The sequence below is a fragment of the Arenibacter troitsensis genome (assembly GCF_900177645.1).
Lineage (GTDB): Bacteria > Bacteroidota > Bacteroidia > Flavobacteriales > Flavobacteriaceae > Arenibacter > Arenibacter troitsensis.
Genome location: NZ_FXAO01000006.1, coordinates 115,344 through 173,014, shown reverse-complemented (window position 1 = coordinate 173,014; position 57,671 = coordinate 115,344). Strand labels below are relative to the sequence as shown.

At 39.0% G+C, this 57,671-nt stretch carries 35 protein-coding genes (1 of these 35 only partly in view); 29 read left to right on the top strand and 6 right to left on the bottom strand.

Features of this window, described 5'->3' with window-relative positions; all coding sequences use genetic code 11:
• The first annotated feature begins 308 nt into the window (after positions 1–308).
• Entirely contained in the window at positions 309–1,433 is a 1,125-nt protein-coding gene (locus B9Y87_RS14665) for a DUF4185 domain-containing protein (RefSeq protein ID WP_176225644.1), read from the top strand.
• A 199-nt stretch (positions 1,434–1,632) separates the two neighbouring features.
• Here B9Y87_RS14665 and B9Y87_RS14660 read toward each other — a convergent pair whose 3' ends face one another.
• The 3 genes from B9Y87_RS14660 to B9Y87_RS14650 all read right to left on the bottom strand — a co-directional run bounded on the left by B9Y87_RS14660 (position 1,633) and on the right by B9Y87_RS14650 (position 10,118).
• A complete protein-coding gene (locus tag B9Y87_RS14660) occupies positions 1,633–4,986 on the bottom strand; it encodes a VCBS repeat-containing protein (RefSeq protein ID WP_085499728.1) in 3,354 nt (1,117 codons plus the stop codon).
• 98 nt (positions 4,987–5,084) lie between these two features.
• Positions 5,085–6,935, bottom strand: coding sequence for a RagB/SusD family nutrient uptake outer membrane protein (locus B9Y87_RS14655; protein ID WP_085499727.1), 1,851 nt, complete (start codon positions 6,933–6,935; stop codon positions 5,085–5,087).
• Between the two features lie 9 nt (positions 6,936–6,944).
• Complete coding sequence (locus B9Y87_RS14650; protein WP_085499726.1) at positions 6,945–10,118, bottom strand: SusC/RagA family TonB-linked outer membrane protein; 3,174 nt, start codon at positions 10,116–10,118, stop codon at positions 6,945–6,947.
• 1,180 nt (positions 10,119–11,298) lie between these two features.
• Between B9Y87_RS14650 and B9Y87_RS14645 the strand changes: the two genes are divergently transcribed.
• The 16 genes from B9Y87_RS14645 (at position 11,299) to B9Y87_RS14570 (ending at position 33,826) form a co-directional block, all read left to right on the top strand.
• Positions 11,299–12,321 (top strand): LacI family DNA-binding transcriptional regulator, encoded by a 1,023-nt coding sequence (locus B9Y87_RS14645; protein WP_085499725.1) that lies wholly within the window; start codon positions 11,299–11,301, stop codon positions 12,319–12,321.
• 196 nt (positions 12,322–12,517) lie between these two features.
• Positions 12,518–15,697, top strand: coding sequence for a SusC/RagA family TonB-linked outer membrane protein (locus B9Y87_RS14640; protein ID WP_085499724.1), 3,180 nt, complete (start codon positions 12,518–12,520; stop codon positions 15,695–15,697).
• Between the two features lie 14 nt (positions 15,698–15,711).
• Positions 15,712–17,184, top strand: coding sequence for a RagB/SusD family nutrient uptake outer membrane protein (locus tag B9Y87_RS14635; RefSeq protein ID WP_085499723.1), 1,473 nt, complete (start codon positions 15,712–15,714; stop codon positions 17,182–17,184).
• 253 nt (positions 17,185–17,437) lie between these two features.
• The gene (locus B9Y87_RS14630) at positions 17,438–20,311 is read left to right on the top strand and encodes a glycoside hydrolase family 38 N-terminal domain-containing protein (protein ID WP_085499722.1); all 2,874 of its coding nucleotides are present in this window, start codon (positions 17,438–17,440) and stop codon (positions 20,309–20,311) included.
• Positions 20,312–20,319: 8 nt separating this feature from the next.
• Positions 20,320–20,715: a hypothetical protein gene (locus B9Y87_RS14625; RefSeq protein ID WP_085499721.1), complete on the top strand. Its 396-nt coding sequence runs from the start codon at positions 20,320–20,322 to the stop codon at positions 20,713–20,715.
• 22 nt (positions 20,716–20,737) lie between these two features.
• The gene (locus tag B9Y87_RS14620) at positions 20,738–21,442 is read left to right on the top strand and encodes an RraA family protein (RefSeq protein ID WP_085499720.1); all 705 of its coding nucleotides are present in this window, start codon (positions 20,738–20,740) and stop codon (positions 21,440–21,442) included.
• A gap of 39 nt (positions 21,443–21,481) precedes the next feature.
• The gene (locus B9Y87_RS14615) at positions 21,482–22,939 is read left to right on the top strand and encodes a sugar porter family MFS transporter (protein WP_085499719.1); all 1,458 of its coding nucleotides are present in this window, start codon (positions 21,482–21,484) and stop codon (positions 22,937–22,939) included.
• A 57-nt stretch (positions 22,940–22,996) separates the two neighbouring features.
• The gene (locus tag B9Y87_RS14610) at positions 22,997–23,416 is read left to right on the top strand and encodes a hypothetical protein (RefSeq protein ID WP_085499718.1); all 420 of its coding nucleotides are present in this window, start codon (positions 22,997–22,999) and stop codon (positions 23,414–23,416) included.
• 21 nt (positions 23,417–23,437) lie between these two features.
• Positions 23,438–24,238 (top strand): SDR family NAD(P)-dependent oxidoreductase, encoded by an 801-nt coding sequence (locus B9Y87_RS14605; RefSeq protein WP_085499717.1) that lies wholly within the window; start codon positions 23,438–23,440, stop codon positions 24,236–24,238.
• Between the two features lie 12 nt (positions 24,239–24,250).
• Complete coding sequence (locus B9Y87_RS14600; RefSeq protein WP_085499716.1) at positions 24,251–25,399, top strand: extracellular solute-binding protein; 1,149 nt, start codon at positions 24,251–24,253, stop codon at positions 25,397–25,399.
• A gap of 10 nt (positions 25,400–25,409) precedes the next feature.
• The gene (locus tag B9Y87_RS14595) at positions 25,410–26,168 is read left to right on the top strand and encodes an enoyl-CoA hydratase/isomerase family protein (protein WP_085499715.1); all 759 of its coding nucleotides are present in this window, start codon (positions 25,410–25,412) and stop codon (positions 26,166–26,168) included.
• Entirely contained in the window at positions 26,165–27,220 is a 1,056-nt protein-coding gene (locus B9Y87_RS14590) for a lactonase family protein (protein ID WP_085499714.1), read from the top strand. Before B9Y87_RS14595 ends, B9Y87_RS14590 begins: the two co-directional genes overlap by 4 nt.
• Before the next feature lie 76 nt (positions 27,221–27,296).
• Positions 27,297–28,469, top strand: coding sequence for a CaiB/BaiF CoA transferase family protein (locus B9Y87_RS14585; RefSeq protein ID WP_085499713.1), 1,173 nt, complete (start codon positions 27,297–27,299; stop codon positions 28,467–28,469).
• 35 nt (positions 28,470–28,504) lie between these two features.
• Positions 28,505–29,566, top strand: a complete 1,062-nt coding sequence (locus B9Y87_RS14580; RefSeq protein WP_085499712.1) for a mannonate dehydratase — start codon at positions 28,505–28,507, stop codon at positions 29,564–29,566.
• Between the two features lie 156 nt (positions 29,567–29,722).
• Positions 29,723–32,419 carry a glycoside hydrolase family 38 N-terminal domain-containing protein gene (locus B9Y87_RS14575; protein ID WP_085499711.1) on the top strand — a complete coding sequence of 899 codons (2,697 nt, stop codon included), beginning with the start codon at positions 29,723–29,725 and terminating at the stop codon, positions 32,417–32,419.
• Positions 32,420–32,434: 15 nt separating this feature from the next.
• Positions 32,435–33,826 (top strand): glycoside hydrolase family 76 protein, encoded by a 1,392-nt coding sequence (locus B9Y87_RS14570; protein ID WP_085499710.1) that lies wholly within the window; start codon positions 32,435–32,437, stop codon positions 33,824–33,826.
• Positions 33,827–34,333: 507 nt separating this feature from the next.
• Here B9Y87_RS14570 and B9Y87_RS14565 read toward each other — a convergent pair.
• Positions 34,334–35,170, bottom strand: a complete 837-nt coding sequence (locus B9Y87_RS14565) for an AraC family transcriptional regulator (protein WP_085499709.1) — start codon at positions 35,168–35,170, stop codon at positions 34,334–34,336.
• A gap of 227 nt (positions 35,171–35,397) precedes the next feature.
• On the opposite strand from B9Y87_RS14565, the gene B9Y87_RS14560 reads away from it, so the two are divergent.
• The 8 genes from B9Y87_RS14560 (at position 35,398) to B9Y87_RS21970 (ending at position 42,874) form a co-directional block, all read left to right on the top strand.
• Positions 35,398–36,558, top strand: a complete 1,161-nt coding sequence (locus B9Y87_RS14560) for a cytochrome P450 (protein ID WP_085499890.1) — start codon at positions 35,398–35,400, stop codon at positions 36,556–36,558.
• A 16-nt stretch (positions 36,559–36,574) separates the two neighbouring features.
• Entirely contained in the window at positions 36,575–36,883 is a 309-nt protein-coding gene (locus tag B9Y87_RS14555) for a 2Fe-2S iron-sulfur cluster-binding protein (protein ID WP_085499708.1), read from the top strand.
• Between the two features lie 16 nt (positions 36,884–36,899).
• Complete coding sequence (locus B9Y87_RS14550; RefSeq protein WP_085499707.1) at positions 36,900–38,165, top strand: NAD(P)/FAD-dependent oxidoreductase; 1,266 nt, start codon at positions 36,900–36,902, stop codon at positions 38,163–38,165.
• 34 nt (positions 38,166–38,199) lie between these two features.
• A complete protein-coding gene (locus B9Y87_RS14545; RefSeq protein WP_085499706.1) occupies positions 38,200–39,318 on the top strand; it encodes an alcohol dehydrogenase catalytic domain-containing protein in 1,119 nt (372 codons plus the stop codon).
• 9 nt (positions 39,319–39,327) lie between these two features.
• Positions 39,328–40,128 carry an alpha/beta hydrolase gene (locus B9Y87_RS14540; protein WP_085499705.1) on the top strand — a complete coding sequence of 267 codons (801 nt, stop codon included), beginning with the start codon at positions 39,328–39,330 and terminating at the stop codon, positions 40,126–40,128.
• Between the two features lie 721 nt (positions 40,129–40,849).
• A complete protein-coding gene (locus tag B9Y87_RS14535; protein ID WP_085499704.1) occupies positions 40,850–41,140 on the top strand; it encodes a helix-turn-helix transcriptional regulator in 291 nt (96 codons plus the stop codon).
• 10 nt (positions 41,141–41,150) lie between these two features.
• A complete protein-coding gene (locus B9Y87_RS14530; RefSeq protein ID WP_085499703.1) occupies positions 41,151–41,489 on the top strand; it encodes a helix-turn-helix domain-containing protein in 339 nt (112 codons plus the stop codon).
• Positions 41,490–42,313: 824 nt separating this feature from the next.
• The gene (locus B9Y87_RS21970; RefSeq protein ID WP_176225642.1) at positions 42,314–42,874 is read left to right on the top strand and encodes a BfmA/BtgA family mobilization protein; all 561 of its coding nucleotides are present in this window, start codon (positions 42,314–42,316) and stop codon (positions 42,872–42,874) included.
• A 373-nt stretch (positions 42,875–43,247) separates the two neighbouring features.
• Here B9Y87_RS21970 and B9Y87_RS14520 read toward each other — a convergent pair whose 3' ends face one another.
• Positions 43,248–47,291 carry a hybrid sensor histidine kinase/response regulator gene (locus tag B9Y87_RS14520; protein ID WP_245808719.1) on the bottom strand — a complete coding sequence of 1,348 codons (4,044 nt, stop codon included), beginning with the start codon at positions 47,289–47,291 and terminating at the stop codon, positions 43,248–43,250.
• 1,834 nt (positions 47,292–49,125) lie between these two features.
• Between B9Y87_RS14520 and B9Y87_RS14515 the strand changes: the two genes are divergently transcribed.
• The 4 genes from B9Y87_RS14515 (at position 49,126) to B9Y87_RS14500 (ending at position 56,664) form a co-directional block, all read left to right on the top strand.
• Positions 49,126–50,229, top strand: coding sequence for a glycoside hydrolase family 88/105 protein (locus B9Y87_RS14515; RefSeq protein ID WP_085499701.1), 1,104 nt, complete (start codon positions 49,126–49,128; stop codon positions 50,227–50,229).
• Positions 50,230–50,289: 60 nt separating this feature from the next.
• A complete protein-coding gene (locus B9Y87_RS14510; protein ID WP_085499700.1) occupies positions 50,290–52,203 on the top strand; it encodes an ulvan lysase-like protein in 1,914 nt (637 codons plus the stop codon).
• 30 nt (positions 52,204–52,233) lie between these two features.
• On the top strand, positions 52,234–53,757 hold the full coding sequence (locus B9Y87_RS14505; RefSeq protein ID WP_085499699.1) for a sulfatase: 1,524 nt from the start codon (positions 52,234–52,236) through the stop codon (positions 53,755–53,757).
• A 207-nt stretch (positions 53,758–53,964) separates the two neighbouring features.
• Entirely contained in the window at positions 53,965–56,664 is a 2,700-nt protein-coding gene (locus B9Y87_RS14500; RefSeq protein ID WP_085499698.1) for a glycoside hydrolase family 78 protein, read from the top strand.
• A gap of 115 nt (positions 56,665–56,779) precedes the next feature.
• Here B9Y87_RS14500 and B9Y87_RS14495 read toward each other — a convergent pair whose 3' ends face one another.
• On the bottom strand, positions 56,780–57,671 hold the 3' portion of the coding sequence (locus B9Y87_RS14495) for a GMC oxidoreductase (RefSeq protein WP_085499697.1). 809 nt of this gene lie beyond the right edge of the window; 892 of the gene's 1,701 nt are visible here — the last part of the coding sequence; its start codon lies beyond the right edge, outside the window; the stop codon is at positions 56,780–56,782.

Genomic DNA, 57,671 nt, shown 5'->3' with positions numbered 1-57,671 from the left:
CTTTAACTGAGTAGGTAATACTAAAAACTTATTTAGAATGATTCTCTTGTTACTGTTGGACGAGTTCTACTTTTGGTTTGGTTCATTTACTTGCATGAATATCATTTAAGGATGGTTGGTCGTTATGCAGCTTCTGTAGTTGGTTTATTTCCAAATCTTAAAAAGTGAATTTTGATTTAGGTCTTCGGTGTCGCTTTTTCTATATTCAAAAGCATCAACTAATAACATATTACACACATTGATTAATTTGTATTTTCATTAGGGATAATACCATAACCATGGCTTTAAAACACTTAAATTGGACCGTAATGAAAATATATATTTTAACTTCTGTTGTTAATGCCCTATTAATGGTATCCTGTTCTCCCAACAAAAAAAGCAACACGACACAAAAAAAGTGCGTCCTTTTTCCCAGAGAAATCTCTGCAGCTAATGATTTTGAAAAGTTAGTCATGGTGGATAGTCTTGGCGTTACTGGTGCTGATGGGGTAATTTCCTTTTCACTGGATGATAGTACATCTATATTCATGATGGGAGATTCATTTTTATCACCTGTCCAAAACAAGAAAAGAGATATCAATAGTCCAATGGTCAACAATACCTTTATTGCTGTAAATAAGAGTGGAGAGACTCATACTGCATTATACCAAGGGACTATGGCCAATCCTGACGCTTTTCTCAAACCTATTAACGGAAATCCCGATGAATATTATTGGCCGGGTCACGGTTTTGAAAGCAATGGGAAACTACATGTTTTCATGTCTCGTTTTTTACATGGTGACGGGGCTTGGGGGTTTGAATTTTCCGGTACAGATTATATTACCTTGGACGCTAAAACTTTTAGGGTTATTTCGCAACAAGACTTACCTTATTCCAACCTAAACAATGTGCATTATGGACATTCGGGAATTCATACCAGTAATTATACTTATATCTATGGCGCATGGAGTAGCAAGGACTCAACCGCCCTTCATGTAGCAAGGGGGAAACTTAACAGGAATACCGATTTACTAGATTCTTTTGAATTTTTCGATGGTAAGGGCTGGACTGCCGATCCGATTGCTAGCGCACCTTTAATTGGAGTAGTGCAACCGGTACCGGAGCAGTTTTCTGTGTTTAAATATGGGAATCTTTTTATTTTGATTCTACAAGCGAGGGAATTGGCCAATGGAAATATTTATTCCTATATATCCAGTACACCGACTGGCCCTTGGCGCAATGAGAGATTACTTTACCATACTACGGAACAAGATAACGTAAAGGATGAGGTATTCACGTACAATGCCATGGCACACCCACAGTACATAACTGACAATAAATTATTGGTGTCCTATTGCGTAAATAGTTTTGACGTTTCAAAAATACATAAAGTAAACACGGACTACTATCGTCCAAAATTCATTTGGGTACCCATGGAAAGGATTTTGGAATAATAGCCATTAGTTGGCTTACATTTATTTACAGCTACAAGATGGCAATAAAAAAGAAGCCCGCCATAAAACATGTTTTAGACGGACTCTTTAAAACTAACTCAAAACCACTAATAGTATGAAAATTAGTGATGCCTTCAATTCCATTTATTATCCACAGGCAATAATGTGATTGATCAAAATCGCTTTAATGGATCAGGAATTATAATATTTTCAGTAATTGTAGATAATCATTGTTCTTTGCAAATAGAATGCCAGTACTTCCGTTGGCCAAGCGTAATTTTTTGACTGATTTGACTTCTCCCTTAATCATTAAGCCAGTTTCATAGGGCATGGTGCTTTTTAGTCCGCCATTTCCGTCTCCTAATAAAAGCCCCCCATAGCCAGCATCCCCTCTTGGGGTTTCAACCTCCGATCCATATAGGTTTCCGGCATAAATGACATCTAGATTACTATCTTTATTAATATCATGGGTTGCCATAGAGTTTATTGGCGCTATTTGAGCCAAATTATCCATTGGGTGAAACTTAAATTTCCCATTCCCAATATTTTCAACGTAACTATGGGCAAAACTCTTTATTTCGTAGTGTGTGGATTTTTGCAAATGTTCAGTTGAATATATCTCTTCAAGACTAGCAGTAGCAAAGGAATGGTAATCTTTGAATTTGGTTTTGATTGCAGGAATCTGTTGTGAGGAGCATTCTCTGCCACGTACAGGTATCTGGGTGCCTTTTTCTATTTTGCTCAGTACAATATCATTTTTCCCATTGTTGTCATAATCATAGGTATAGAGGCTAAAAGGTTCATCTTCATGGGCTTGGTATTTGTAATTTTCACCTAAATTGCCCATAATAAAATCAATGTCCCCGTCCTTGTCAAAATCACAGCTAGTCATTCCAAACCACCAACCAGTGGTATCCGCAAACCCGGCCGAATCACTTTTGTTTACAAACTTTCCATTTATATTTTTAAGATATGTTATGCCCATCCATTCTCCTATAAGTACTAAGTCTTTTTTGTCATCCCCATCAATGTCTATCCATTCTGCCTGAGTCACCATTCCCAAATTACTAAGTGCTGGAGCTATTTCTTCGGTAACATCCACAAATTTGACTCCCTCTTTATTGCTATCGTTTCTTAGAATATAACTTTTTGGAGCGGCAGGATAGTTTCTTGGGGTAATTCTTCCTCCAACGAATAAATCTATATCGCCATCATTATCATAATCTGTGGGAACCACTGTCGAACCACTTGTGGTCATAATGGGAAGAGCCTGGTCATCTTTAACGAAGACACCAGCTCCTTTATTAAGGTAAAATTTATCCTGGTAATATTTGTTTTCCTTTCCGTATTCGTTACCTCCGCAAACGACGTACAGATCTAATAACCCATCACCATTGGCATCAAAAAAGGCAGAACTAACATCCTCTTGATCCTTATCCATATTCCACACATTGTCTGAAAACTTGGAAAAAGTACCGTTAGTATTTTGTTTAAATAGCGCACCTGGGGACCTATTGGCTCCGCCTATATAAAAATCATCCAGGCCGTCATTATCTATATCCCCTACTGCTAAGGCAGGACCATATTGTGATATTTTGTGTGGTAAGAGTACCTGATAACTAAAATCGTCAAAATTGTTTTCCTCATGTTTGTATTGCAGCCCTACTTTTTTGGTTATATCTTCAAAATAGGATGTTTTCTTAATTGATTCTGTACCTGACTTAGGATTTGAAGCATTTATATAGTTAACGGTTAAGAGTTGATTTGCACTGATATCATTTAATATTTCTTCTTTGCCGTCTTGCCACAACACTTTTACTTTTTTAATATTTTCTTTTGTACCAACACCAAAATGCGCTATTGGTTCTACGGAAGATTGGAAACCTCTAGATAAGGTCATTTCTTGAAATTGAGTTTCGCCATTATCCTCAAGCCATATTTTGCAACCTAATCCAAGCGCATTGGTTTTAGGTCCTTCAAATTTTATTCTTAAATAATTATTTGTCTTATTATCAGATGTTTTATTTTCATAAACTACACTTGTGTCATCCAAATTATTCAACACCAAATCCAAATCTCCATCATTGTCCAGATCAGCATAAGCAACGCCATTTGAAAAGCCATTATAGTTTATTCCCCATTCTTCCGAAACATTGGCAAAAGTTAAATCGCCATTATTTTTAAAGGCAAAATTGTCTATTTTTTCCGATGGTATTTTTAAGGTAAGATCTAAGGGGTTTTCGTTTTTAAAATTCTGAAGTGCATCACTTCTGAAATAATCACTATTGTTTATATCCCTTCTCACCCCGTTTGTAACATAAATATCCTTTAAACCATCATTATCAAAATCTGCAAAAATAGAAGCCCAACTCCAATCGGTAGAAGAAACACCAGCTATTTTGGCAATATCTCCAAAATGAGGGAGTCCAATGGAATCATTTCCCATGTTCAATTGCAATGTGTTTATGGAGTATTGGTAATGCATATCATGATCCACCATGTTATAGAATCTTTCGGGATCCATACTATCCATATTTTCCTTTGCCCTTCGGTGGCTCTTGGGCATCATATCCACTTGGTAAAGATCTAATAAGCCGTCATTGTTGAAATCCGCTACATCAGTTCCCATTCCGAAATAAGAGGTATGGTTGGTCAAATTTAGATTTTGGTCTGTAAAGGTGCCATCTTTATTATTGATCAAAAAATAATCTGGGGTACTGAAATCATTTGAAACATAGATATCTGGCCAGCCATCTTGGTTGTAGTCCCCAACAGAAACGCCTAAAGACAACCCATATTTGTTTAAGCCTAATTGTTGTGTAACATCTGTAAATTTATTATTACCATCATTTCTATATAAGCGATCGCTCTTGTCATAAGGTGCATTATAGCGAAAATTTAAAAAAGCGCTAATACTAGTTCTTGAACTGACCAGAGGGTAATTAACGACATATAAGTCTTGATCGCCATCCAAATCATAATCAAAAAACACGGCTTGAGTACTATTTCCTGTATCTGCTACTCCATATTCTTCTGCGGCTTCTGTAAAGGTTGGTATTTCACCATGTTTTGCGTCATTAATATAAAGTAAATTTTTAGTTGTAGTCCATTTTCCGGATACGCTAACGTATATATCCAGCCAACCATCTTCATTGGCATCGCCCATAGTTACTCCTGTAACCCATCGATCATCTCCTCCAACATTTGCTTCTTGGGTAATATCTTCAAATGTCAAATCTCCTTTATTCAAATAGAGCTTATTCTCAGTCATGTTCCCTGTAAAATAAATATCCGGTAAGCCATCGTTGTTAAGATCACCAATGGCAACACCTCCACCCATATAGATATACATATACTCAAAATAATTTATGGAATCATTCTCTTGAAGGATATTGGCGAAATGTATTCCGGAATCCGCAGCACTTATTTTCTCAAATAATTTCTTATCAGGCCGGTTTTTAAATTCCGAACAAGAAATAGTGAAAAAAAAGAATGGCAAAAACATACAAACATATATGTATTTACACCAAAATAGATTCAAAGATTTATCCATTATTATAGTAATTTTCACCTTTAAGTAATCTTAATTTTTAAAGCACCGATATATAAATATCGGCGCTTTAATATATTTAAACCACAATTAATAATGGCCTATTGGTAACCTGGGTTTTGTTCAATTCCCGTTCTGTTGATTTCATCCCTTGGAATGGGTAATAGATAGTAATAGTCTCCTGGCCATGGCTCTCTTTGTTCAACAATAGGGCCATATTCAAAGCTAAGTTTTCCTCCGTCCGACCAGTCTTTGGTAACCGATTTTAAACCATTGACTGGATTGATATCTATGTTTCCGGGACCTGCTTTCCAGCGCAATAAATCCCAGAATCTATGGTCTTCCAAAGCAAGTTCAACAGCTCTTTCATTTCTATAAACCTTTACCAGTTCTGCTCCACTTGCAGTAATTGGAGGCATGTTGACCGATGGTCTTGACCTGACCATATTAATATAAGTTCTGGCCCCGTCTTCATTGCCCAAAGCTATTTGTATTTCTGCATAATTAAGATACATTTCAGCTAACCTAATAAACGTGCTAACGTTATTGTATTCATATTGGGTGTCAGCTCTAGGACCATCAAAATCCAACAATTTATTAAAAATATATCCTGTTTGAACATTCCAATGAAATGGCGTACGTCCTTCTACCCAATATGATCTGGAGTCACGACCAAAGTCATACAATACCTGACCATTTATAGGGTCGACCTCAGTAGGATTCTCATTTGGAATATTGGGATTGGCATCCTCCCAATATTCATAGGTCCTTTGTGTACTTCTGCCTCCATCCACGAGGTTTACTGGAGCATCCGGATAAAGGATATTAAAATAAAACCTTGGATCCCTATTCACAAACGGATCCTGGGGGTCATGACCAGAAGCTGGGTTTAGTGTAAAGTTCTCATCCAAATAAGGATATTCTCCATTAGTCATTTGGTGCATATTCACAAAGCGCTGTGTTGGTACTTGTTTTTGTTGGGCGTCAAAACCGGCTGGCCAAAAATCGTAATTATAGCCCCAAGCAATACCGAAGGCGACTGATTCAGTTCCGTTTTGTATTGTATATTCCCGTCCGAAAATCACTTCATCCGTCTTTATAGGTTTTCTTTGAATTGCTTCATGGTCGGGATGCAAACTATAGCCTAGAGCGAAAACGGCTTCATGAGCAGCTTCTGCTGCCTGCCACTTTGAAATATCGTTGGAGGGATTGTTCAAAGGACTAGCCATATACATTAATAATCTTGCTTTTAAGGCCAAGGCAGCACCTTGGCTGGCCCTGCCGGTTTGCATATCTTCTCCTGCCAAAAGCTGGGCGCTTCTGTCCAATTCGTCCAAAACAAATTGTGCTACCTGGTCATAAGTTGACCTCGTAACAGGGGTAGATTCAGATTCCTCCAAAGCCACTGATGTGGTCAGCAAAGGTACCCCGCCAAAGTGACGTAAAAGTTCAAAATATATATATGCCCTTTGAAACGCAGACTCTCCGGTCAAAACTCTTAACCTATCCTCGTTCAACTCTGTACTACCTTCTGTGTTTTCAAAAAATACATTTATTCTTCTTATATATTCATAAGAGTTTTTCCATAAATGTGTACTGCCATTGTTATCTATGACTCTTGTGAAATTCTCGACCACATCGGGAGAAAGATTACCTTCCCTATAGGATACTGCGGAAGAGCCGTATTGTATGGTCTGATCTTGGAAGGTGGCAATATCAGTTAGGCCTTCGTAACCTCCGGCATCCGGGTTAAATTGTTGGCGAATACCTCGGTAATTGCCATTAACATAATTTGTCAGAAACACTTCGTCTGTAAAAACTGCTGTTTCACTGATACGGTCCAATGGTGTTAATTCCAGTATATCATCATTACAAGAATTTAGACCAATCGTTACACTTGATAAAAGTGTTAGAGCTAAAAATGTCCTCGTACTTTTAATTAAATTTTTCATATCTCGTTTTTAAAAACCTACATTTAGTCCTAAATTGATGGTACTCAACTGCGGAAAATTAAAATTGTTCGTAAACTCTGGGTCACCACGTTCATATTCGCCTAGTGCATCAAAAATTGTCAAAATATTTGTTGCGCTAACATAAAGTCTGAAACTTTCTAAACTCTTTAGTTTCTCCAAAGCTTTATCGGGAAGACTATAGCCAATGGACATCTGCTTTAACCTTAAAAAGTCAGCATTACGATACCAAAAATCACTACTGACCCCACCATCTAATCCAGTTCTTCTTATTCTTGGGAATTCGGCATCAGTATTGCTCAAGCTGTACGTTCTATCTACAAAATATGCTAAATTATTACCGCCTCCAGAAGCATTAAATTCATTATTTACCGTCTTTTTTACCCTACCTTGACCTTGAAGCAACATACTCATATCAAAGTTTTTATAGTTGGCTACAATATTCAGACCGTATTGAATTTCTGGAAAGGCTTTGGCGTCATATCTATACCTGTCGTCTCCATTTATAGTGCCATCTCCATTTAAATCGGCAAAAATTAGGTTTCCTAAACCTGCACCTGGATAATTTACATTATTGTCCAAATCTTCTTGACTTCTATATATTCCAATGTATTTATAGACTAATTGGGAGTTAAGAGGTTTGCCTTCAAGTTTTTGGAATTCCGAACCTTCTGCGGGGGGCACCTCGTCAAAAAATTCTATTCTGTTTCTTGCATAGGTTAAATTACCAGTGATGCCAAAGTTAAAACCATTTCTATTATCGTAGTTATAGGTTACTTGGGCATCAACACCCTCATTGAAAAATTCACCAATGTTCTCGCTGGGGGGTAAAATACCGAATACATTTGGAATTGAAGAGTTTCTTGCCGCCAAAATATCTGTTGTATTCTGTTTAAAATAATCAAAGGCAAATCCCAATTTCCCATCAAATAAAGATCCTTCTAGACCAATATCAACGCTTTCAGTCTTTTCCCAGGTAATATTGGCGTTTGGTGAAACACCGGGAACCAAGGTCTGTACATCTTCACCGCCAATGACATATCCTCCTGAGTTTCCAGAAAGGCCAGATGGAAAACCAAATGCCTGCAAAAATTGAAATGGGCTTACCCTATCATTCCCTAATATACCCCAAGATCCTCTTAGTTTTAAGTCACTGAATACCTCTGGGATAAAGGATTCTTCAGAAAGACGCCATCCTGCCGATGCTCCAGGGAAAAATCCAAATCTATTTCCTTTGGGAAAGATACTTGAGCCGTCATATCTAAAGTTGAACTGAAAAAGATATTTGGAAAAGGCAGAATAGGATAACCTCCCAAAATAGTTTTGCCTAGAGGTTTCAGAGGCAGATCCGTCAGTTTTCCAGTTGTCTTGGTTAAGACTACCCGCGAATAATTCGTCAATTGCGGCAGATTCAAAATTAAGTCTACCGGCTTGGAAGAAATTACCTGCACCCTCATTTTGTTCATATGCTACGAAAGCTTTTAGATCATGATCTTTACCAAATCTTTTTTCATACTCCAATCTAAAGTTTACTGTAGTTTGGTTGGATTGTCTAAAGGTTTGAGTAAGGCCCGGGGGCTCAATAGTTCTGGAATTTCTTTGGACTGGTTCTCCATTTTGATCCAGTTCATACCAGTTCCAAGTGAAGTTGAACTCTTTTTCCGCCCAATACGCCTGATCATAGGCGGCAAATCCTTTAAATGAAATTCCTTCTGTCAACCAGGGCATTTTTAAGTCCCAATTAAGACTTGCATTAAATACGTCGTTGTTAAATTTGCCATAACCTGGGCTAGTAACCCTAGCGGCGGGATTAAATTCTGAATAACCTGATGTGGGAAAATTGGAATCCCCATTAATGAATGCTGGTAACAAAGGGCTAGTTACGGCAAGCTGATTTCCGACACCACCCGTATCCCCTTGAGGTCGTTGGGTATATTTACGCCTTCCGTGAAGGTCAAATTGCACTTTGAAATTATCAGTAACATCAATATCCAAATTAGATCGGAGGTTGTATTGTCGCAATTGCGTTTTATCATCATTAACAGCCAATGCCCCTTGTCTGGCATGTCCAAAAGAAGTAAAATACTTGACTCTTTCCGATCCACCACTAACATTTAGCGAATGTCTGCTCTGTGAAAGAGATCTGCCTCCTATTATATCATCCCACCAGTCAGTTGATTCTCTGGTACCATTTTGGAAGTTATCAATCAATTCTTGGGGAAATCCAAGTGGTCTGCCATCCAACTCATCTGCAGTGTTATTGATATTCATAAACTGAAGGGCATTCGCCACACCAAGTTTACCTATAGGCCTGGAAAAACCTTGGTCAGTAGTATATTGAAACTTTGCCTTTCCTGTTCTACCCCGTTTTGTGGTGACCAAAATAACACCACCCGCAGCTTGAGCACCATAAATAGCCGCAGAGGCATCTTTTAAGACCGATATGCTTTCAATATCTCCACTATCTATACGGTTTAAACCATCCGGATCTCTATTGGCAACTCCGTCTATAACAATTAATACAGGAACATTTCCATTAAAGGTGCTAGAACCGCGAACTCTTAATACGGAATCATCGAAACCTGGAGCAGAACCACTCTGAACAACAAAAAGCCCAGGAACTTGTCCTTGAAGCGCGTTGGAGGTGGAAATAGCAGGTGTCTGCTTTAAAACAGGACCTGCCAACTGGGAAACCGCATTGGTTACTTCAGCTCTAGTTTGAGTACCGTAACCAATAACCACCACTTCATCTAAAGATGCGGCATCTTCCTGAAGTACTACGTTTATTTTAGTGGAACTACCCACAACAAAATCTTTGCTTACAAACCCGATGTAGGATATGGTCAGAGTAGCGTTTTGAGATACATTAATGGTGAAATTCCCGTCAAAATCGGTTTGTGTACCATTTGTAGTACCTTTTTCCACCACCGAGGCACCGGGTAAACCAATACCATTTTCGTCAACCACTGTACCTGTAATGGTAGATTGTGGAAAGCTTGTGGAAATTACATTTGAAATTTTTATTACGTCAAGGTCATTTTCAATCGTGTTTGATAGTAATGGGTCATTCGCATGAAGTGCCGAACATAGAAACAGTAACAGTACACATGCGTAAAGTGGACAACCAGTGGCCGGCCATCGTTGTAGCAATAATTTACATTTCATAATTTTTAGTTTGATTAGTCATCTTTTTCAATAGTTTAGTTGTATTACTTCCTCGTGGTCAACCTATCAAGTTAGTTAGGTTTTAAATTGTCTTAGGTTTTCATAATTTTCGATTTAGGTTATTAATGAATATATAGGAACACTAACCCACAATTAATCCTATTACATTCCTTATAATTAAGAAGTACCTATGTCTTAAGAATTAATAGGAACGGTTGTGTTTCATTATAGTAGGGAAATATTATGCTATGCAATTTTTTCCTTTCTTGTTTTCTGAATTATTAGGTTTTCTACTCTAGGCTAAATAAGATATATTCAGGTTGATTTTATTTGGAAAAAGAAAAATCATCCACTTCTTATTAAGAAGGTCACTACAAATTTATATTATCTGTAGCCATGAATATTATGTGTTATTTTCCAGATTTGAATGAATATTAACTATTATTAGGTGTCTAATATTGAGTAATTATTAGTTATATGGTTATTCTTTTATTTAATTATTAAAAGGAGGAAAAATACGTAGGAGAAAAAAAATGTAGTACTCTTCTGTTTTTTTATAACTCGGAAGAGGTTTACTACTTTAAACACAGTTTATTTCTGAATGAAAGGGGGGAAAGAATAATTAGGTTAGTAATTCAATACTATTTTAAACATGTAATAAATGGGTCGTGGCAATAAGTAGATCATATTTTTGTAGAGTTTTACATTTAGATACATTTAGATACAATTAGAGCATACTGTATTCTGTATCATTTTGTTAAAAATTATTACCGGTTTTTCAGGTCTATGATTTATATAGCAATTTTACTCATTTACGAGACCATGTAAAGATGAAGAACTATATATTTGTCATATATGTTTATGACTGTATGCTGAACTAATTTATTTAATATTCTTCCATTTAGCAGATGTATTGATAATATTCCAAGGTATTCATTATCAATTTTGGAGCTTAGAAATTGATTATATCACAAAAAAAATGCCTTATAAATTTTATTTTCTAAAAATAAATATGTAATATTGAAATTCCTAAACCGCTTTAGTTAATTAATGTCGAACCAGGATTTAGTTGTTCATATTGGTTAAAGCTATAGCAAAATAGGCTTTTAAAGGTTAATCGGAATTGGTGAAAAAGTATGTTCCGGTGGTTATTGCTAAACCGATTTAGTTCTTGTTAGTTATGAAGAAAGTTTTCCTAAAAGATATTGCAAAAAAACTGGATGTTTCCAAAACGGCAGTGTCATTGGTTTTGAATAACAAAGGGGATGAAAACAAAATTAGTCAGGAAACTCAGAAAAAAATCATCGATTATGCCAAGAAGCATAATTATGTTCCTAACCAACTTGCCCGTGGTTTAAGTCGAGGGAAAAGTGAGACCATAGGCCTGATTATTCCTAATATTTCAGATACGTTTTATTCTAAAATAGCGGGTTATGTGGAGTTGAAAGCGAAAAATCTTGGATATACCGTACTTTTTAGTAGCTCCAATGAGGATCCGAAAAAGGAGGCTGAATTAATTCGGTCAATGCTCAACCGGCAGGTTGAAGGACTAATTATCGCATCAACGCAGCAGAACCTAAAAGAGATTGAGTCATTAAAGGAGGATAAATTTCCTTTCGTATTGATAGATAGGCACTATACCGATAGCGAAACCAATTATGTAATTGTCGATAATTTTAATGGGTCAAAAACTGTGACTGAACATTTATTGAAGTTGGGTAGGCGAAAAATTGGATTAATAACATTAAAACCAGGATTGGAGGCTATTAAACAAAGGTTGCTAGGTTATCATAGTGCCTTGAATGATTATAATATTGAATTCAATAAAAATCTCGTTCTGGAATTGAGCACGGAAAATTATGAAGATGAAATCAAAATGGCAATTGGAGAATTATTGAAATTCCCCAATTCAGTAGATTCCATCGTGTTTTCAACACATTACCTTACTTCTGTTGGTCTAAGAGAACTTAAAAGGTTGAATGTAAAAGTGCCTCAGGAGGTGGCTATAGTCAGTTTTGATGAATTAAGTGCTTTTGATTTAGTAGATCCACCCATTACTTCGGTTATTCAGCCAGTAAAAGATATGAGTAACATTGCAGTGGAAATATTAATAAATGAAATTGAGGGAATGAAAGAGAATATTGAAAATACAAGAATACTTGATTCCAAACTTGAAATAAGAAAATCATGTGGGACTTTTTAATACTTGAATTTAACTAATTATTTTTTAAAACCACATAACTAAACCGATTTAGTTTAACTAAAATGTGATTAATATGAAAGCTGAAATAGCAAAGAAAGGTGCACCACCCTGACAAAAGGGAATCACCATGTTAATATCTGAGACGCAACAGGTATTAAAGAATTGAAAAGCAGTAACTAAAACCAAAATGTGAATTATGAAAAAAATGTTTAAAGCCCTCCAAAAGGGAATTTGTCCGCTCTTTGCCTTGGCATTTGTATGTGCCGCCCCTAAGGCAATAGCTGAAGAATCTACTATGTTGTTGAATTATGGACATATAGATTTAGAATTAAGGAATGACGCATTATTTAATGAAAAGGAGATTGTTCAGGGATTTAGTGTTACCGGAACAATAAAGGATACAAATGGCACTCCATTGGCTGGTGCCAGTATTGTTGAAAAAGGTACGGTTAACGGAACTCAGGCTGATTTTGATGGTAATTTTGCTATAACGCTATCCTCAGAAAGCGCCATATTAGTCGTCTCCTATCTTGGGTATGCCGGTCAGGAGATTAATGTAAGTGGAAAAACAAGTATTGCCGTAGTATTGGAGGAAAGCTCGTCAAGCTTGGATGAGGTTGTTGTAATTGGTTATGGTTCATCTAAAAAGTCTGACCTTACTGGGGCGGTTGCAACCATAGGCGCTGAAAAGATCCAGGAAAGGATTTCTATTAATCCCTTGGATAACCTACAAGGTCAAGTGGCAGGGTTGGACATCTATAATAGTTCGGGTAGACCAGGAGGAGAGATGAGAGTTACCATTCGTGGTAAAGGATCATTAAACGCTACTAATGAACCATTGTATGTTATTGATGGTATAATAGGTGTGGACATAGCATTGGTCAACACTAATGATATTGAAAATATAACTGTACTCAAAGATGCCTCTGCCACAGCTATTTACGGGTCCCGAGGAGCAAATGGTGTTATTATCGTTACTACAAAGAAAGGTAAATTTGGCAGATTGACAGTTGATATTACCTCCAATCTTCAGGTATCAAGACTTGCCAACAAACCAGAAGTACTTAATAGTACCGAATATTGGAAAGACTTAAAAGTAAGACTTGATGAAGATCAGCGCGCTTTGGGTGCAGGTGATGGGTCATTTGTAGCTGATTACCCTGGTACATACCCAAGATTATTTACTGATGATGGAACTCGTTTTGGAGCCCCAAGATATGACACCAATTGGTTGGATGAATCAACTAGAACCGGTTTTTCCAAGCAGTATTTTGCGAACGTTAGGGGAGGGGGCGAAAATTATAACGTTTCCCTTTCGGCAGGTACTCAGGATGATGAAGGTGTCTTGTTAAACACCTTTTTCAAGAAAAACACCATGCGGTTCAATGGCGACTTTCAAATTAATGACTGGCTGAAAATTGGAGGAGCATTGGCATACAGCGATACGAAAACCAACATTGTCGATAACTGGAGAATCGGTGCCGATAATATTACTATGGCTACCTTATTTTACTTACCTATTTACCCAACAAGATATGAAGATGGAACCTTGGTAAATGCCGATGATTTAAAAAATGATTCTGGCGGTTGGGATATATGGTATGGGGCAACTCCAAAAGATAGATTGAGTTCCTTGGACCAGATATCTTTTAGAAGGCAAGTTACACGCAATATTTTTACCGAAATCGATTTCACGGATAATCTTAAATTAAGAACTTCCTATTCTTTACAAGATTATAATTTGGAAGGTAGAAGGTCTGTAGCCAGTCGCTTGGATACATTTGTAAATAGAACTTCGGCAGCCTTGTCCAATGAAAATTCCAGTCAATCACTTTTGGAAAACACCTTGACATTTAACCCCGAACTAGATGAAAACAATGTTTTAGGTGTAGTTTTGGGTACGGCTAGACAGGAAAATGAGCAATTTGGATCAAGTTTACTTGCTCAGGATTTTGATGAATTTTTTGGTTTTTATAATGTAGCCCAAGGAACTGCCGAACCTGTTGTAAACAGTTTTTTCAATAGGTATACTACAGATTCCTATTTTGGAAGAATTAACTACAGTTATAAAGATAGATACCTGCTAACAGCTACCGGGCGCTATGATGGATCTTCACGATTTGGGGAAAATAATAAATATTCCTTTTTTCCTTCAGCTGCTTTAGCTTGGAAAATTTCCAATGAAGCTTTTCTTGAGGATTCAGAAGCAATTAGTGACCTTAAGCTAAGAACAACCTATGGGTTTACGGGTAATGATGGTATAGGCAATTATGCACGGATTGCCAGCCCTGGAGTTCAGAACGTTGTGTTTAACAATGAAAGGGTAATAGGAACTTCACAGGGTACCATAGGGAATGATAATCTTAAATGGGAGAAAACGGAAGAGGTAAATTTGGGATTGGACTTTGGCTTGTTCAATAGAATTAACCTAACCGCAGATTATTACACTAGAACAACCAAGGACCTGCTGTTCAACGTTCCTATTGCGCGGTTTACTGGGTACTCCTCAATACTTTCAAACGCAGGATCTATAAAGAATAGCGGTATTGAATTGTTGTTAAGCACTACCAACGTTAGAACTGATAATTTTTCATGGAGCAGTTCCATCAATTTTACCAAAAACGTAAATGAAATACTTTCTCTTGGAACAGAGGATAATGATATTTTTACTGCGCCTATCTGGTGGAATCAGCAAGTTTTTCGTGTAGGAGAAGCTGCAGGGTCATTCTGGGGATATAATCGTTTAGGTACTTGGGGTACCAATGAAGCTACAGAAGCGGCAGAGTTCGGTAGAATACCGGGCGATATAAAGTTAGAGGACAAGAATAATGATGGTTTACTAAATTTTGAAGATCAGCAGATTATTGGCAGTGGACTTCCGGATTACACAATGAACATTGGAAATAGCTTTTCTTATAAGAATTGGAATTTGAGTGTGGATATTCGTATTAGTCAGGGCAATGATATATTGGATCACTCTATAATTCTTTTTGTAGACCGTATGGGCTATGGTAACACCTATAAAAAGTTTTTTGACCAAGCCTGGACTCCAGATAATCAAAACACTATGTATCCAAGGGTCAGGAAAAACATTACCAAATTTGATGGAGCGGACTCAGGCCAAGTATTTGATGGTAGTTTTATTAGGGGGCAAAATTTGAGCCTTTCATACAACTTTGATTCTTCCGTATTGGATGTACTTAATTTGAAGGCAGCCAGAATATATTTTAACCTACAAAACTTTTTCATAATCACGGATTATCACGGTTATGATCCAGAAGTAAGTTCCTTTGGTGGACAGTTTACCGAGGGGATTGAATTAAACGGTTATCCGAAAGCCTTAACTATGAATATGGGAATTAACATAACCTTATAAATAATTTAAAAGTCATGATAAAATATAAGATATTAATAATTGTTTGTTGCATATTTTTCTCTTGCGAAGATTTCTTGGACGAGGTTCCAAGATCTCAAAAAACAACTGTAGGAACATCACTAGTGGACGCTCAACAGTCCGTAAATGGAATATATGCCTTTTTGAGGGCACCCTATAATAAATCGGGTTATGCAAAGATGGTTTTTTCCATTTTAGAAGTTAGTACGGGGGCAATGAAGCCTGCCATAGGCACTCAAGATACGGATATGGAGGATGCTTATAAATTAATATATAGTTCAAGCAACTCCAGCGCATCATCATTCTGGAGTACATACTATTCTGGTATAGAGGCTGCAAATATTGCTATTGCTTCCATTCCGGCAATCACAGATACTGAATTGACGCCGGCAATTTCCAAGGCCTTATTGGGAGAAGCCCATTTTTTAAGAGCGTATTACTATTTTGAACTGGTTCAATTATTCGGAGATATCCCGCTAAATATTGTCCCTTCAACCTCATTGGAAGATGGAACCTTGCCAAAATCTAGCGTACAGGAAGTTTACGAAACCGTAATTCTTCCGGACTTACTATTTGCTGAAAGCGCTGGTTTGCCCGACACGTCTACAAGTGGGAGAGTTACCAATGGTGCAGTGAAATCCTTGCTGGCAAAGGTATATTTAACCATGGCCGGAAACCCTCTAAATCAAACAGACAAATATGCACTTGCGCGGGACAAGGCCACCGAGGTAATTACCGCGGATTGGTATAATTTGTTCGAATCCGATGGTTCATTGACCTGGTTTGATAAATTAAACAATCCGGCTTTTGATAATACCGGTGAAAATATATTCATGGTGCAATATGAAGGAGGATCTATTGCATCTTCCATTTCCACCTATTTCACACCCTTAGGAGGAGAAGAGATTACCAATCAAAGCTTACATTTTGGAGGTATGGAGCCAGAGGTTGATTTTATCGATACTTATGAGGCAGCGGATATAAGAGGACAAAACCAAGGATTCTTTTTCAATGAGTTTGATGGCGTTACTTTTAATAATTCGGTATACAAATATTTTTATCAAGAATTTAGAAATTCAAATGGATTGTCCAGTAAAAATGTTCCATTGATAAGATATGCAGACATATTACTGATTTATGCCGAGGCCCAAAATGAGGCATCTTCGGCTGATGCATTGGCTTATGATGCAGTAAATTCAATCCGTCGCAGAGCAGGATTGGCAGAAGTTTCTGATCTAAGCAAAGAAGAGTTTAGGGAAGAAGTATGGAAACAACGTTTTTGGGAATTCCCTGCAGAAGCAGGTTTAATATGGTTTGATCAAAGAAGAATCGGCAAGTTTTTTAACGGTAGCACCTTTACGGACTTAGTAGGTAGTACCCTGCCAAATGGAAGTACATTCACTGTTGACAACCTGTATTTCCCCATACCTCAGAACGAAGTAGTGCTTAATCCAAATTTGGGCGATTAGATAGGAGTGAGGGTTAATGGTTTTATTGTGAGTTAGTTGAGTTAGTTTTATAGAACAAGGGTGGTTATTACAACGGCCATCCTTGCTTACTCATGATGGGATCGAAGTAATTGCCTCGTTATTAAAGATGTATTAAAACAAATAAATAGAAATTAAATTTTAATATATTAAGAAGAAAGTCGAAAATTATATAGGTGGTGAACGAATGATATTAGTACGCTGCCGGTTTATTTAATTTAATCAATTATTGAGAATGAAGAAGTATTTGCAATTATTTGTTTTTTGTTTGTTCACTGGATCTTCCTTTGTACTTACGGCCCAAGGACAGCGAACCTTGGCCATCCAATATGTAAAGCCATATGAGTATGTGGACTCGGATAACAATCTGATGGCCAAAGCATATCTTACCGGTGAGAACTCCAATTCCTATAAGACTATAGTTTTTGAGAGCGGAAGGACTCTGAAAGTTGAACAGAAAGATGGAAAGGCATGGGTCTGGCTACCTGTAATTGGAGAGCCGGAAATGATAGAAATCACGGCCAGAAATAGCAAATTAAACCAGGAACAACTCTTTACCCCTTTAGTTACCTCGGACTGGGGTTATTTCAAGGAAGGTACTTTCCATATAATTTCATCCTCCCATCAGGATATAGCCTGGATGGATACCCCGGAATATTGTATGCATGAAAGGGTTAACGAGATAATTGCCCCCGCGTTGGACATAATGAAATCTGACAAGGATTACTATTTTGGAATGGAACAAGCCTTGAATTTAAAGGAGTTTGTTGAAGCACATCCAGAAAGAAAAAATGAGGTAATAGAACGTTACAAGGAAGGCAGGTTTACCTGGGGAGCAACATATAACCAGCCTTATGAAGGTATGCAGATGGGCGAACAGCTCATTAGGGAAATGTATTTCGGTAAGCTCTGGATCAAAGAGAATTTTGATGGGGTCGAGGAAGAAACCGCCTTTAATACAGACGTACCAGGAAGGACCCTTCAGTTTCCCCAAATTTTGGCGAAATCTGGTGTAGATAACCTTTTCGTGTCCAGAATGAGGGAAGGTTTTTATGATTGGCATTCACCGGACGGTTCTTCAGTACTTACATATACTCCTGGAAATTATGGTTGGGCCGCCATGTTTTATAAGCTATTTGAGGAAGATGCTATCGAGGCCCTGCACAAAATCCAAAATAGGGTTAAAATGTGGAGCGATTATTATAAAAAACACAATTTGCCCCCGCATTTTGCAATAGTACTGAGCAACGACGCTTCTGGTCCTGTAGATTATGGCCATGTAGTGAAGGAATGGAATGAAATTGTGGCCAAGACAGGGACCAATATACCTACTTTAAGACATTCTACGGTAACCAGCTTCCTTTCAGAAATTAAACAACCGGGAGCCAAGTTTGAGAACCTGGAGGGAGATCGCCCCAATATTTGGGCATATATACACGGCCCAGGGCATCACAAGGCTATAACAGCTTCGAGAAAGGCGGGTAGGATTCTACCTTCAGCGGAAATTTTTGGCACTGTGGATGCATTGCTAAACAAAAGTTTTGATCAATATCCAACACAACGATTATCAAAGGCGTTTGAAGAATCTATTTATCCAGATCACGGATGGGGAGGAAAAAACGGTCACATTACCGATAGTATTTTTAAGGCTAAATTGGAGTTTGCCGCCGATGAGGCCGATGTACTATTACAGGCATCGCTAAATTCCATTGCTGAAAAAATAAAAACAAAAAAATCCAATGGGATTGTCGTGTATAACGATCTTTCTTGGAAGCGAAGTGGATTGGCTAGTGCAAAAATAAACAACGCAACTTCATATTATCTTGTAGATGATAAGGGGAATGTGGTTCCTTCCCAGACAAGTACCGGGAACAAGGACGAAATACAATTCTATGCAGCTGAGATTCCTTCCTTGGGATATAAAACCTTCTATTTAAGGAAAGGAAAAAAGAATCCTAAGGTCAACAAGTCGGTAGCACCAAATTCCTTGACAAATGACTATTATACCATGCACCTCGGAAAAGGAGGAATTAGTTATTTATTTGATCATAAACTGGGATCGGAAATACTGAATACTACGCGTTTTTCGGGCGGTGATATTTTAGCAATGGGGTATAATGGCAATGGTGCCGGGGAATTTACCCAAATGACCGAACCCAATATGGAGGATTATGACAAGATGAGCAACCATAGTGGTAATTGGGAAATAGTGGCCGATGGCGCAGTGTATACTGAATACGAAAATAAGGCAAAGTTTAAGCACGTATCTACGGTAGCCCAGAGAATTCGGGTATTCCATCAGGAGAAAAAAATAGATTTCTTTATAGATTTCTTGAATTGGGATGGTACACACAATAGGGAGTTTAGGTTTGCAGTGCCACTGAACATGGAGGATTCCAAGATTAAATATGAGGTGCCTTTAGCAATAGCTGAAGTAGGAAAAACCGAAATGAAGAATGCCCCGGGGGGTTGGGCATGGGGCGGAACCTACGATCAAAAGCCCGTAACAATACATCCACGTGAAGTGATGAACTTTATCGCGGCCGAGAATGAAGATTTTACCGTAACCATGGCTACCGATGTAGCTTTGGCCGATTGGATAGACCCTACAAGAGAAGCAGTGGATTATACCGTTCTACAAGGGATTTTGATGGCTTCACATAAAAGTTGTCACGGAGAAGGCAACTGGTATCATCAGACTGGTGACCATCATTTTAAGTTTTCTTTGGCATCTCACAAGAAGGATGAAAGTACCTCTTTCCAGTTTGGAACAGCTTCTAACCATCCCTTAAGAACGGTATTGAAGCCTAAATCCAACACCAACGGAGATCTGGCTCAAGAAATGAGTTTTTTCACTGTTTCGGATCCAATGGTACGCATCAGTACTATTAAAAAGAGTGAGAAAAACAATGATGTAATCTTACGGCTGGTTGAAATGGAAGGGAAAGATAAAGAACCTACTATAGAATTGGCAGTGCCTTTTAAGCAGTTGGTTAAAACGAATTTAATAGAAGAGGAAGAAAGCAAATTACCTTCAACAGGTAAAGAATTTAAGGTGAATATAGGTCATAATGCCATTGACACCTATAAACTAATCTTCTCCGAATAACGATCATTATGGGACTTATTGAAAAGATTTCAAATGAAAACGCGGGATTACACCCTGTATTGGTTAAGGATAGCTGGCAGGTGACAAAGATGAATTACTCCCAAGAATATATGGTGGATAAAGTAGATTCCCTCATCATCAATGTTAACCAAGGCTTGGCCATCTCCTTATTGTCCGGTAAGGCTGTGTTGATCATTCGCAAGTTGGATGAAAACGAGCCAACCCTAGAAGCTATAACAATGGTAAGGGGAACTTCGTATTTAATACCTGAAAATGTTGGGTATAATCTTATAATGGAAAAGGGGAGCCAACTTATTGGTGTTGAAGGGTCTAGTACCCACTCTGAAGTAGGTAGGAGAATACCATTGACCAATAGGGAAGTTGAGATTTTAAAAAAAATGTAAATAAAGAATTTATTAGTTAAGTATGGAAACAATCGCACCCTTGTGGAAAAATGATGACGAGCTATTTAAAATAGCCAAAGAAGAATTATTTGTTGCCCTAGTAGGTGATATTTTGGATACCCTAGGATACCAGCATCAATTTTTGCCTCCAAATATTAAACCCCTAAATCCCGATTTCGTGTTAATCGGGAGAGCAATGCCCGTATTGGAAGCTGATGTATTTGAGGAATCAGTGCAAAATACTAACAATCCGTTGATGAAAAAGCCCTTTGGAATCATGTTCGAAGCCTTGGACGACCTTAAAAAAAATGAGGTGTATATCTGTACTGGTTCATCACCAAGGTATGCCCTTTGGGGAGGCTTAATGAGTACCAGGGCAATGAAACTTAAGGCTGCTGGAGCAGTAATGGATGGCTACTCTAGGGATACCAACGAAGTACTTAATTTAAATTTTCCCACATTTTCTTTTGGGGGTTATGCTCAAGATCAGGGACCGCGAGGCAAGGTGATCGATTATCGTGTTCCCATTGAAATTAAAGGAACGAGAATAAATCCTGGAGATATAATTTATGGGGACAGGGATGGGGTGTTGATTGTGCCTAAGGAAGTTGAAATCAAAGCATTCATGGGCGCTATCGAAAAGTCCAGAGGTGAGCAATTGGTTAAAAAGGCCTTGGAAAACGGAATGAGCACTGTTGATGCTTTTAATAAATTTGGAATTATGTAGCCGTTCCAAGATTGGGATGCATTAATAGAAAAATAATTTATGAAAACTAAAAAATCCAACTATTTGTTGGGAATAAGCTTTGTCTCAACCATTGGAGGTTTTCTCTTTGGTTACGATACCGCAATTATATCGGGATGCAATACTTTTTTGGAACAGCATTTTAATTTATCGGCTGCAGAATTAGGTTGGTTGGTTTCGTCGGCATTGTTGGGAACCATTTTAGGTTGTGTAGTTGCTGGATTTATTACGGACAGATTGGGACGAAAAAAAGCTTTGATCATAGCTGCGATTTGCTTGACTTTTTCGGCATTTGGTTCTATGTTACCCCCGCAGTTTTTGGGTGATCTGGATCAGGCATATTGGCTCACTGCTGACGAAGATCTAGCGTTTACATTTTTAATTTTAGTCCGTATAGTAGGAGGGATTGGTGTAGGCGTAACCTCAGTAGTCGCTCCCATTTATATTTCAGAGCTTTCCTTGCCCCAAAATAGGGGTAGAATGGTGTCCTTATATCAGTTGTCCATAACCTTAGGTATACTTTTGGCTTTTTTAGTGGATTGGTTAGTGTTGACCAATGCCGGAAATGCTGCCGGAGTAATTTCCAACGAACCTTCTGGATTTTGGCAGTGGCTTTTTGTGAATGAACTTTGGAGAGGTATGTTTGGTACGGAAATACCCATTGCCCTTTTATTCTTGATTTTACTATTCCTAGTGCCGGAAACACCAAGATGGCTCATTTCTAAGGAGCGATATGATGAGGCAGAAAAAATTATGGAAAAAATCAATGGAAAGGAGTATGCACAGATACAAATTGCAGAAATAAAAGAGGTGGTAAAAGAGGAAAGTACAGGGATCAAGGAATTATTGAAACCTTATTTAAGGGTGCCACTTTTAATAGGAGTATTGTTGCCCATGTTTTCCCATTTAAGTGGGATAGCGGCCATTATGTATTTTGCTCCGAATATCATTAATGAATCCATACAGAGCGTGGAGAGCTCCTTTTTAGGGGCCGTATTGGTAGGGGTGGTCAATAGTGCATTCACTTTCGTTGCAATTTTAAATATTGAAAAATTCGGACGTAGAAAGCTGTTGCTTGTTGGTGTTGTTGGAGCGTTTATTTCTCTGACGAGCGTGGGGATTTTGTTCGCAATAGGATCAAAATATGTAATTATTCCTTTATTGATGTATGTAGCTAGTTTTGCGTTTTCATTCGGACCCATCGTTTGGGTGATTATCAGTGAAATTTTCCCTACACGCATACGTGGGTTGGCAGTTTCCCTAGGTAGCTTCGCTTTAATGGTTACCGGGTTTTTTATCACCTTGACCAATCCTATTTTAATAGAACAAATTATGCCTTCGGGTACCTTCTTTGTTTATGCGGCTTTAACCTTACCGGCTATTTGGTTTATTTGGAAATATGTACCCGAAACAAAAGGAAAGACCTTAGAGGAAATTGAAATGTATTGGCGACAGGACAAGAGAAATAATAGAATATAAATTAAAGACCTACGATTTTCTAAAAGAGGTCGTGTTGGGTTGTAGGTATTATAACACATGATTAAAGAATACAAGACAAAAGAAAAAGGATATCATCCATTTATTATAAAGGATGGGTGGCAATTGGCAAAATTGAATTATACGGAAGAGCAGCATATAGACAAGATCATCCAATTGGATGTACACTTGGAAACAGATGAAGTTTTTGTTGCCATTGCTGGGAAGGCGGTGCTAATAGCTGCAGAAATAGTCGATAAGGTACCGCAGTTTGAATTGGAACCAATGAAAATTAACCAAATCTATAATATCCCGAAAGGAGTCTGGCACAACATAGCCATGGAGGAAGGAAGCGAAGTCTTAATTGCAGAAAAATCGAATACGCATATTTCAGATTTTGAACATTTTGCCCTTAATGATCTTCAGAAAAAGGAATTGGGTATTATGGTCAAGGGGGAATTGGAATCGCTAAAAATCTAATTGTTTAGATAAGAATAAAAGATGAAAGAAATAGATCTAAAAGGGAAAAAGGTTTTGGTAACTGGAGGAAGCAATGGGATCGGAGCAGAAATTTGTAAGCAATTTGCTAGCTGTGGTGCGGATGTTTTTATCAATTATTATAAGAACAAGGAAAATGCGGAAATTCTAGCCAATGAAATACGTGAAGCCCATGGGGTAAAAGTAAGCTGTTATGGGGCGGATGTTTCCAATGGGGTAGAGGTAGAAAAATTATTCCAACAAATGGACGTGGACATGGGCTCTATTGATGTTTTGGTTAATAATGCAGGTTGTGAGACCGTAGAGCATGTTTTGGATATGGAAGAAAGCGAATGGGACCGGGTTCTCAATGTTAATCTGAAAGGCCCTTTCTTATGCTCACAACAAGCTGCCCGGAGAATGGAAAACAAAGGTGGCGGCGTAATTATTAATATCTCTTCCATACATGATACCGTACCTAGAAAAGGGTTAATACACTATTGTTCGGCCAAAGCAGGACTTAAAATGTTTTCTAAATGTCTGTCTTTGGAACTGGCGGACAAAGGTATTAGAGTAGTCTCCGTTGCACCAGGGGCCATTGAAACAAATATGAACAGGGAGGAGATCAAGAAGTTTGGTAAGGACAAGTTTGAACAGTGGATTCCACAGGGCCGTTTGGGTGAGGTATCGGACGTGGCCAATACAGTCGTTTTTATGGCTAGCGATTTGGCCAATTATATCAATGGAGCGGATATTTATATTGATGGAGCATATATGAACCATACAATACAATACGATCCCAGACCTAAAAGATACAACAAATAACACAACAATAATATGTTGAAAACAATAACATTAAATGGCATCGCTTGGGACCATCCCAGAGGTTATGAACCTCTTAAGGCAACCTCGGCGGCATTTTCAAAAATACACCCTGAGGTGAATATAGAATGGGATATACGTTCCCTAAAAGAGTTTGGGGACATGCCCATTGAGGACCTAATTGGATCCTATGATTTAATAACTATTGATCACCCATATATGGGCCAGGCCAATGCCAACAACCTGCTATTGCCTTTAGACAATTTGATTCCGAGTTATAGCTTAGAAAAATTGAAGGAGGAGTCCGTAGGTCCCAGTTACCAAAGCTATAATTATGATGGTAATCTTTATGCCTTAGCTGTAGATGCTGCGGCCTTGGTTTCTGCCTACAGGGAAGATCTTATTTTAAAATTAGGTCTAAACATTCCAAAAACCAGGGCGGAACTATTGGATTTCTATAAAAAAATACCAAGCTCCCACAAGGTAGCTTGGCCTTTATGTGCCACCGATCTTTGGTGCAGCTTTCTAACCATATGCGCGCAAGATGGTGGTAGGGAATTTATGAGGGATAGAACAATTGATAATCGTTTAGGTATACAAGTTCTGGATGAATTAAAAATACAATTGGAATACCTTCATCACGAATCTATAAAATGGAATCCTATCCAAATTCTAAACCGTATGGCGGAGGAGAATGAGATACTCTATTCCCCATTTTTATTCGGTTATACCAATTACTCCAGATCGGGATATGCTAAAAACTTGGTGAAGTTTGGGAATAGCCCAACAAATCCTAACATAGAAGTCTCTACTATATTGGGCGGGGTAGGCCTTGCCATATCTGCGCATTGTGAGCATCCGGATGTGGCAGCAGCCTATATAAATTATGTGGCAATGGCAGAGACCCAAGAAGGGATTTACACCAAAAATGGAGGTCAACCGGGGAATCTTATAGCATGGCAAAATGAAGTAAACAATGGGCTGTGTAACAACTTTTTTGCCAATACCATAGACACCATGAATAAAGCCTATGTACGTCCCCAACACATGGAATGGAACAAATTCCAGGAACAGGGTGCAGAGCTATTGCATAACGGTCTGGTCAAGGACATTTCTTCGGATACCATTATGAAAAAATTAAATCAATTATACCAATCTATTTAACAGGGATAGTATGTACAAGAACATAAACATACGTATAGACAACAAGGTTGCGGTACTAAAGTTTAATAGGCCAGACCAGCTCAATGCCATGAACAGGCAAATGATGGATGAAATTATTGATGGTATTGTAACTATAAATAATAATGAGGATGCTAAAGTAGCTGTGATCACTGGATCAGGACGTGCTTTTATGGCTGGTGCGGACATTAAGGAGTATGGAAGTCAAACCCAAGAGCAGTTCAAGTCGTTTCAAGATAGGGGGATGGCATTGTATGAGGCCATTGAAAATGCTCCTAAGCCGTGGATAGCCGCGGTGAACGGATTTGCACTGGGAGGTGGTTTTGAAATTGCGCTTGCCTGTGATTTGATTTTGGCCAGTGAAAACGCCAAGATGGGGCTGCCAGAAGTATTTTTAAGTTTGATTCCAGGGGGAGGGGGTACCCAGCGCCTTATTCAAAAGATAGGCGTAAACCGTGTAAGGGAAATGTTGTTTTTGGGCGGGCAATATTCTGCGGAACAACTTCACACATGGGGAATCGTAAACCAGATTGTACCGGAAGGGGAATTTGATGAAACCATATTGCAATATGCGCAAAAACTAAGCCGTAGATCACCTAGTGCCATCAAACAACTGAAAAGATTGGTACGGTTAAGTCTTACTTCCCTGTCTTTTGATCATAAAATCAAGGAGGAAGCAAAGGCCGTGACCGAACTTTTCTACAGCCCTGAGGCAAAAAAAGCGATTCAAGACTTTATTCAAAAAACATGAAAGCAGCATTACTGATTTTTTTCATAGGAAGTTATACGGAATATCCCATACCTGATTTTGGAGGAATAGGTCATGGTATTTATACGGTTCAATTAAATACCGAAACCGGTGAGTTGACAATTTTACATACCATGAAGGCACGAAACCCCAGTTATTTGGTGATTAGTGATGATAATCAGTTTTTGTATTGCGTTAATGAAATAGATGAAAGTGAAAATCCTAAAGTAGGCGCTTATAAAATCAATGCTGATTATACATTGGAATTCTTGAACGAGCAACCTATTGCAGGTGGGTATCCATGCCATATCCAAACTTTCGGAAATAATGTATTGGTTGCCTGTTATGCTACAGGGAATGTGATTCAATTTCCGTTGGATGTTTCTGGAAAATTGATGAAGGCTAAAAAAGAATACCAGCATAAGGGGTCAAGTATTAATACAGCACGACAGGAAGCACCGCATGCGCACCAGATTGCTGTACATCCCAATGGCAGGGATGTTTATGTAAGTGACCTAGGAATAGACATGATCAAAGCCTACCATTTTCTAGAAAACAGATTGGTTCCAAATGACGTAAAGGATTGTAAGGTTACAAAAGGAAGTGGTCCACGTCACGTGGTTTTTAATGCCGCCGGAAATTTGGGCTATGTAAACAATGAATTAACAGGTACCGTATCCGTATTACAAAGTAAAGAAGGTTCTTTTGATGAATTAAAAGTCTATTCGGCCTTGCCCGATGATTATTCTGGCGTAGCAAGCGGATCGGCTATTCGTATCCATCCCAATGGACAATTCCTATACGTTGCCAATAGAAAATTGGAGGCAATAAGTATTTTCAGAATAGATAAGGACAAACTTGAACCAATAGATTATCAATATACGAACGGTGCGGAATTACGGGAATTTAATATTACTCCAGATGGAAAATGGTTAATTGCTTGCCATCAGAATTCGCATGATACCGTGTCGTATCAAATTCAAGAGGATGGGAGATTACAGGAACGTTATCGTACCAAGGAAATATTGTCGCCGGTCTGCGTTGTTTTTGATTAGTAAGATTTACTAAACCGATTTAGTAAAACATGAACAATAAAGTTATAAAATATTTATATCCTAATATATACACATAATGAGCAGTAACAGTAATGAAAATGTAGGTCCTTTGAAAGGATTGGTCGTGGCCGATTTTACACAATTGGCCCAAGGACCTTGGGCAACCCAGATGTTGGGCGATATGGGGGCGGATATCATTAAGATAGAGCCCGTAAAAGGAGATTGGATGCGACATTATGCATATGGGAACCTATACCCCAACGGTGAAAGCATTTCCTTTGTTAGTTTCAATAGAAATAAACGCAGCATTGCATTAAACCTAAAAGACCCAGAAGGGGTAAAAATAGCCAAGTCCATTATTGCTAAGGCTGATATTCTTGTTGAGAACTTTCGGCCAGGAGTTATGGACAGGTTGGGTCTTGGGTATGAGGAAATAAAAAAAACAAACCCCAAATTGGTGTATTGTTCAAGTTCTGGCTATGGATCTTCGGGGCCATATTTACATAGGGCAGGCCAAGATTTATTGGCACAATCCATAGGCGGCGGTTCGGCTCTAAATGGAAAAAAGGGAGATATGCCAGTGGTTACGGCTGTTGGACAAGCCGATTTATTAACCAGTTTATTTATAAATCAGGCCATAATGGCCGCTATATACTCTAGATCAATAACAGGAAAAGGCCAAAAGATTGAGGCGAACCTACTCAACTCTGTGGTTGGCTTCCATATACAGGAAGTTACGGCATACCTGCATAAAGGGACAAACCCGGAGCGCAGCGAAAGTGGTATCCCCAATCCATGGTTGGGAGCACCATACGGACTATATAATACGAGTGATGGCTATATTGCCATTGGTATGAATTCCGTACAAAAATTGGCTCAAGTTATTGGCTTGAAAAAATATGATTCGGAAACTTATGCTTCCAATAACATAATAAAAAGCAGGGATGAAATTCGTTTCGATTTCGATGCTGTTTTTCAGACAAAATCAACCGAAGAATGGTTAGCCCTGCTACTAGAACATGATATCTGGTGTTCCCAAGTCAATAGCTTTGATGAAATGGTCGATGACCCTCAGATAAAGCACAATGAAATGATCATTGAAATTGAGCATCCAACAATTGGCAAGGTTAAAACTACCGGTTTTCCCGTATGGTTCAGTGATACGCCTCAAAAAATATATAAGTCGGCACCATTGCTTAATGAACATGCCGATGAAATACTCAGAGAATTCTGCGATTTTAGCGAATAAGGAATAAATACAATAACAACTAAAGACATTTAGCAATGAAATTAGGATTTGGACTTTACAGACACATGCTCAACACTGAGCACTATAATTTTGCCAAACAATGTGGTGCAACTCATTTGGTTATTCATTTGGTAGACTACTTTGGCCATAACAAGGAAAATGCGGACCAGCCCATTGGAGGGAAAGAGGGCTGGGGCAAGGCTGGTAATCCCAATGAAATATGGTCGTTGGAGGAATTGTTGGCCATAAGAAAGGAGATAAATGATCATGGATTAGAATTAGAAGCTATTGAAAATTTCGACCCGGCCCATTGGCATGATATTTTGTTGGATGGCCCGAAGAAAGAAACTCAAATAGAAAATCTAAAAGAACTAATTCGCAATGTTGGTAAAGCAGGTATTCCAGTATTCGGGTATAATTTTTCTTTAGCGGGGGTATCTTCAAGAGAAATTGGTCCTTATGCTAGAGGTGGGGCTTTATCTGTGGGAATGTCAAAAGGAGATGAAACGCCAATTCCAAATGGAATGGTGTGGAATATGGTTTATGATGAAAATGCTCCTGAAGGTGTTTTGCCTAAAATAGAGCACGACGAACTATGGCAACGGTTACAATATTTTTTAAGTGAATTGATTCCTGTTGCTGAAGAAGCCGGAGTGAAATTGGCCGCGCATCCGGATGATCCACCAATGCCATACATTAGAAATACACCAAGATTGGTATATCAACCGGATATGTATCAAAAATTGATAGATATGAAACCGAGTCCTTCAAATAATTTGGAATTCTGTTTGGGTTCTATTGCCGAAATGACCGAAGGAGATGTATATGAGGCCACCGAGACCTATAGTAAACAGGGAAAAATCAGCTATATACATTTTAGAAATGTGGTTGGCAAAGTTCCAACATATAAAGAAGTCTTTGTAGACGAAGGGGATATAGATATGTTCAAAATTCTTAGAATTCTTAAGAAGAACAATTTTGATGGGGTGCTGATTCCCGACCATACCCCCCAGATGAGTTGTGACGGTTCATGGTATGCCGGAATGGCTTATGCAATGGGGTATATGAAAGCAGGATTAAAAGCAATAAATGAATAAATAAACCATTGCCAATATGGGTCATGGATAAAGATAGTTAGTTCAGTTAGATTTTTTTTTAGTTGAAGGGTTGCACCATGAAATACTGGTGCACTCTTTTCAAATAAAGGATTTTCCATTACCGGATTTGACCACTTTTATATAATATAGACAATTATGACAAGGAAAATTTATCAGATTGTAATAATAATTTCAATTCTTCTTATAAACCAATTAAGAGGACAAGAAACAATTAATAGCGATCGGGAAACCTATGATTTACTGAAATCATTGTCCAATTCCAAGCTGGGAAGTGGAAATGTGCTTTTATTTACAACCACACACGAAGATATTGCATGGTTGAACGAGCCCGAAATTTGTAAAATTGATAGGGACAAATTATGGTTAACACCATATATGGATCGATTGAAGGTAGAACCCGACTTTAAAATGGACATAGAGCAGTCTTCTATCGTAATGGAGTATCTACACAGGCATCCAGAGGAAAAGGCAAACTTCATCAAGTTTGTTAAGGAAGGACGGATCTGTATAGGTGGTGCATATGTACAAACTTATGAAGGCATGTATTCCGGAGAATCCTTGGCTAGGCAATTTTATTTCGGTAAAAAATGGATGCAAGATAATCTAGATGGGTATCAGACCAACGTGTACTTCAATAACGACGTGCCGTCCAGGACTATGCAAATGCCACAATTGGCCAGTAAGGCAGGAGTCAATAATTTTGTTTTTGCCAGACATATAAAAGGATTGTTCTATTGGGAATCTCCAGACGGGTCTAAGGTGCGATGTTACAGTCCTGGGAACCACTATATGGAATTCTACAATCTATTGGGACAAAAAGATTCGGCTGCTATAAAAATGATGGCAAAAGATGCGGTAGATTGGTATACCATTTATAATAATATATCCTCAAGAAATACGGTAATGCCAGCTATGTTGAATTATGAGTTTATTTGGCCCCAGGAACCGGTGGAAAATTCCGTTCCTTTTATAAATAAATGGAATTCCATAACACACTTGGAGTCAGATGGCAAAAAACGCATTAAAGTAAATCTACCTAAGTTCAGTTATGCTACTGCGGACGAGTTTTTTGAAAGAACAGTATCAACTACATCAATAGAAAAAACTATAAAGGGCGAGCGTCCCAATACTTGGGTCTATATACACGGAGCTGGACACCAAAAGGCACTAAGAGCAAGTAGAGAGGGTGACATTTTAATGACGCAGGCAGAAAAATTTGCAACGGCTAACGGACTAATAGATGGTTCCTTTAAAAAATACCCCGAATTGGAACTGTACAGAGCCTGGGAATCCAAAATATATCCGGACCATGGTTGGGGTGGTAAGGGCGGTGATGTTACCGACAACCTGTTTTTACAAAAGTTTCTATTCGCCAAATCTGTAAGTGAAAAGATATTGGATGAAACCTTAAAAGCCATTGCAGGCAAGATTTCATTCAAAAAAGAAAATGGCTCGCCAATTGTTGTTTTTAACAGTTTAAGTTGGGAGCGTTCAGATCCAGTTAATTTTAAAATTAATTTTCAACCCAAGGAAGCAAAGAACTTACAATTGGTAACTGAAGAAGGTGAAAATGTACCAGTACAATTATCGGAATTGACTTATTATCCTAATGGATTCATACAATCCGCCAAGGTGAATTTTGTTGCTGATAATCTTCCTTCTATTGGGTATAGAACATTCTACTTAAAATCATCCGATGAGGTAGAAAAGAACATGGTCGCTAATAATACTGACACCTTTGAAAATGCCTATTACAAAGTAAAGTTTGGTGACGGAGGTTTAGAGAGTATTTATGATAAAGATTTACAAAAGGAACTGATTCACGCCAAAAGCTTTAAGGCCGGTGAAATCTTTGCGATGAATTCAGAAGGTAATGGAGCTGGAGAATTTGCTGAAGTTCAGCAACCAGATGCCAGCTTTTTTGACAGACTTGCCAGTAGTAAAACCCAATGGCAGTTGGAGGATGATGGCCCGTTATATACTAGCTATAAAATGAGGCAGAAGATGAAGGAAGCTGTTGTTGAATTGAAAATTACGTTTTATAATTCAACAAAGAAAATAGATTTTGATGTTGATCTATTGAACTGGGACGGTATTATGTACAGGGAATTTCGAATGGCCTTGCCATTGAATATGCAGAATGGGGAAGTTACTTATGAAGTTCCCTTTGGGGCAGTCACTGTTGGTAAGGATGAATTAAGAGGTACTGGAGGGGCTTTTTATAATACACCGGTACGGGAAATTCATCCAAGAGAAATTGAAAACTGGATATCTGCAAGTAATTCAGAATTTGGGGTAACATTGAGTTCTAGTGTTGTAACCGCTGATTGGATAAATCCTATAGATTCTTTAAGTACACAGACTATTTTACAACCCATACTGTTGGCTTCGCGTAAAAGCTGTCATTGGGAGGGTAATAATTATCATCAAACTGGCGATCATCATTTCAATTTTAGCATAACCTCACATTCTAGTGGATGGAAAAATGGGCAAAGATTTGGGAAACAAGCAAATGAAAAACCAAATGTTGTGGTTTATCCGGACTCTTATAGTCAAACTTCATTACCTGAAAAATTGAGTTTTTTCAGCGTAGATAAGCAGAATGTGGTCATTTCTACTGTGAAGAAGGCAGAAGATGATCAAGATGTAATTATAAGGGCGTACGAAACAGATGGGGATGATGTTGATGCAGCTATTTCCATATTTAAACCTATCACAAAGGCGTATTTGACCACCTTGATAGAACAGCCTATTAGGGAAATTAATAATGATAAACAAAAAATTGAACTGAACCTAGGTCACAATTCCATTGAAACAATAAAAGTTGAGTAATATAAAGTCTATAATATGAAAAGAAGAAAATTTATAACAGTTACAGGTACTTCTGCTATTGCGGTTACTGGAATTTCACCTTTATTAACGTGGGCCTGTAGTGAACCTAAATCAAGTGATACTTTATTGAAAGAACAGGCCTTGTTAGCTTTTAAAAGATTTGAAGAGGTATGGGATTTTCAAGATTTCTGGAAAAGGGGTAATACGTTTGATGCTTGCCTGGTATTTGTAGATGCTTTACAACAGCGTTGGTCAGAGGATAAAGAGGTTGTAGCCATTCAAGAAAAAGTGGGCAAAATGCTGGAAGAAAACCTAACTTTTTTCAACAGTTACAACCCAGGAACTCTTTGGGCAGACGACTTTGGCTGGTGGGGCCTACTGGCACTCAATGCAAGAAAGCATCTTTTACGAATAGGGGATAAAGAACTCGCCGACCAATACCTTAAACTTTCCACTGATCTTTGTTGGGAATATAAAAAGAAAACGGCGTACGACCATACGGATACTGCCAATCCTGTTCAACACGGATGTAGAAATGGCGATGCCAATGGCGACAGTTTGGGGGTTAAAAATACGGTTACCAATGTGTTATTGTTTTTGCTTTCCTCACGAATTTATCGTCTGTCATTGACCGAAAATATAAATGACAACGATAAATATTTAGATATGGCCTATCGCCAATGGCTATGGTTTAATGAGTGGTTCAATTTAGAAGAATACCAGTATTTGAAACAATTGTCAACATCAGGAGCATTGGTACAAGAAAGACCTATGGCCTTTTTCGAAGGCTCAAGTTATCAGGAAAAAACACACCCCACCTGGGCCGAAGGTTGGGTATGGACGGGAGATCAAGGAATGTTGGTTGCCGCTTTGACCGATATGTTAGCGATTAAAAATGAGTTGTCTACCTATCTTAAAACAAATAATATAGATTCCAATTTTGACATAAAAGCCTATGAATCTAGATTAAAGGAAATCATAAAATCAATAGGCCAAGGTGTTAAAAATGCCATGGTCGCCAATGTGGACGGCATTATCCGTGAGGCACCATGCCTTCCTAGCTTTGGACCCGAACATGGAAGGGATTACCTCGCCGGCCGTGGTATTATGTTGCGGTATTTAGGCAGCGATGAAGCAAGAGCTCTAATAAATGTTGACCTGACTGAAAATATTGAAAAAACTTTAGCTGCAATTTGGAGCACACGTGATTTAGCAACCAATCAGTTTCAACCCGAATTTACGAGCCTTCAAAATGATAAGCTTTATGTGGAGCAGTTCCGAAAACTTTGGGGCTTTGCCGATGATGTGTATCAATGGGATATAGAATCAATGAAAGAGAAAAACAAAGATGGTGTTTGCCAGTCTGTTGGCCTTGATATGCTTGGAGCTGCAATTAAATCAATGTAAATTCTAACAAACAACAATCAGCTCGTCTACCAAGTGAATACATAATGCGCATGAAGTTTATTAATCGTATCCTAATTAATGAGGGAGATTCCAAAATTCATGCGTATTCAGTTTTTTGTGAGTGAGCCCAAACCGGATGTTCAAATTTATGTGAAATAATTTAATGTTTTAGCCAATCGGCTCTCATATTAGAAATTATGCTATTATTGGAGTGGCCCTTAGAGGCACATTTTATACTTTAATTCATTGTAAGGATAATATTAAGCTAGACCAGCCTTAGGCCAGCTCTACTTTTCGGTTTAATGAGAGACAGAAGACCCTCTGCCTGCCTTCGCGGAAATACCTGGTGTTTTTAGATTTTTATTTTTAGCAGTTCTTCTAGGATACCTTATGTTCAAAATTCAACAACAAATGTTTTTTAGGGATATTGTATTAGTATTAGTACAAGTTGTGACTGAACAAAATCAGTGTTATGGTCTATAGAATGTAAAATTTTTGCCATTAGACCTATGCGATATAATTCTTTCTATACTTAGCCGGGGAAACTTTGTATATATCTTTAAATTTTTTAAAAAAGAATGGAGGTGATTCATACCCACAGGCAAAGCTAATTTGCGAAACCGAATCTTCTGTGTCCAATAACATTCTAGCGGCTACATTAATACGATATTCGTTTAAAAAGGTAAAGAATGAGCGACCCATCATATTGGTGAAAAATCTCGAAAATGATTGCTCGGTCATATTGACCAGATCGGCCAACTCTTTTAAATAAATTTTTCGGTGATACTGTGCACCCACAAAATCATGGATTTTTATCATACGTGTGCCATACTCCGTTGGCAAGTCCTCAATGAAGCTTGATGCTGATAAGGTCTTAAAGGTAGTTGTAGACAATTTTATAAGTACGGTCAACAATTCTAGATATAAGTATTGCCCCTTTAATTGCATCATATTTTTCAATTGGGGTATAACCGGAGCTATTTCTCTTTGGTCAAAAATAATACCCTTGGAAGCCATTTTCAGCATTTCAAAAACGGGAGCAAGCTCTGGGGTTTTGGCAATAACACCCCTGTTCCATTGAATAACAATCGACTTTGAATCTGTAATTTGTTGTTGATGATTACGCCAACAATGCGGAACATTGGAACGTATCAGCACCAACTCCCCCGGTTCATATGGGCCAACGTAATCCCCAATAAACTTAGTGCCTACACTAGCTTCTATATAGGTCAATTCGTGTTGAGGATGAAAATGCCATGGAGTTTCAAAGTCTTTTTTAACATGGTGAAACCCTTTTATAGTCTGTTGTTCCCCTAAAGGAATGGGTTCTAAAATTGGCTTCATTATTTAAATAATATTAGGTCGGGCAACATTACAAATGACAGCGCATTTAAGGAAATGGGTTCAATCATTGATTTATTTTACCCCAAAATACTGATAATTATCATATAATGAACAGAATAGTTTATTTGTTGGTTAAAAATGGTTACTTATCAGAAATAAAATATCTCCAATTTTGTGAAACTATTGAAGATATACTATTCAAAAAATTATCGAATAAAGAATATCATATGAAAAAAAGTGAACTTCCAGATCCGTTCGAAAAAGCCAGATTGGATAAAGGTTACGGCATTATGAACGATCAAAATGATCCAGTTACTATGCTTTTGCGACATAAGGATGTCCGTAAAAGTGCACATAATTATAAAACCTTTCAATCTGGGGCACAACCAGGTAGGATCGTTGTGCCGTCTGAAGTGAATATTCGCGATACCCGTCAAATACCTTTCGAGGTAGACCCTCCGCTTCACGGGGAGTATAGGGCCATAATTGAACCTTGGTTCAAGCGACCATTATTACCGGAGTATCAGGAAAAACTTACAGCCCAAATTTCAACTTTGGTGGATTGGATACTAAACAAAGATAGTTTGGAAGTTGTCAACGAATTTGCATTGCCGCTTCAGTCAAGGGCCCTTACCCTTCTATTAAATGCCCCTTTTTCAGAGGCCGAAACATGGATTTCCTGGGGAACGCATGTTTTTCGCAGTGAAGGGGAAGCACTAGATGGCGACAAAGCCAACATTCTTTACAATTATATTGATGAACAGATAGACCGAGCTTTAAAAAATCCGGGAGACGATATGTATTCTTTACTGCTATCTTCGGAATTTCAAGGAAAAAAACTTACCAGAGAGGAAGTGAAAGGGGTAATGGTCTTGACCTTTGCCGGGGGTCGCGACACCGTTATCAACGCCGTTACAAACTCAATATCCTACTTGGCTGAACATCCGGAAGCACTTGAACGTTTTCGTCAGGAACCTGAAATTATTGGAAAAGCTGTAGAAGAATTTATCCGATATTTTTCTCCATTGACACAGATGGGCAGAGTGGTAACCGAAGACACTCAGGTGTGCGAACATGCGATAAAAGCAGATAGCCGAATTTCCCTGTGTTGGGCATCTGCCAATAGGGATGCTTCTGTATTTGAGACCCCGAACGAAATTGTGTTGGACCGTAAAATTAACCCCCATGTTGGGTTCGGTTTCAGTCATCATAATTGTCTTGGAGCCACACATGCTAGACAAATTCTGAAAATTTTACTTAAGACGCTTGCTGAAAAAGTTGGGTCTATCGAAATTAAGGATTGCAAGGAAAATATGGAGCACCTGGATGAGTTTGAGCGTAAAGTGGGCTTTAACAGTATCCATGTGAAATTTAAAAGTTTAACCTAAATATAAATAATCAACAATGGCACAAATCACATTTATAACAAGCGACAATGAAACGATTACACTGGAAGGAAAATCCGGATCCGTTATGGCCTTGGCTGTTGATCACGGAATAAAAGGCATTGACGGAGATTGTGGAGGGGTTTGCTCCTGTGCCACTTGTCACGTTCATGTTGCTCCAGAAGATATGTCCAAAACGGGATCGGCAAGCCAAATTGAAGCGGATATGTTAGAGCTGGATGATAACGTAAATGAATTTAGTCGTTTGTGTTGTCAATTGGAAATAAGCGATTCCCTAGACGGAATTGTGCTAAAAGTTGCCAATTAATAAAATCTCTGTGCAGATGTCCAATCGCTTGATCAAAAACAAAACTTGTGTCGTTGTAGGGGCAAGTCATGCAGGGGTAAATTGTGCCTTTGCATTGAGACGCGAAGGATGGGATGGCGATATCATATTATATGATGCCGATCCATTGCTTCCATATCATCGCCCCCCTTTATCCAAAGCATATCTAACTAGTGATGATGGCATTGATAAAAACTTACTGAAATCGGCAGAAAGTTATGATAAAGAAGGTATAAGTTTAAACTTGGGTGTTTCTGTCAAGGCCATAGACCGAACACATAAAAATATCATTTTGGGGGATGGCAGTGTTCAATCATATGACAAACTTGTTGTTGCCACTGGTGCCAGACCAATTATACCGTCAATTCCGGGCTTGGCCAATTCCAACAATGCTATTCCACTTCGTACGGCTACCGATGTTGCCAACATCCGCCATGCCGTTAAGAATAGCAATAAAAAACTAGTTGTAGTTATTGGTGGCGGTTATATAGGACTTGAAACAGCAGCCTCGTTAAAAAAGCTTGGAGCAAAGGTAACGGTGCTCGAGCGTGAAGAACGAATTTTGGCCCGGGTAACTGCTCCCGAAATGTCCGCCTTCTTTCAGAATTTGCATTTAGAAAATGGGGTGGAAATATGTACCAATAAAAATGTAATCGCAATTGAGACAAACAATGGGGAAAAGATAGTATGTTGTGATGATGGCACGTGTTATCCAACGGATATAATCATAATAGGAGTAGGTATATTTGTGAATAAGGAATTAGCTATGGCTGCAGGATTGGATATCGAAAACGGTATAAAAGTGGATGAAACAGCCAAGACCAATGATGAAGATATTTATGCCATAGGCGACTGTACTTTCCATTATAATCCACATTATGGGCGTTATATCCGCTTAGAATCGGTTCAGAATGCAGTTGACCAAGCCAAAGTAGCAGCCACCTCCATATGTGGCAAAGAAACACGATATGATACCATTCCTTGGTTCTGGTCGGACCAATACGATGTAAAGTTACAAATGGTGGGCTTATCCCAGGGGTATGATCAAGTTATTGTACGAAAGGAAAATAATGACAATAAGTGTCTGTCTTTTTGGTATTTTAAGGGCGAAATCCTGTTGGCCGTTGATGCCGTGAACAATGCCAAAGCCTATGTCTATGGCACCAAGTTGATTAAAAGTGGAGAAAGGATCAATAAAGAAAAACTGTTGGATTGTGAAGAAGATTTAAAAATTGCACACCTTATTAGTCCAATTAATAGTTAGAACGCCCTCTCTTTAAAGGTAAAAAAATAAAAGTATGTCCATAACATCCAAGAGTGCCATTGCAACCGGTGATGGCAAATTTATTATTGATCAAGTTACCCTCGGCGATCCATTGGAAAATGAGGTTTTGGTAAAAATAAAGGCAGCTGGTCTCTGTCATACCGACTATGATTCCCTTAGTTGGGGAAAGCCGGTACTCATGGGCCATGAAGGAGCTGGATTAGTGACAAAAGTAGGCTCGAAAGTGAAAAATTTCAAGCAAGGAGACCAGGTCATCTTAAATTGGGCAACACCATGTATGAGCTGTTTCCAATGTCAGGAAGGCAATCAACATATCTGCGAGAATAATTCTCCTGTGGTCGCGGGTGGTAATGGATATACACCTGGCCACGCCCATTTGGAAGGTACCCTGTGGAAAGGAAAGCCCATAGAGCGCTCGTTCAATTTGGGCACACTTAGCGAGTACGCCTTGGTTAAGGAATCGGCACTTGTAAAAGTTGATCATGACAATCTAAATTTCTCTGCGGCAAGTATTATTAGCTGTGGGGTAATGACGGGTTATGGTTCCGTAGTAAATGCGGCAACATTAAAGGCAGGTAGTTCGGTGGTGGTTCTAGGTTGTGGCGGGGTTGGATTGAATGTCATCAACGCCTGTGCAATTTCCGGTGCTGCAAGTATTTTAGCGGTAGACGTAAATCCTAATAAACTGGAATTGGCCAAACAATTTGGAGCTACGGATGTTATGTTGGCCGACAAATCGGACAAAGGTCTCAACCAATTGGCCAAAAAAGTTAAGCAGTTATTTAATGGACGCGGTGCCGATTACGCCTTTGAATGCACAGCAATTCCCTCCTTGGGAGCTGCACCTTTGGCAATGATCAGGAACGCAGGAACAGCGGTTCAGGTGAGTGGGATTGAAGAGGAAATTACTGTTGATATGCGCCTCTTTGAATGGGACAAAATATACATCAATCCCCTTTATGGAAAATGTCGACCTGAAATAGATTTCCCAAAATTGATGCGATTATACAAAAAGGGAGATTTAAAATTGGATGAGATGATTACTCGGGAATATCAACTTGAAGAGTTACAGCAGGCATTGGACGATATGCTTCAAGGTAAAAATGCAAAGGGAGTAATAGTTTTCAATTAAATTTAGGGCATGAGCAATTTTAGAACCGTTGAACTTTCGGACGAAGCGTTTGAAAATGCTGGACTAAGGTTTCTGACCATCAAAACCAAAAGCTTGAAGGGTAGGGGGGACATTTGCCTGTTTATACCGGAGGTTGAGGAAAAATTAACCGATCTTCCCATATATATTCTTCTGCACGGAGTTTACGGAAGTTCTTGGGCCTGGGCCATGAAAGGTGGGGCGCATATTACGGCAAAAAGATTAATGGATATGGGCGAAATACGTCCGGCCATTATTGCCATGCCTTCAGACGGCCTTTGGGGCGACGGTTCTGGCTACTTATCCCATAAGGATAAAGACTTTGCGCAATGGATCGTCTCCGATGTTCCAGAGGCCATAATTGAAACTATAGCCGGAGCAACCAAAAACTCCCCATTATGCATTGGGGGATTGTCTATGGGCGGATATGGTGCATTGATGCTTGGGGGGCAATACCCCCGTAAATTTAAGGCTATTTCGGCCCACAGTGCCATTACCAAGCTTGAGCAGATGAAAAATTTTGTTGAAGAACCGTTGGAGAAATATACTATTCAAAATAAGAATATCAACGTTATTGATGTTCTTCAAAAGAACAAAAAAAACTTACCGGCAATTAGGTTCGATTGTGGAACCAAGGATAATCTCCTGGAAGCCAATAGAACTTTACACCAGGAAATGTCCGCATTGAATATTAACCACATCTACGAAGAATTCGAAGGTGGTCACCAATGGCCGTATTGGCAGAAGCATTTGGAACAAACTTTAAGTTTTTTTGACCAGTGGATTGGCTAGAGCTTGAGGTTATCAATAGCTAAGAAACAACAAGCACATTGGCCTCATCCAAAACATGGTTAGTAAAGATTTTTAAGTAAATATCGGTAATCCTTAGGGAGTTATTGCCCAATCATACGCTGATAGCCACTATTGGTTTATCCCTTTATTTTTCGATGGTGACTCAGAATTATGAATAGGCTGTAAAATTAACACTCTATATCAGTATCTTTTGTATTGATTTAAAGACGTTAGTTTATTTTCTTTGTGATTTGAACAGTAGAAAATGTTTGGTACTGTCATCATAGTTTGTAGGTAACAGATAGTCATGGGGTCATTTCCCGATAATATAAAACTTTAGAATGCTGCCCAAACTTTTGCTAATCCTGTGAGTAAAGGAATCAGCAGTTAAGTTGCTCGCCCTCTAATGTTTCGCTTTAAGCTTGACCAGATCGATAAAGTTCATTCCTCTGCCATAGAACATGATTAGGGCATAGTTTTTGGAATGACAAAGAGGGCTTTACTACTCTTATTCCAATTTCTTGATAAACTGGCGAAATTCAATTTAGTTTCCGCGATTAAATACCATTAAATGAAAATTGCGTGTTGCGTAATTATGAACGATTTTTAAGAATCCTTGCCAATCCCTCAAAAACTATCGTTTTAATAAGTTAAAATTTTCCAGATCTTCTCTGCACGTTACTTGCTTCTCTAATTTGAAGAAAATCTTAAAGCAAATATCATGGAAGAAAACGAAGACGTAGTGGGGCTGCTATCCGACATCAAGGGACTGCTATCCCATACCAAGAAAGTAATGAACGTAGATGATCTGGCCGCATACACCGGACTCTCCAAAAGCAAGATCTACAAGCTGACCCAGCTAAAGCTCATCCCCATGGGGAACAATCCCCATATCCGCCAAAAATTTTTTGACAAGGATACCATCGATACCTGGTTGTTGGGGGAACCCGATCTATCGGACGAGACCTTGGAACACCGTTTCAATGAGTCCCTAGTCAAGAACAGGAGATAATTGTTCGGGTATGAAAACGACAGAGAGAAATTTTCAGGGGATCTGGATACCAAGATCGATCTATCTGAACACGGAGGTGAACTGGTACGCAAAGATCCTGTTCCTGGAGATACACAGCTTTACCGAAAACGGTTTGGAATGCTACATGTCCAATAAGTACATCGCTTCCTTTCTAAATATTTCCGAACGACAGGTCACCAGGTACATTTCCCAGTTAAAGTCCTTGGGCTGGATAGAGGAAACCTCCTTTAATGGAAGAAAGCGCTACCTGAGAAGCATGTTGTATTTTGAATATGACACTGGCGACCCTGACCAGACAATACTTTCATGGGAGTCTGGACACTTTTGACAGGGCGGCATGGACATAAGTGTCTAACATAATAAACAAGTAATAAAAAAAGATAAAAAAACAATTTAGCTCTAAACAGAGAGAACGAAAATTGAAATTCAATATTGGAATGGGTGATATGGAAAAGGGATGGTCAGATGAGTTTTTAAAAAAGCAAACAGGGCCAAAACCGCTACGCGCTCCAGAGCTTTTAAAAAAAGATTTTTTAAGTCGGCAAAGAATAGGTTGTCTATGCCGATCTTGATTTCGAGTGGCGCAACGAATAAGAGTTTCTTAGGGCATTTTTGAAGGTATCGGAACCAATGTGCCGAATTTCAAAAAGTGTAGAACATTTCGCTTAAAAAAGGGTTGCTGGTTTTTAGACCCTGTTCAAATACAAGCGGAACTTTGAAAACCTTGGGATAAAAACTCATATCAAGACCAATTTGAGCTTTTCCCAGATAGGAGACCGATACGGGACACAGATCTCGGATAGGTCCGTAAGGATGTTCGACCGGTTAAAGTTGAACGGCCCGAGTCGAAGAAAATAGCTGGTGAAAGAAAAAAAATGACCTTTTGGAACGAACGGACCGATTAGAAAGGGCATTAAAAAAATTATAACTAGAGAGAAGCTTTTTTGAAGTTTTAAAGAAGGTCTTCCGCTGCGAAGTGAAACGGAGCAAAGGAATAGCAAGAGGGTAACGGGCCAAGGCCACGTTACAATATATAAGTTATTGATTTTCAATGAATTGAAAATTATTTTACTTCTAGATCTGGAAAAATTTGAGACAAACGGCATGTAAACGCCCATTTTTAGGGGAGAATTTGCGACAAAACAGAAAATTATGAAACCATTTATAGGTATTCGTTTTAAGAAAGATACAGCAAAGCAGTTCCAGACGTTCTCGAGACGGTTTTTCAAGACCCATACGGAGGCACTGCAAACGATGTTGGATTTCTTTTTCTATAACGAGATTTCACCAAAGGAATCCCTTGGTCCCAATGGGAGGACCATAACTAACCTGATAAAGAAAAGGTTTGATGCGATGGCGGCCATGATGAAGAATATGGAAAAGAATGGAGTACTTCCGACAAAGGCCATGATAGAACTTTTATTTGAACACTCCCCCCAAAAGAAACGGAAACAAGCTCCCTTGTTGATGGAGGGTCGTCAAGACGATCCAGAAAGGGACAGGTTTTTTAAAAAGGTGGAGGAGGCGCTTGTTATGGAAAGAGAATATACCAATCTAAAACGCGACCTAAGGCAGAACAGGGCAGAATTTATTACCCTTTTGAACAAGGTACAATTGGTGAAGAGCAGATTTGGGAAGCCCAGGTTACAATTGGACATGAGCCCTGAAGAGTTCGAAAAGCTTAAAATAAAAATAGAAAAAGAATTGCAATAGAATTGCCCTATTGGATGATTCCGTAAAACAAATCCAATCCTTGTGGAAGTTGAAAAACCTCTGGATTTTACAACCTCCTCAGGACCGCTCATAAAAGCATGGGGCCTAGAAAAAACGCCCCATGCCTTTATCCTTGCCAACGCTCGGTTATTGCCATGGATCAAAAAAATGCCGTTCCAAATTTACTTAAGCAAGTGCGCCCTGTCCGATTTTTGCTAAACGATTATCTTCCCGAACACTACAAAAATCGGACAGGATCCAGGCGCAAAGTTTAAGGGTAAGTATTTGGGACTTGAAGTATTTTGTTTTATTGCCATACTATTTGGATTCTTCTAGATCGGTCCAACTCAGTGATTTTAAAAACTAATCGTAATTATTCCGTATAATTTCTTGAGAATTTTTTACCGTATTTTGAAGGTGTCTCCCCATATTTTTTCTGGAAACATTTACTGAAGTATTTGGGATCCCTAAAACCAACTTTATAGCTCACCTCAGAAATGTTCATTTCGTATTTTTCCAAATAAAGGGCCGCTCTTTTTAATCGTATTTCATTGATGAACTCATTGGGAGTGAAGTTCGTCCACGCCTTGATTTTGGAAAATAAAATTGTTCGACTTACTCCCAATTCCCTACAAAATGAGGGAATGTCAAACTCTATGTTTGCAATATTTTCCTCTACGATATCCATTGCTTTTTTGAGCAAATTTTCGTCCAATGTAGAAACCGTTAATTCATTGGGTAATAATCCAGTTTCACTAGAAAACTTATCCTTGAGCCTTTGGGTAGACTCCAATAGGTTTTTAACCCTAAGCTTAAATTCCGCAATATTAAATGGCTTGCTTATGTAATCGTCAGCTCCACTCTCCAAACCTTCGAACTTATATATTAAGGAAGTCCTGGCAGTGAGGAGGATGACAGGAATATGACTTGTGCTTATGTTTTGTTTTATTTGGGCACAAAGCTCGGTACCAACCATTTCAGGCATTATAACATCGCTAATTATTAAATCAGGTATATGTTTTTGGGCTTTAATTAAACCCTCCTTGCCATTTTCCGCCTCCAGAACTTTATAGTCTTTTATTAAAAGGTTTTTGAAGAAGGATCTAAGTTGTTCATTGTCTTCAACCACCAGTATGACCGGCAAGTCTTTGTCTACTATTATATTGTCCAAAGAATCTTGTAAAACCAATTCTTTAGGGGATAACTGTGAGGTGTATTGGACAATATCGTCACTAAATTTAAAATCGGATATAATTTCGTCCTCCAAAAGATGTTCCCTTCCCACAGGTAGTGTAAGCTCAAATATAGAGCCATGAGGTTCATTGCTTTTTACAACTATTGAACCCTTATGTAGTTCAATAATATTCTTAACTATAGAAAGCCCAATGCCTGTGCCTTTGTTATAATCATTTTTAATATTGTCATCTGAAGGGATATCAAAGAAACGGTCAAAAACCTTATTTCTATATTCCTCTTTAATTCCAATTCCGGTATCCTTAATTGTAATGTAAATATTATTTGTGTCTTTTTTTACCTCTATTGCTATTTTTGCACCTGGGGGGGAGAATTTAAATGCATTGGAAATCAAATTATAAAATACCTGTTCCAACTTAGGTCGGTCATAATATACCAATATCTGTTCATGTGAACAATCCAGGGTATATGTATAGCCTTGGTCTTGAGCAAATTCGCTAAAAGACAAATATATTTCTTGTAAAAATTTCACAATATTACCTTCTGCTGCCCGTAATTTGGATTGGTGATCTTCCAATTTTCTGAAATCCATCAGTCTATTTATGAGTTGTAGCAAATGATTGGCACTGCTTTCTATCACCAACAATTTTTTATACATAATGCTGCTTCCTTTGTAATCCGCCAGAATTTGTTGCAAGGGGCCTGAAATCAAGGTTAGGGGAGTTCTAAAATCATGGGAGATATTGGTGAAAAATTGCAATTTTGCCTTATTGGTTTCTTCTTTACGCTCGTTTTCCAATTGTTCCCATCGTAGATCCTGTTTCAATTTTGCTTTGGACTTCATTATAGTGTATAGGCCATATAATGCCGATACAAGCAGGAGACCGTATATGGTATAAGCCCAATTGCTTTTCCAAGGGGCTGGTTTTACAGTTATATTCAATGTTGTTGGAGCTTCGTTCCATACCCCATCATTATTGGCGCCTTTTACTTCAAACATATAATCACCAGGTTTTTGAAGGGTAAAAAATGCTTCTGTTTTATTGGTATAGATCCAAGAATCATCGAGCCCTATAAGGCGGTAGGCATACTGGTTATTGTTAGGGTTAATGAAATTTGGTATGGCATAATTAATGGAAAAGTTGGCGTTGTCATAACTCAAGGTTATTTCTTCGGAATAAGTAATTGATTTGGCTAGAATCTCTTCGTTACCTTGAATTGGTACGGATTGATTCCTTATTTGTAAATCGGATAGGATGACCTTAGGGGAATACGTGTTCCTTACCAATTTCTCAGGGTCAAAAGAAGTAACACCTTCAGCTCCCCCAAAATACATACGGGAACCCGCCGATCGTAAACCTGAGTTTGGACTAAAGTCGTTGGTGCTCAATATATCCCTTTGGTCATAGATTACAGCAGTTTTATTTTTGGTATCGTACTTTACTATTCCTCTATCACAACTTAACCATAAATAGCCTTGAATATCTTCTATAATAGTATAAATGGTAGAAATTGGGTTTTGTTGGTCCAGGGTAACCCTTTCAAAAGTGGAGCCATTAAATTTTTGAAGGCCTATAGTCTTAGTACCTACCCAAATTTGATGATTACTATCCTCGAATATGGTCTTTATATCATCTCCTGAAAACTCATCAACAAAATAATAGGATACGTCGTAGGAACCTTCATCGTTAAAACGAATAAAATTGAGTCCGCCAAGTCCACCTGCCCAAATACTGCCAGACTTATCAATTAGTATGGTCTTAATAATATTGGTGGATAGTTTTGGCTCTTCCCCCAAAGTTTTGCCGAACACACGGAACGACCTATTTTTTAGGTCATATCTTACCAGACCCTTGCCAAAAGTACCTAGCCAATATATGCCATCATTGCCTTCCTTAATTGCATACACCCCAGTGTTTTGTACATACTCTAATAGTTCATCTGTTATTGTGTTGTTCTGTATTTTCTTTGTGCGAATATCATACACATAAACCCCATAATTCAGCACTCCCACCCACAGCATGGATTTACCGGAAAGTAACATTGTCTGTATGTTATTAGGTCTAAATTCATTGGTATTGGTAACGTTTAGAATGTCAATGGTATTTTTTTTAGGATTTAGAATGGTAACGTCGCCTCCTTCAGTTCCAAAATATAGGTTTGAATTTTCATCCGATACAATAGCAGTTACCACATTGTTATTAATCTCGCTATTGGTAAAGTTGACAAAGTTTTCGTTGGATTTGTCCCAAATATTGACGCCACCACTGTACGTGCCTACCCATATGGAACCATTCTTATCCTTAAAAATGGATTTGATGAAATTTTGGCTCAAACCTGCCGTTTGATTGCGATTGTTTTTAACGTCCCATACCTTTCCTTCGGGGTCAATAATTTTTATGCCATTGGTTGTGCCCAACCAAATGGAGCCATCATTGGAACGTTGTAGTACCCTGACATCAGTAGAATTGGGTATTCCAGAGTACTTTGGTATTTTGAATTTTTTTTGTTCCGTATCAAATAGTATATATCCATTGTATTTGGTGGCTAATCCCAAGGTGTTTGGCGTAGTTTCAATAATATCTTGGATAAATAAATCTTGAGAGTCATTTTCCCATTTAAATTGTTCAAACTCAAACCGATCTCCATTTCTGCCAATTAATTTGGCCAATCCCCCAGAGGTGCCAATCCAAACATCCTTATTACTATCCACAAAAATACGTTGAACATTCTTGTAAGGAAGACTCGATATGTTACCTTCCACATAGGGAATGTTCCTAAAAGCTTCCTTTGCCTTATCGTATACAGAAATTCCATTGGCAGTTCCTAACCAAACTTCGCCATTATCCATTTCTTTAATACAGATGACTACGTTGTTGCAAAGGGAATTGGGAGATTTAGTTTGATAGTAGCGCTTAAATATATTTTTTACCGGATCATATCTATTGAGTCCGTTATATGTGCCCACCCAAATATATCCATCACTATCTCCCTTGATAGACAATATATCGCTATTGCTTAAAGTGGTAGAGTCGCTAGGTTCATTTTTGAAAACATCAAATCGAGTGCCATTATATTTGTTCAGGCCATTTCGGGTGCCTATCCACATTTGTCCCAACTTGTCTTGTTCCATAGCTATAACGGAACTATTGGAGAGTCCGTCTACAGCCGATAAATGTTTAAAATGGAAATTGACGGTCTGAGCCCATGAGCAAGTGGACATTATCACAAAAATTAAGATCAATCGATGTAGATTGTTATAAAACATCCTCAAAATTTAGGTCCAAACGATAAAAATATATTCTACATGCAGCTTCATGTTACGAATCATCAACTGATGCTTTTGCAATGGTAAAATATGGCTTTTCACTATGGTTTGCAATAATTTGGGACTTAATATGGAACTGTTATTAATCTACTGATGCACAATAAACCCAATTGTATTAAAATTAATGAATTTTTGGCAGCAGTATAAAGGTATTACGTGGTAAAGGCCATATTGTAAATAAATGGGTTAAGCAAGGACATTGCACTAATTCAAAATGTTATAATCCTGAGTAGAGCTTATCGATTCTTTTCAGCCTTGAGCCTAGTTTAAAGCCTTGTAATCAATATTGGGCCAAACCAACATTATAAAGTTAAAAGGAAACAATATGATTGGATGGTTGCCATTGCCCGTCTCCATTTCTAAACGAGGATTGGATTTTAATTTTCTTAGGGTTCATGCAAATACTATTGCATAATATTTTTTCAATTTTTAATGAGAAGAGTTTGATACTTCACTAGAAAACATCAATTGTCATCTTAACAATCCAGCTAGGCACAAATCCTATCCTATAAGCCCGTGAATACACCACACTTCCCGTTGGAATTTCAAAAGGTTTTTGATAAACAGACCATACTTTTGGATCAGCGCCGACCTTTTCAATTAGTTTACACCCTATTGAAGCCCTTCAGTGGTACAGCCGGATGTAATTTTATTGTTGGCGGATGTAATGTCGGGTTCTGTTGTTATTGGCTGGGTTTCAGCCCCATTTCATAACTGGGCAATCAATTCTCTTTCCGGAAGGTTTGGTTGATCTGCAATTTCTGTAATCCAACGGTCCAATTAGGCTTGCAATTCTTACAATTTGTCACCTTAAGATGGGGCACAGGCCAAATTATATATCACACGCGGATCGAAATTATAATCATTCAATTTTTCAGTGTCTTTGTTTATCCTAAATTAAAGTGATTAATGCTATACAAGTTGCCTTCATCGCGCCAACGCAATATCCTAAATGGTTGGTATCCATTACCTAACCAACTACAAAATGGTGACTCGCTCAGGTAATTCGATCGCGGTTAATATTGCAATTTCCTTTTCACTATTCTTGGGTCCAGTTAGGCAACCATCCAGCAGTATTCCTAGTAAGTAATAAATTACTAAAGGCCAAGCATTTTTATTAAATAAATTCATCTTATGTACCTATTTGGTTTATGGTAAATCGGAGTTCTGATTACAATTTGAACTCCGCCTCTTTTTTAATCCAATCTGGAATTTTTAAATTAGGACTAAAGTGGATGTCTTTTATAAAACATTCTGCACCTTCAGATTGCAGTTGTGTTTGACCGGTATCCAATTTTTTTCCATCACTAGTTTTTGGAGTGGAAAGGGCCATGACTAGATTGCCCTTGGTTAGATGAATAGCACTAACATTAACAAAATATAGGTCTGCCTGTGTCCAATTTACATGTGGACATTCAGCATCAACCTTTCATATGGTTCTGATTGTTTTGTTCAATTTTTCGGAATCTTGATTCCATTTTACTGTATGATGAACAGTTATAGTTGCTTTTGTACCGGCCAAGGTATGAAGCTCTCCAAGACAACCTTTATGGCCTTTTTGACGAGATATAAATTTTGTTTTCATAACCAATATACACAGGACACTACAGGATACAATTTCGGAGAAAGTCCACTAAAATTGTAAAGGACATTCTTATTGATATTCCGAGATCTTATGGAAGGATAAGGCTCAATTAATTCAAGATAATCAATCACTTAAAAAGACTACATGAAAACATTTCAATTACTGCTCATTTCTTTATTGTTAGGTCATTTATGCTTTGCACAGGACATAAAACCACAGGAGGTAAGAAACATAATGAAAAAGGTCTCCGATTGGCAAATGGACCATATCAATGACAGTTACAGTAATAAAAAACCACACCATCCACTGCATTGGACCAATGCAGCCCTTTATGTTGGTATGGCCAAATGGGCCCAAATGGCCAATGATGACACCTACTTTAATTGGTTAAAAGGAATAGGCAACCAAAACAATTGGCAATTGCACGAACGAAAGTATCATGCGGATGATCATGCCGTTGGCCGCATGTATGCTGCCCTCTACAGAAAATATGGTGAAGAAGAAATGTTGGAGCCTACTATAGAACAGTTTGGCTTTCTTATGCACCATCCGGCGAACACTAAATTAAACTGGGGAAGCCCTTATCATCAAGATCGATGGAATTGGTGTGATGCTCTTTTTATGTCGCCTCCTGTTTGGGCCGATCTTTATAATATTACAGGGGAACAGAAATATTTGGACTTTATGTTGGAGGAGTACAAGGCTACTACCGAATTCTTATTTGATGCCGAGGAACATCTTTACTATAGGGATGAAAGATTTAAAGGAAAATTGGATCAGGGAACCAAAATATTTTGGGGACGTGGAAATGGCTGGGTATATGCCGGTCTAGCAGATATTCTATCCAATCTAAAACCGCAAACCAAGGAATATGAATACTTCCTGGATATTTACAATAAAATGTCCATAAAACTTCTTGAACTACAGACTCCAGAGGGGCATTGGGCAATGAGCTTATTGGGCCAAAAATTCTACCCTACTCCAGAAACAAGTGGTTCTTCATTCTTTGTGTATGGTCTGACATGGGGCATCAATAATGGAATATTAAAAGGAACTAAGTACAAAAAGGCAGTGGTTAAAGGGTGGAATGCCATGGCAAGTTATGTAAATGACAAGGGCATGTTGGGCTATGTACAACCCATTGGCGCCGAACCGGGAAATGCAAGTCCGGATAAAACCGAGGTGTACGGAACAGGTGCCTTTTTAAGTGCCGGTTCTGAAATTTACAAAATGGTTGGCGGCAAATAAAGGAGGATTTACCAACCATCCCCTAGAACATAAATGGAGCTAAATAATTAAATAGAGCAGATGGAACGCAAGGCATTTATACAACTCTCAACAATAGGTGGAATAGGTTTGACGCTCCCCATGGCCTCATGGCTAAATTCATGTAGCCATAAAACGGAGCCTACACATTCTGCGGAATTTAAGAAGCTGACCTTCGACCTGCTAAAGGACTGGTGCGATGGAATGATCCGTGTTCAGATTTTGGATCCCAGTGATACCAAGGTACACGGAATGTTGAAATGCCCTGCCTGTGATGTGGTTCATGCACGGAGTATGGATGCCGTTTACCCTTTCTTACATATGGCTAAGGCTACGGGTGAAAAGAAGTATCTGGAGGCAGGAATAGCTGCTTTTGAATGGGAGAGGAACGTTAGCCTTCCGGATGGAAGTTGGTCCAATGGCCTGGACCCCAAATCGTGGAACGGTACCACTATTTTTGGAGCCATAGCCCTTGCCGAAGCCCTGCATTATTACAGCGATCTATTGGATGATGCTAGATATGAACATTGGAAAGATCGTTTGGGCCAAGCGGCCGAATTTATTTATGAGAAGTTTACTATATCGTTCACCAATATAAACTATCCGGCCACTGCCGTTTACGGGCTTAACCTAATTGGAAGGGTACTTAATAATGACAGCTATATAAAGCGTAGCAAGGAGTTGGCCGAGGAGCTAAAGGCTTATTTTACAGAACCAAACCGTCTATTGTTCGGAGAAGGGAAACCTAGTGATAAAAGAAGTGCCAAAGGATTGCCGGCAGTTGATCTGGGGTATAATGTGGAAGAGTCCCTGAATAGTCTGGTCATGTATGCCTTACATGTAAATGATGAAGAACTATTGAACCTGATCACCAAATCCTTGAATAGCCATTTGGAATTTATGTTGCCTGATGGGGGCTGGGACAATAGTTGGGGTACCCGTCAATTTAAATGGTCTTATTGGGGAAGTCGCACTACGGACGGATGTCAGCCTGCCTTCGGAATGATGGCGCACAAAAATCCGGCATTGGGTACGGCTGCGGTAAAAAGCACGCAACTGTTGCGTCGTTGCACGGCCGACGGCCTGTTGCATGGCGGTATCCATTATCTATCCCATGGTATAAAACCCTGTGTGCACCATACTTTTTCCCACTCCAAAAATTTGGCCGTTATGCTCGACCATTGGGATCACCTACCCGAAATAAATACTACAGCACCCTTGCCCAGAACCACAGCCGATGGAATAAAGTATTTTCCCGAATTGGATACCAATCTTTTCGCCCGTGGCGATTGGCGTGGAACGGTCACTGCCTATGATGCCATTTATAAAGATGGACATTATAGACAAGCAACCGGTGGGGCCTTGTCGGTACTGTACCATAACAGGGTAGGACTGTTGTGCGCGGCAAGTATGGCCATTTATAAATTGGTGGAACCCTATAATCAGCAACCGAACCCCGGGGAAGATTTTGCCTTTACCCCCCGTGTGGAAACATTTAAGGACGATGTGTGGTACAGCAATATATTTGATAGGGCGGCAACCGTGACCTCCGGAGATACCGAGGGGGAAATACGGTTAAATGCAAAAGCACAACTCAAGAACACAGAAAATGAAGCGGTCACTGAAACTGCATCAGATTTTGAACTGACCTATACTTGTTCAAAGGATGTAATGCGGATTACTGCAAAAACTGCCCAACCCATAAAAGAAAAAACGGCATTCGTACTTCCCATAATATCGCCTACAGGGGAGAAGGTTCTTCAACCTAACCCGAACGAAATTACTGTTCAAAAACCCGAAGGGCAAGTGAGCATCAAGGCCAATGTTCCTTTGACCATAAAAGGAATTCCAAGGGAAAGATCATTCAATATGGTGCCTGGCGCAGAGGCCATTCCAATCATGGCCTTTTTTGAAGAAACCACAAAGGAAGTAGAAATAAGTATTGAAGTTTCTTAAGCGACCGACATAAACATATTCGATCGATAAATGAAAAATGGAGTTTATATAATTTTTTTGCTGGGTTTACTTCTTTTGAACGCCTGTAAGGAAGGAGATAAAATAGGTGAAATCCTAAAAAAAGAACACCCCAATGTACTTTTCATTGCGGTGGATGATCTCAACAACATGTTAGGGGTTTTGGATAGGTATTCCAATACAAAGACCCCCAACCTGGATAAACTGGCTGCTAGGGGCATTATGTTTTCCGACGCCCATTGTCAGGCACCTTTGTGCGGCCCTTCAAGAGCCTCCTTAATGACAGGCCTGCGCCCTTCTACCACAGGGATTTATGGTATGATCGACGATAATAAGATTCGCTCGGAAAACCCGGCGACCAAGGACATTATTATGCTGCCTGAATACTTCGGGAACAACGGATACCATACCATGGGTATTGGAAAATTGTTTCATGACCATGCTCCCGAAGGTGTTTTGGAAGAATCCGGTGGCAGGGTAAAGGGTTTTGGACCATATCCTAAGGAGCGTTTGGTTTGGGACGGTTACGGTACAGCTGACAGGGAAAAATATGGAAGAACGAGTACGGATTGGGGAGCTTTTCCCGAAGCCGATTCTTTAATGCCCGATCATAAATCGGTGGACTGGGTAGCCGAACGCCTGAATAGAAAGTATAACAAACCTTTTTTTATGGGAATCGGTTTTTTACGGGTACATGTACCCTTGTATGTTCCTCAAAAATGGTTCGATATGCATCCGCTGGATAGCATAAAAACAAGGCCATATAGGAAGGATGATCTTAACGATGTTCCCCCAATTGCGCTACAGATCAATGATCTGCCCATGATGCCCTCTACGGAATGGGCCATTGAAAGTGGGGAATGGCCTAAGATTATCCAGGCCTATTTGGCCTGCATTAGTTATGTGGATAATGAAATAGGTAGATTGATAGATGCCTTGGATAATAGTAGTTATGCAGATAATACGGTTATTGTCCTATGGTCCGATCATGGATATCGATTAGGAGAGAAGGGCACCTTCGCCAAGCATGCCCTGTGGAATTCCGCTACCAATGCACCGCTATTTTTCGCTGCGCCCCAATTGCCAAAGGGTAAGATAATGGATACACCGGTAGAAATGCTTTCCATTTACCCAACCCTTTTGGAATTATGTGGGTTACCTGCCTATGAAAGAAATGAGGGTATAAGTTTAGTGCCTTTAATGCAGGATAAAGAAATGGACGAAACTTATGTGGCCATAACGACATTTGGAATGAACAATCATACCGTAAAATCCGATAAGTTCCGTTACATCCAATATGAAGATGGGGGAGAAGAGTTTTATGATCATAGATACGATAAGAACGAATTCGCCAATCAAGCTGAAAATCCCGAATATCGAAAGGAAATAGAGCGGCTAAAAAGGTACTTGCCCAAAACCAACGTGCAATGGGATCCAAATTCATCCTATACCTTTCAACCCTATTTTGTAGAGAATAAAGCCAGGACCAGCGGATCGGACGGTAGCCCGATAAAGGTTATTGGAGCGCCTCAATAAATATTCCCAAACCCAGTTATGTATGGGGTCTTTCGGCCCATTCATTCTGATCTAAAGTGGTAAAAGGACAGGATAGAGCAGGATGCACTTGCCTTGGCCTATAGGTACTTTTATAATAATATCAACTACTAAACAATTACTATCTTGAGAACAACAATTCAACGAGTTACACTTATACTTCTTCTATGTATAATCACTTCTTTTTCGATGAAGAAGGCAGAATTAATAAACCTGGTCACCGAATATAAAATAAACCCCATAGGGATTGATGTGCTTAAACCAAGGTTGGGTTGGCAATTAAATTCGGGCGAACGAAATTTAATGCAAACCGCCTACGAAATTAGGGTGGCCAATTCTAAGAAAGATCTGGAAAGCGGAAAAAATCTTATCTGGTCTTCGCAAAAAGTTGAAAGCGACCAATCTGTGAATGTGGTTTATGGCGGACCTGCGCTTACCTCCATGCAACGCGTATATTGGCAGGTAAGGATCTGGGACAATAAAAACCGTGCTACCTCTTGGAGTAGCCCAGCGTTTTGGGAAATGGGTATTTTGGATAGGTCACTATGGACGGCATCATATATTGCCATGGACGATATTACCACTGAAAAGAAATCGCATCCTTCCCAGTATTTTAGAACTGAGTTCAAAACCAAAAAAGCAATTAAATCTGCCAAAGTCCAGGTTACTTCCTTAGGTGTCTACGAATTATATTTGAACGGGGAAAAAGTGGGCAACGATCTTTTTACTCCAGGATATACCACTTATAATAAAAGGCTTCAGTATCAAACCTATGATGTAACTGAAATGTTACAAGGCAATAACGCTATAGGAGCCATTGTGGGAGATGGTTGGTACCGCGGTAATATTGGTTGGAAAGGCGACTATGCCTTTTATGGTAAACAACTTGCATTATTGGTACAGCTTAACATCAATTATACCGATGGTACCAATGAGACCATTGTGAGCAACGGGGATTGGAAGGCTTCCTATGGCCCCATTTTGGAATCTGATATGTACAACGGGGAGAAATATGATGCCCGACTTGAAATGGACGGTTGGGCCCAAAGTGGATTTGATGACAACAAGTGGACAAAGGTCCAAATCCTTGACCATTCCAAGGAAATATTGGTGGCTCCCCAAGGTCCTCCTGTAAAGGCCATTGAGGAAATTAAACCCAAAAAGTTGATTACGACCCCTAAAGGGGAAATTGTATTGGATCTAGGTCAGAATATTGTTGGATGGGCACGAATGCGGGTAAGAGGTAACAAAGGTGACCGTGTTACCCTAAAATTTGCCGAAGTACTGGATAAAGATGGTAACTTTTATACCAAGAACCTCCGTGCCGCTGAGGCGACCGACATTTACACCTTGAAAGGTGATGGAGAGGAAATATTTGAACCCCATTTTACATCCCACGGATTCCGATATATTCAGGTAATAGATTACCCGGGCACCTTAAGTCTGGATGATATTACGGGGATAGTCATTCATTCCGATATTGCTCCTACTGGAAGCTTTACGACCTCAGACCCTATGATCAATCAACTACAAAGCAATATTCAATGGGGGCAAAAAGATAATTTCTTGGATATCCCTACCGATTGTCCTCAACGCGATGAACGGGCGGGTTGGACAGGGGATGCCCAGGTATTTAGTATGACCGCTGCCTATAATTTTGATGTGGCCGCCTTTTATATCAAGTGGCTAAAAGATTTAGCCCTGGACCAACACGAAAACGGGTCGGTAACCAATGTAGTTCCGGATATACTTACTGGAGGTGAAGGCGTAAGTGCCCAAGGTGGGGCCACCGGATGGGCCGATGCTGCCGTAATTATTCCATGGACCGTATACCAATCCTATGGCGACAAAAGAATTTTGGAAGAACAATATGAAAGTATGAAAGCCTGGGTAAATTTTATGGCCGTAAAATCAGGTGAAGATTACCTATGGAACGACCCCAAGCACTGGCACTGGGGCGATTGGTTGGCCTATAACGCGGATAAGCCCGATTACAATGGTTCGGTTACCGAGAAAGATTTGATCGCGACCGCCTATGCCTATTATTCCACAACACTTTTAGCCAAAATAGCCGCCATTATTGGTAAAACGGAAGATGTAGGCAAGTATAAGGAACAGGCCGTAAATATAAAGAAAGCCTTTATACAAGAGTATATTACCCCCAACGGTCGCTTGGTATCCCATACGCAAACGGCTTATGCCATGGCCATTTCCTTCGATTTGATTCCTGAAGGTTTAATTGAAAAATCGGCGGCATATTTTGCAGCGGATATAGAGAAATTCGGCCACTTGACCACTGGATTTTTAGGTACCCCCTTACTCTGTACTACACTCTCTAAAATAGGTCGCGACGATTTGGCCTTTATGTTGTTAAATAGAAAGGAATTCCCTTCTTGGCTTTATCCCATTACGATGGGAGCCACTACCATTTGGGAGCGTTGGGATACGCAGAAACCCGATGGCACCATTATAGAGGGCATGAACAGCTTTAATCACTATTCGTACGGCGCTATTGGGGAATGGCTATATACCCATGTGGGCGGATTAAGAATTGACCCTAAGAACCCGGGATACAAGCATATCATTTTTGACCCGCACCCAGGTGGAGGTTTGACTTCTGCAGATGCTGAATTTTTGTCCCTTTACGGAAAAATAAAATCCGCTTGGGAAATTAAGGATGGAAAATTTCATTATGAAGTTGTGATTCCGTCCAATACCACGGCCAGTGTTACTTTACCAAAAGCCACCCCGGATAGCATTCTGATCAATAACAGCAAGCTGAAATCAGATTTGTTAAAAACATTGAAGCAAACGGATGAAGGTGTACAATTGGAATTGGGCTCGGGTACCTACCAATTTAGCTATCCTTCAGGAAAGTTAAAACTTTAGCACCAGTAGCATATGATTACACAAAAACCCCGACAATTGGTCGGGGTTTTTCAATTTAGGCATTGTCCAAAGTTGAAATGGCAATAAGCGCTTAAAATAAACTTAATCTTTTAGATTATAAATTCATTTTTTTCAGCTCTGTAACCGCATGATTTGCCGCTCTTGCCGTTAAGGCCATATAGGTCAAGGAAGGGTTTTGGCAGCCTGCAGAGGTCATACAAGCACCATCAGTTACATATACATTGGGTACTTCATGAAGTTGATTATATTTATTTAAGACCGAAGTCTTAGGGTCTCTGCCCATTCTAGCAGTTCCCATCTCGTGTATTCCTCCACCCATATAGGATTCCCTATGGTTGGCCCTTACCTCTTTAAAACCGGCATTTTCCAGCATTTCCTGCGCTTGTTCTATCCAATCTTTTTTCATACGCTTCTCATTTTCCTTAAACTCTGCATCAAATACAATAGTGGGCAGGCCAAACTTATCCAGTTTGTCATAATCGAGATACATATGGTTCTCGTGGTACGGCAATACTTCTCCGAAGCCCCCTAGATTAATTCGCCATTCTCCTGGTTGAAACACGGCCTCCTTAAATTCCTTTCCATAGGCATACTCCGGGATGAACGTACTAAAATCACTACGGCCGGCACTACCTTGATAGCCATATCCCCGTATGAAATCTAATTTTTTGGAAGAATTATTTACGTTTCTAAACCTAGGAATATAAAATCCGTTAGGTCTTCGTCCTTTGTAATACTTATCATCGTATCCTTCAATTTTTCCATTGGCGCCCCCGCCCAGTTGATGGTCCATAATGTTGTGGCCCAATTCCCCACTAGCATTGCCCATTCCGTTCGGGAAAGCCTCTGATTTGGATTGCATCAATATGGCCGTGGAGGCCATGGACGAGGCACATAGAAATACAATTTTAGATCTAAATTCCATCACTTCCTTAGTGTTGGCATCGATTATTCTAACCCCTGTAGCTCTCTTTTTATCCTTGTCA

Coding starts and splice junctions, on each gene's coding strand:
- B9Y87_RS14665 (WP_176225644.1), top strand. CDS start 309: ATGAAAATATATATTTTAACTTCTGTTGTTAATGCCCTATTAATGGTA.
- B9Y87_RS14660 (WP_085499728.1), bottom strand. CDS start 4,986: ATGGATAAATCTTTGAATCTATTTTGGTGTAAATACATATATGTTTGT.
- B9Y87_RS14655 (WP_085499727.1), bottom strand. CDS start 6,935: ATGAAAAATTTAATTAAAAGTACGAGGACATTTTTAGCTCTAACACTT.
- B9Y87_RS14650 (WP_085499726.1), bottom strand. CDS start 10,118: ATGAAATGTAAATTATTGCTACAACGATGGCCGGCCACTGGTTGTCCA.
- B9Y87_RS14645 (WP_085499725.1), top strand. CDS start 11,299: ATGAAGAAAGTTTTCCTAAAAGATATTGCAAAAAAACTGGATGTTTCC.
- B9Y87_RS14640 (WP_085499724.1), top strand. CDS start 12,518: ATGAAAAAAATGTTTAAAGCCCTCCAAAAGGGAATTTGTCCGCTCTTT.
- B9Y87_RS14635 (WP_085499723.1), top strand. CDS start 15,712: ATGATAAAATATAAGATATTAATAATTGTTTGTTGCATATTTTTCTCT.
- B9Y87_RS14630 (WP_085499722.1), top strand. CDS start 17,438: ATGAAGAAGTATTTGCAATTATTTGTTTTTTGTTTGTTCACTGGATCT.
- B9Y87_RS14625 (WP_085499721.1), top strand. CDS start 20,320: ATGGGACTTATTGAAAAGATTTCAAATGAAAACGCGGGATTACACCCT.
- B9Y87_RS14620 (WP_085499720.1), top strand. CDS start 20,738: ATGGAAACAATCGCACCCTTGTGGAAAAATGATGACGAGCTATTTAAA.
- B9Y87_RS14615 (WP_085499719.1), top strand. CDS start 21,482: ATGAAAACTAAAAAATCCAACTATTTGTTGGGAATAAGCTTTGTCTCA.
- B9Y87_RS14610 (WP_085499718.1), top strand. CDS start 22,997: ATGATTAAAGAATACAAGACAAAAGAAAAAGGATATCATCCATTTATT.
- B9Y87_RS14605 (WP_085499717.1), top strand. CDS start 23,438: ATGAAAGAAATAGATCTAAAAGGGAAAAAGGTTTTGGTAACTGGAGGA.
- B9Y87_RS14600 (WP_085499716.1), top strand. CDS start 24,251: ATGTTGAAAACAATAACATTAAATGGCATCGCTTGGGACCATCCCAGA.
- B9Y87_RS14595 (WP_085499715.1), top strand. CDS start 25,410: ATGTACAAGAACATAAACATACGTATAGACAACAAGGTTGCGGTACTA.
- B9Y87_RS14590 (WP_085499714.1), top strand. CDS start 26,165: ATGAAAGCAGCATTACTGATTTTTTTCATAGGAAGTTATACGGAATAT.
- B9Y87_RS14585 (WP_085499713.1), top strand. CDS start 27,297: ATGAGCAGTAACAGTAATGAAAATGTAGGTCCTTTGAAAGGATTGGTC.
- B9Y87_RS14580 (WP_085499712.1), top strand. CDS start 28,505: ATGAAATTAGGATTTGGACTTTACAGACACATGCTCAACACTGAGCAC.
- B9Y87_RS14575 (WP_085499711.1), top strand. CDS start 29,723: ATGACAAGGAAAATTTATCAGATTGTAATAATAATTTCAATTCTTCTT.
- B9Y87_RS14570 (WP_085499710.1), top strand. CDS start 32,435: ATGAAAAGAAGAAAATTTATAACAGTTACAGGTACTTCTGCTATTGCG.
- B9Y87_RS14565 (WP_085499709.1), bottom strand. CDS start 35,170: ATGAAGCCAATTTTAGAACCCATTCCTTTAGGGGAACAACAGACTATA.
- B9Y87_RS14560 (WP_085499890.1), top strand. CDS start 35,398: ATGAAAAAAAGTGAACTTCCAGATCCGTTCGAAAAAGCCAGATTGGAT.
- B9Y87_RS14555 (WP_085499708.1), top strand. CDS start 36,575: ATGGCACAAATCACATTTATAACAAGCGACAATGAAACGATTACACTG.
- B9Y87_RS14550 (WP_085499707.1), top strand. CDS start 36,900: ATGTCCAATCGCTTGATCAAAAACAAAACTTGTGTCGTTGTAGGGGCA.
- B9Y87_RS14545 (WP_085499706.1), top strand. CDS start 38,200: ATGTCCATAACATCCAAGAGTGCCATTGCAACCGGTGATGGCAAATTT.
- B9Y87_RS14540 (WP_085499705.1), top strand. CDS start 39,328: ATGAGCAATTTTAGAACCGTTGAACTTTCGGACGAAGCGTTTGAAAAT.
- B9Y87_RS14535 (WP_085499704.1), top strand. CDS start 40,850: ATGGAAGAAAACGAAGACGTAGTGGGGCTGCTATCCGACATCAAGGGA.
- B9Y87_RS14530 (WP_085499703.1), top strand. CDS start 41,151: ATGAAAACGACAGAGAGAAATTTTCAGGGGATCTGGATACCAAGATCG.
- B9Y87_RS21970 (WP_176225642.1), top strand. CDS start 42,314: ATGAAACCATTTATAGGTATTCGTTTTAAGAAAGATACAGCAAAGCAG.
- B9Y87_RS14520 (WP_245808719.1), bottom strand. CDS start 47,291: ATGTCCACTTGCTCATGGGCTCAGACCGTCAATTTCCATTTTAAACAT.
- B9Y87_RS14515 (WP_085499701.1), top strand. CDS start 49,126: ATGAAAACATTTCAATTACTGCTCATTTCTTTATTGTTAGGTCATTTA.
- B9Y87_RS14510 (WP_085499700.1), top strand. CDS start 50,290: ATGGAACGCAAGGCATTTATACAACTCTCAACAATAGGTGGAATAGGT.
- B9Y87_RS14505 (WP_085499699.1), top strand. CDS start 52,234: ATGAAAAATGGAGTTTATATAATTTTTTTGCTGGGTTTACTTCTTTTG.
- B9Y87_RS14500 (WP_085499698.1), top strand. CDS start 53,965: ATGAAGAAGGCAGAATTAATAAACCTGGTCACCGAATATAAAATAAAC.